Source organism: Cyanobium sp. Cruz CV13-4-11, assembly GCF_024346055.1.
Lineage (GTDB): Bacteria > Cyanobacteriota > Cyanobacteriia > PCC-6307 > Cyanobiaceae > Cyanobium.
In genome coordinates, this window is sequence record NZ_JAGQCH010000022.1 from 1 (window position 1) to 52414 (window position 52414).

Annotated in this window: 59 protein-coding genes and 1 pseudogene; 33 read left to right on the plus strand and 27 right to left on the minus strand. The window is 64.3% G+C overall.

Going from position 1 to position 52414, the window contains the following annotated elements:
• Positions 1-79: 79 nt before the first annotated feature.
• Positions 80-454, minus strand: coding sequence for a hypothetical protein (locus KBZ12_RS14510; protein WP_254958693.1), 375 nt, complete (start codon positions 452-454; stop codon positions 80-82).
• Positions 455-648: 194 nt separating this feature from the next.
• Here KBZ12_RS14510 and KBZ12_RS14515 point away from each other — a divergent pair, with 194 nt between their 5' ends.
• The 3 genes from KBZ12_RS14515 to KBZ12_RS14525 all read left to right on the plus strand — a co-directional run bounded on the left by KBZ12_RS14515 (position 649) and on the right by KBZ12_RS14525 (position 1827).
• Positions 649-933 (plus strand): hypothetical protein, encoded by a 285-nt coding sequence (locus KBZ12_RS14515; RefSeq protein ID WP_254958694.1) that lies wholly within the window; start codon positions 649-651, stop codon positions 931-933.
• A gap of 152 nt (positions 934-1085) precedes the next feature.
• Positions 1086-1391, plus strand: coding sequence for an AbrB/MazE/SpoVT family DNA-binding domain-containing protein (locus KBZ12_RS14520; RefSeq protein ID WP_396101305.1), 306 nt, complete (start codon positions 1086-1088; stop codon positions 1389-1391).
• A 13-nt stretch (positions 1392-1404) separates the two neighbouring features.
• Positions 1405-1827 (plus strand): type II toxin-antitoxin system VapC family toxin, encoded by a 423-nt coding sequence (locus tag KBZ12_RS14525; protein ID WP_254958696.1) that lies wholly within the window; start codon positions 1405-1407, stop codon positions 1825-1827.
• On the opposite strand, the gene KBZ12_RS14530 is transcribed toward KBZ12_RS14525, so the two are convergent.
• Positions 1824-2228: a YccF domain-containing protein gene (locus tag KBZ12_RS14530; protein ID WP_254958697.1), complete on the minus strand. Its 405-nt coding sequence runs from the start codon at positions 2226-2228 to the stop codon at positions 1824-1826. The two genes, KBZ12_RS14525 and KBZ12_RS14530, sit on opposite strands and share 4 nt — an antisense overlap.
• A gap of 44 nt (positions 2229-2272) precedes the next feature.
• Entirely contained in the window at positions 2273-2626 is a 354-nt protein-coding gene (locus tag KBZ12_RS14535; RefSeq protein ID WP_254958698.1) for a helix-turn-helix transcriptional regulator, read from the minus strand.
• A gap of 52 nt (positions 2627-2678) precedes the next feature.
• Between KBZ12_RS14535 and KBZ12_RS14540 the strand changes: the two genes are divergently transcribed.
• From KBZ12_RS14540 to KBZ12_RS14560, 5 genes are all read left to right on the plus strand, one after another.
• A complete protein-coding gene (locus KBZ12_RS14540; protein ID WP_254958749.1) occupies positions 2679-3713 on the plus strand; it encodes an ArsJ-associated glyceraldehyde-3-phosphate dehydrogenase in 1035 nt (344 codons plus the stop codon).
• A gap of 7 nt (positions 3714-3720) precedes the next feature.
• Positions 3721-5001 carry an organoarsenical effux MFS transporter ArsJ gene (gene arsJ, locus KBZ12_RS14545; RefSeq protein WP_254958699.1) on the plus strand — a complete coding sequence of 427 codons (1281 nt, stop codon included), beginning with the start codon at positions 3721-3723 and terminating at the stop codon, positions 4999-5001.
• Between the two features lie 56 nt (positions 5002-5057).
• Complete coding sequence (locus KBZ12_RS14550) at positions 5058-5684, plus strand: DUF3598 family protein (RefSeq protein ID WP_254958700.1); 627 nt, start codon at positions 5058-5060, stop codon at positions 5682-5684.
• Positions 5684-6649 (plus strand): histone deacetylase, encoded by a 966-nt coding sequence (locus KBZ12_RS14555; protein WP_254958701.1) that lies wholly within the window; start codon positions 5684-5686, stop codon positions 6647-6649. The genes KBZ12_RS14550 and KBZ12_RS14555 overlap by 1 nt, the downstream gene beginning before the upstream one ends.
• A gap of 595 nt (positions 6650-7244) precedes the next feature.
• Positions 7245-7583 (plus strand): PilZ domain-containing protein, encoded by a 339-nt coding sequence (locus tag KBZ12_RS14560; protein WP_254958702.1) that lies wholly within the window; start codon positions 7245-7247, stop codon positions 7581-7583.
• Positions 7584-7988: 405 nt separating this feature from the next.
• On the opposite strand, the gene KBZ12_RS14565 is transcribed toward KBZ12_RS14560, so the two are convergent.
• A complete protein-coding gene (locus tag KBZ12_RS14565; RefSeq protein WP_254958703.1) occupies positions 7989-8159 on the minus strand; it encodes a hypothetical protein in 171 nt (56 codons plus the stop codon).
• A 276-nt stretch (positions 8160-8435) separates the two neighbouring features.
• Between KBZ12_RS14565 and KBZ12_RS14570 the strand changes: the two genes are divergently transcribed.
• Complete coding sequence (locus tag KBZ12_RS14570; protein ID WP_254958704.1) at positions 8436-8696, plus strand: hypothetical protein; 261 nt, start codon at positions 8436-8438, stop codon at positions 8694-8696.
• A 60-nt stretch (positions 8697-8756) separates the two neighbouring features.
• Here KBZ12_RS14570 and KBZ12_RS14575 read toward each other — a convergent pair whose 3' ends face one another.
• Complete coding sequence (locus tag KBZ12_RS14575) at positions 8757-9134, minus strand: ATP-binding protein (protein ID WP_261360071.1); 378 nt, start codon at positions 9132-9134, stop codon at positions 8757-8759.
• A 177-nt stretch (positions 9135-9311) separates the two neighbouring features.
• Positions 9312-10391 carry a photosystem II q(b) protein gene (gene psbA / locus KBZ12_RS14580; RefSeq protein ID WP_254958003.1) on the minus strand — a complete coding sequence of 360 codons (1080 nt, stop codon included), beginning with the start codon at positions 10389-10391 and terminating at the stop codon, positions 9312-9314.
• Between the two features lie 207 nt (positions 10392-10598).
• On the opposite strand from psbA, the gene KBZ12_RS14585 reads away from it, so the two are divergent.
• Positions 10599-10961, plus strand: coding sequence for a hypothetical protein (locus tag KBZ12_RS14585; RefSeq protein WP_254958706.1), 363 nt, complete (start codon positions 10599-10601; stop codon positions 10959-10961).
• Positions 10962-10963: 2 nt separating this feature from the next.
• Positions 10964-11389, plus strand: coding sequence for a hypothetical protein (locus tag KBZ12_RS14590; protein ID WP_254958707.1), 426 nt, complete (start codon positions 10964-10966; stop codon positions 11387-11389).
• On the opposite strand, the gene KBZ12_RS14595 is transcribed toward KBZ12_RS14590, so the two are convergent.
• On the minus strand, positions 11374-12318 hold the full coding sequence (locus KBZ12_RS14595; RefSeq protein WP_254958750.1) for an aspartoacylase: 945 nt from the start codon (positions 12316-12318) through the stop codon (positions 11374-11376). The genes KBZ12_RS14590 and KBZ12_RS14595 overlap by 16 nt on opposite strands.
• Before the next feature lie 61 nt (positions 12319-12379).
• Here KBZ12_RS14595 and KBZ12_RS14600 point away from each other — a divergent pair, with 61 nt between their 5' ends.
• From KBZ12_RS14600 to KBZ12_RS14615, 4 genes are all read left to right on the plus strand, one after another.
• Positions 12380-13375, plus strand: a complete 996-nt coding sequence (locus tag KBZ12_RS14600; protein WP_254958708.1) for a glutathione S-transferase C-terminal domain-containing protein — start codon at positions 12380-12382, stop codon at positions 13373-13375.
• The gene (locus KBZ12_RS14605; protein ID WP_254958709.1) at positions 13372-14040 is read left to right on the plus strand and encodes a DUF2301 domain-containing membrane protein; all 669 of its coding nucleotides are present in this window, start codon (positions 13372-13374) and stop codon (positions 14038-14040) included. The genes KBZ12_RS14600 and KBZ12_RS14605 overlap by 4 nt, the downstream gene beginning before the upstream one ends.
• A complete protein-coding gene (locus tag KBZ12_RS14610) occupies positions 14037-15950 on the plus strand; it encodes an ABC-F family ATP-binding cassette domain-containing protein (protein WP_254958710.1) in 1914 nt (637 codons plus the stop codon). Before KBZ12_RS14605 ends, KBZ12_RS14610 begins: the two co-directional genes overlap by 4 nt.
• A gap of 111 nt (positions 15951-16061) precedes the next feature.
• The gene (locus tag KBZ12_RS14615) at positions 16062-16280 is read left to right on the plus strand and encodes a Calvin cycle protein CP12 (RefSeq protein ID WP_094586564.1); all 219 of its coding nucleotides are present in this window, start codon (positions 16062-16064) and stop codon (positions 16278-16280) included.
• Between the two features lie 13 nt (positions 16281-16293).
• On the opposite strand, the gene cgtA is transcribed toward KBZ12_RS14615, so the two are convergent.
• Complete coding sequence (gene cgtA / locus KBZ12_RS14620; protein WP_254958711.1) at positions 16294-17286, minus strand: Obg family GTPase CgtA; 993 nt, start codon at positions 17284-17286, stop codon at positions 16294-16296.
• A 64-nt stretch (positions 17287-17350) separates the two neighbouring features.
• Here cgtA and KBZ12_RS14625 point away from each other — a divergent pair, with 64 nt between their 5' ends.
• From KBZ12_RS14625 to KBZ12_RS14635, 3 genes are read left to right on the plus strand one after another with little or no spacing between them, the layout of a single operon-like run.
• Complete coding sequence (locus KBZ12_RS14625) at positions 17351-18589, plus strand: ATP-binding cassette domain-containing protein (RefSeq protein ID WP_315859328.1); 1239 nt, start codon at positions 17351-17353, stop codon at positions 18587-18589.
• Positions 18590-18593: 4 nt separating this feature from the next.
• Entirely contained in the window at positions 18594-18968 is a 375-nt protein-coding gene (locus KBZ12_RS14630) for a nucleotidyltransferase domain-containing protein (RefSeq protein WP_254958712.1), read from the plus strand.
• Between the two features lie 18 nt (positions 18969-18986).
• Entirely contained in the window at positions 18987-19361 is a 375-nt protein-coding gene (locus KBZ12_RS14635) for a HEPN domain-containing protein (protein WP_254958713.1), read from the plus strand.
• Between the two features lie 3 nt (positions 19362-19364).
• On the opposite strand, the gene KBZ12_RS14640 is transcribed toward KBZ12_RS14635, so the two are convergent.
• The 3 genes from KBZ12_RS14640 to KBZ12_RS14650 form a co-directional block, all read right to left on the minus strand.
• On the minus strand, positions 19365-20513 hold the full coding sequence (locus KBZ12_RS14640; protein ID WP_254958714.1) for a sulfotransferase: 1149 nt from the start codon (positions 20511-20513) through the stop codon (positions 19365-19367).
• A 75-nt stretch (positions 20514-20588) separates the two neighbouring features.
• Positions 20589-20816, minus strand: a complete 228-nt coding sequence (locus tag KBZ12_RS14645; protein WP_254958715.1) for a hypothetical protein — start codon at positions 20814-20816, stop codon at positions 20589-20591.
• A gap of 635 nt (positions 20817-21451) precedes the next feature.
• Positions 21452-21937 (minus strand): hypothetical protein, encoded by a 486-nt coding sequence (locus KBZ12_RS14650; protein ID WP_254958716.1) that lies wholly within the window; start codon positions 21935-21937, stop codon positions 21452-21454.
• 66 nt (positions 21938-22003) lie between these two features.
• Here KBZ12_RS14650 and KBZ12_RS14655 point away from each other — a divergent pair, with 66 nt between their 5' ends.
• Together KBZ12_RS14655 and KBZ12_RS14660 are read left to right on the plus strand one after the other, a co-directional pair.
• Positions 22004-22195 carry a hypothetical protein gene (locus tag KBZ12_RS14655; protein WP_254958717.1) on the plus strand — a complete coding sequence of 64 codons (192 nt, stop codon included), beginning with the start codon at positions 22004-22006 and terminating at the stop codon, positions 22193-22195.
• Between the two features lie 73 nt (positions 22196-22268).
• Positions 22269-22487 carry a nucleotidyltransferase domain-containing protein gene (locus tag KBZ12_RS14660; protein ID WP_254958718.1) on the plus strand — a complete coding sequence of 73 codons (219 nt, stop codon included), beginning with the start codon at positions 22269-22271 and terminating at the stop codon, positions 22485-22487.
• Here KBZ12_RS14660 and KBZ12_RS14665 read toward each other — a convergent pair.
• Both KBZ12_RS14665 and KBZ12_RS14670 read right to left on the minus strand, forming a co-directional pair.
• A complete protein-coding gene (locus KBZ12_RS14665; protein WP_254958719.1) occupies positions 22429-24891 on the minus strand; it encodes an endonuclease MutS2 in 2463 nt (820 codons plus the stop codon). The genes KBZ12_RS14660 and KBZ12_RS14665 overlap by 59 nt on opposite strands.
• A complete protein-coding gene (locus KBZ12_RS14670) occupies positions 24888-25319 on the minus strand; it encodes a VOC family protein (protein WP_254958720.1) in 432 nt (143 codons plus the stop codon). The genes KBZ12_RS14665 and KBZ12_RS14670 overlap by 4 nt, the downstream gene beginning before the upstream one ends.
• Before the next feature lie 285 nt (positions 25320-25604).
• On the opposite strand from KBZ12_RS14670, the gene KBZ12_RS14675 reads away from it, so the two are divergent.
• From KBZ12_RS14675 to KBZ12_RS14685, 3 genes are all read left to right on the plus strand, one after another.
• The gene (locus tag KBZ12_RS14675; RefSeq protein WP_254958721.1) at positions 25605-25748 is read left to right on the plus strand and encodes a hypothetical protein; all 144 of its coding nucleotides are present in this window, start codon (positions 25605-25607) and stop codon (positions 25746-25748) included.
• A gap of 357 nt (positions 25749-26105) precedes the next feature.
• The gene (locus tag KBZ12_RS14680; RefSeq protein ID WP_254958722.1) at positions 26106-26807 is read left to right on the plus strand and encodes a hypothetical protein; all 702 of its coding nucleotides are present in this window, start codon (positions 26106-26108) and stop codon (positions 26805-26807) included.
• 74 nt (positions 26808-26881) lie between these two features.
• On the plus strand, positions 26882-27775 hold the full coding sequence (locus tag KBZ12_RS14685) for a hypothetical protein (protein WP_254958723.1): 894 nt from the start codon (positions 26882-26884) through the stop codon (positions 27773-27775).
• A 48-nt stretch (positions 27776-27823) separates the two neighbouring features.
• On the opposite strand, the gene hemB is transcribed toward KBZ12_RS14685, so the two are convergent.
• The 3 genes from hemB to KBZ12_RS14700 all read right to left on the minus strand — a co-directional run bounded on the left by hemB (position 27824) and on the right by KBZ12_RS14700 (position 30251).
• A complete protein-coding gene (hemB, locus tag KBZ12_RS14690; protein WP_254958724.1) occupies positions 27824-28825 on the minus strand; it encodes a porphobilinogen synthase in 1002 nt (333 codons plus the stop codon).
• 129 nt (positions 28826-28954) lie between these two features.
• Positions 28955-29098 (minus strand): hypothetical protein, encoded by a 144-nt coding sequence (locus KBZ12_RS14695; RefSeq protein ID WP_254958725.1) that lies wholly within the window; start codon positions 29096-29098, stop codon positions 28955-28957.
• A 178-nt stretch (positions 29099-29276) separates the two neighbouring features.
• Complete coding sequence (locus tag KBZ12_RS14700) at positions 29277-30251, minus strand: DnaJ C-terminal domain-containing protein (protein WP_254958726.1); 975 nt, start codon at positions 30249-30251, stop codon at positions 29277-29279.
• A 148-nt stretch (positions 30252-30399) separates the two neighbouring features.
• Between KBZ12_RS14700 and KBZ12_RS14705 the strand changes: the two genes are divergently transcribed.
• Both KBZ12_RS14705 and KBZ12_RS14710 read left to right on the plus strand, forming a co-directional pair.
• Positions 30400-30876: a thioredoxin gene (locus tag KBZ12_RS14705; protein WP_254958727.1), complete on the plus strand. Its 477-nt coding sequence runs from the start codon at positions 30400-30402 to the stop codon at positions 30874-30876.
• Positions 30877-31030: 154 nt separating this feature from the next.
• Positions 31031-31381, plus strand: coding sequence for a PilZ domain-containing protein (locus tag KBZ12_RS14710; protein ID WP_254958728.1), 351 nt, complete (start codon positions 31031-31033; stop codon positions 31379-31381).
• 435 nt (positions 31382-31816) lie between these two features.
• On the opposite strand, the gene KBZ12_RS14715 is transcribed toward KBZ12_RS14710, so the two are convergent.
• Both KBZ12_RS14715 and KBZ12_RS14720 read right to left on the minus strand, forming a co-directional pair.
• Positions 31817-32923, minus strand: coding sequence for a GGDEF domain-containing phosphodiesterase (locus KBZ12_RS14715; protein ID WP_315859430.1), 1107 nt, complete (start codon positions 32921-32923; stop codon positions 31817-31819).
• Positions 32892-34358, minus strand: a complete 1467-nt coding sequence (locus KBZ12_RS14720) for a diguanylate cyclase domain-containing protein (protein WP_254958732.1) — start codon at positions 34356-34358, stop codon at positions 32892-32894. The genes KBZ12_RS14715 and KBZ12_RS14720 overlap by 32 nt, the downstream gene beginning before the upstream one ends.
• A 742-nt stretch (positions 34359-35100) precedes the next feature.
• Between KBZ12_RS14720 and kdsB the strand changes: the two genes are divergently transcribed.
• A complete protein-coding gene (kdsB, locus tag KBZ12_RS14730) occupies positions 35101-35913 on the plus strand; it encodes a 3-deoxy-manno-octulosonate cytidylyltransferase (RefSeq protein ID WP_254958733.1) in 813 nt (270 codons plus the stop codon).
• A 9-nt stretch (positions 35914-35922) separates the two neighbouring features.
• Here kdsB and KBZ12_RS14735 read toward each other — a convergent pair whose 3' ends face one another.
• The 5 genes from KBZ12_RS14735 to KBZ12_RS14755 all read right to left on the minus strand — a co-directional run bounded on the left by KBZ12_RS14735 (position 35923) and on the right by KBZ12_RS14755 (position 40534).
• Positions 35923-36501, minus strand: a complete 579-nt coding sequence (locus KBZ12_RS14735; RefSeq protein WP_254958734.1) for an HAD family hydrolase — start codon at positions 36499-36501, stop codon at positions 35923-35925.
• Position 36502: 1 nt separating this feature from the next.
• Complete coding sequence (kdsA, locus tag KBZ12_RS14740) at positions 36503-37348, minus strand: 3-deoxy-8-phosphooctulonate synthase (protein ID WP_254992741.1); 846 nt, start codon at positions 37346-37348, stop codon at positions 36503-36505.
• A complete protein-coding gene (locus KBZ12_RS14745; RefSeq protein WP_254958737.1) occupies positions 37345-38364 on the minus strand; it encodes an SIS domain-containing protein in 1020 nt (339 codons plus the stop codon). Before KBZ12_RS14745 ends, kdsA begins: the two co-directional genes overlap by 4 nt.
• A gap of 74 nt (positions 38365-38438) precedes the next feature.
• On the minus strand, positions 38439-39617 hold the full coding sequence (locus tag KBZ12_RS14750; RefSeq protein ID WP_254958738.1) for a glycosyltransferase family 1 protein: 1179 nt from the start codon (positions 39615-39617) through the stop codon (positions 38439-38441).
• 56 nt (positions 39618-39673) lie between these two features.
• Positions 39674-40534 (minus strand): fatty acid desaturase, encoded by an 861-nt coding sequence (locus tag KBZ12_RS14755; RefSeq protein WP_254958739.1) that lies wholly within the window; start codon positions 40532-40534, stop codon positions 39674-39676.
• Positions 40535-40814: 280 nt separating this feature from the next.
• On the opposite strand from KBZ12_RS14755, the gene KBZ12_RS14760 reads away from it, so the two are divergent.
• The 6 genes and pseudogenes from KBZ12_RS14760 (at position 40815) to KBZ12_RS14785 (ending at position 49091) form a co-directional block, all read left to right on the plus strand.
• Positions 40815-41807, plus strand: coding sequence for a glycosyltransferase family 4 protein (locus KBZ12_RS14760; RefSeq protein ID WP_254958752.1), 993 nt, complete (start codon positions 40815-40817; stop codon positions 41805-41807).
• Positions 41801-42973, plus strand: coding sequence for a hypothetical protein (locus KBZ12_RS14765; RefSeq protein ID WP_254958740.1), 1173 nt, complete (start codon positions 41801-41803; stop codon positions 42971-42973). Before KBZ12_RS14760 ends, KBZ12_RS14765 begins: the two co-directional genes overlap by 7 nt.
• A gap of 256 nt (positions 42974-43229) precedes the next feature.
• Positions 43230-43899, plus strand: a pseudogene (locus KBZ12_RS14770) (sugar nucleotidyltransferase); the annotation flags it as partial.
• A gap of 247 nt (positions 43900-44146) precedes the next feature.
• Positions 44147-47887, plus strand: a complete 3741-nt coding sequence (locus KBZ12_RS14775; RefSeq protein ID WP_254958741.1) for a glycosyltransferase — start codon at positions 44147-44149, stop codon at positions 47885-47887.
• A gap of 193 nt (positions 47888-48080) precedes the next feature.
• Positions 48081-48422 carry a transposase gene (locus KBZ12_RS14780; protein WP_254958742.1) on the plus strand — a complete coding sequence of 114 codons (342 nt, stop codon included), beginning with the start codon at positions 48081-48083 and terminating at the stop codon, positions 48420-48422.
• 57 nt (positions 48423-48479) lie between these two features.
• Complete coding sequence (locus tag KBZ12_RS14785; protein ID WP_254958743.1) at positions 48480-49091, plus strand: ISAs1 family transposase; 612 nt, start codon at positions 48480-48482, stop codon at positions 49089-49091.
• 135 nt (positions 49092-49226) lie between these two features.
• Here the strand turns inward: KBZ12_RS14785 and KBZ12_RS14790 are convergent, their stop codons facing one another.
• Genes KBZ12_RS14790 through KBZ12_RS14805 form a run of 4 tightly spaced genes read right to left on the minus strand, consistent with a single transcriptional unit; the run spans position 49227 to position 51832 of the window.
• The gene (locus KBZ12_RS14790; RefSeq protein ID WP_315859431.1) at positions 49227-49763 is read right to left on the minus strand and encodes an ISAs1 family transposase; all 537 of its coding nucleotides are present in this window, start codon (positions 49761-49763) and stop codon (positions 49227-49229) included.
• Positions 49754-50368, minus strand: coding sequence for an ISAs1 family transposase (locus KBZ12_RS14795; protein ID WP_254958744.1), 615 nt, complete (start codon positions 50366-50368; stop codon positions 49754-49756). The genes KBZ12_RS14790 and KBZ12_RS14795 overlap by 10 nt, the downstream gene beginning before the upstream one ends.
• Complete coding sequence (locus tag KBZ12_RS14800; RefSeq protein ID WP_254958745.1) at positions 50338-51573, minus strand: transposase; 1236 nt, start codon at positions 51571-51573, stop codon at positions 50338-50340. Before KBZ12_RS14800 ends, KBZ12_RS14795 begins: the two co-directional genes overlap by 31 nt.
• Entirely contained in the window at positions 51566-51832 is a 267-nt protein-coding gene (locus KBZ12_RS14805; protein WP_254958746.1) for a hypothetical protein, read from the minus strand. The genes KBZ12_RS14800 and KBZ12_RS14805 overlap by 8 nt, the downstream gene beginning before the upstream one ends.
• Before the next feature lie 149 nt (positions 51833-51981).
• Between KBZ12_RS14805 and KBZ12_RS14810 the strand changes: the two genes are divergently transcribed.
• Entirely contained in the window at positions 51982-52140 is a 159-nt protein-coding gene (locus KBZ12_RS14810) for a hypothetical protein (RefSeq protein ID WP_254958747.1), read from the plus strand.
• Positions 52141-52414 lie beyond the last annotated feature (274 nt).

Below are 52414 nucleotides of genomic sequence, written 5' to 3' on the forward strand. Positions count from 1 at the left end.
TCCAATTCATCGTGGAACGATGAGGTACATCTGCACCTCCGGAATGACAGCCCGTCATTCCAACCTGTTCACCCTCTGATCAGGGCATTCGGGCCTCGAGTTTTACACCACGCAAAGGGACGCGGCCGCCGTCGGGGTGCTGGACAGGTTGGGCTCGTTGCACCCGATCGCGCAGGGTCCGGTCTTTGATCGGGCCCCGGTCATCCAGGGCCAGACACTCGTTAAGCACCCCCAGCTGGATGAAGGTGCTGGGCTGGGGCTGGTGGACCTTGCCGTTCTCCAGGTTCCCCCACTGCCCGCCGGCTACCCGCAAGGACCAGGGGATCAGGGCAGGACATGCCTTGGCCCAATCCTGGGCGGTGGTCACCGACCAGTCGTTACTGCGCCGCCAGTTGCGCAGGAACTTGCCGAACTGCACCCGGGCGGCATCGAGCTTGTGCTGAAGGCTCTGCACTGGGTTGCCGTTCGGGAACCCGAACTGTATGTCCCGCAGGTTTGCGAGCGACAAACCTTTGTTGGCGTTTTGCGCAAACATTTACCTTTTGGTCCCAATGTGGATCGGGCAGCGCCACCCGGCAGGAGCAGGAACCCGGGTCGCTGGCTGGTGTCGGTACCGGCCCTGAGCTGCCAGGCCAGCGCGAAGCGGGAGTGCTCCTGATCGTCATTGCAGGGCAGAGCGCTCCCTTGGAAACCAATGCGCCAATGCTGCCTTTGGCGCAACAGACCGGCTGCCTTCAAGACATGCGGTCGCTTGCTCCCGTCTGGCCTACTTCACATCAAAAAGAGGCCGCAAGCCAGTTGAGAACGCTGGCGGACTCCATAACGGAAACCCCAGACCACATCTGGCCTTTTGCCCCGGACCCACCTGAACGTTTTTTACCCAGTTTTTACCAAACGGTGCGTAGTGATTACGAAAAAGACTGCAATAACTGAGTTCTTACGGGCAAATGAGCTGCCTTCTAAGCAGCCGGTCGATGGTTCGAATCCATCAGGGGGCGTTGGCGGGAACGGGTAGGGATTAAGGGGCCGAAGCCCGGCCAACCCATGTAGAATCGTGTATTTACACCACGCCGGCACTGGCCGAAATGGACGCCTTGGCACCATCCCAGCCCAGTCAACGAGCGGAGGAAACCGGCCGGCGCGTCCAGCAGACGATCCGCCGCTGGGGCAACAGCCTGGCAGTCCGGATCCCCGCCGAGTGCCTGCGTCAGGCAGGCCTGCGGGAAGGGGACCCGATCGAGATCGTCGTCGGACCCGACGGCCGTCTGAGCCTGGAGCCTCTGCAGCGGCTGGATCGCCGCGCGCTGGCCTCCGACCTGCGCCAGCTGCAGGCCACCATGCCGATCACCCCTTCGGTGATCGAAACGTGCCGGGACCAGGAGCTCTGGTGAGGCCGCCCCAGCCGTGATCTACCTGGACACCAGCGTCGTGGTCGCCCTGCTGACCCCGGAAGCGCTCAGCTCGCGGGCACTGGAATGGCTGGAGGAGTGCCGCGACTCCCTGATCAGCAGTGACTGGCTGATCACCGAAACCCACAGTGCCCTGGGCCTCAAGCAGCGCCACCACGGCCTCAGCCCGGAAGCCCGCAGGGCCGCTGGAGAGCATTTCGAACGTCTGTTGCAGGGCGGGGTGGAACTGCGCTCCCTCGACCGGGACCGTTTCCGCCAGGCCGCTGAGCTGCTGCAGGATCCCGTTCTCGGCTTGCGGGCCGGTGATGCCCTGCACCTGGCGGTGGCCCTGCGCAGCCGCTGCTCTCACCTGGCCAGCTTCGGCGGGCGGATGCAGCAGGCCGCTGCCACCCTGGGCCTGGCCCCAGCTCTCGATTAGCGCCGCACCGGCACCACCTGCAGGCCGATCGGGGCCAGGGCGATCAGGGCCAGCTTGATGTGCTGGATGCCGAAGGGGATGCCGACGATCGTGACGAAACAGGCCACCGCTGACGTCAGATGGCCGATCGCCAGCCACCAGCCGGCCAGCAGGAACCAGATCACGTTGCCGATCAGCCCCAGGGGCCCGGTGCCGAAATCCATGCGGCCGGTGAGCTCCCGGCGGCTGACCGCCTCGTAACCGAACGGCCAGAAGGAGAAATTGCCGATCACGAAGCAGGCCCGGGCCCAGGGGATCCCCACGATCGTGATCGCCGCCACGAGGCCGGCCAGCCACCAGCCCAGGCCCATCACGAAGCCCCCAAGCACGAACCAGAGGACGTTGAGCAGGAAGCGCAGCATGGGGAGAACCGGTGCTGCCCTCCAGCATGACGCCGCCCGGGCCCTCAGCCGCAGGGCTGGGCCGGGGCGATGCAGCTGGTGGCCAGGGCGGCGAGCCAGGCCCGCAGGCGCTCCAGGGCTTCCGGCTGCAGGCGGTAATACACCCAGCGGCCGCTCTGGCGGTCGGCCAGCAGGCCCGTCTCCTTGAGCACCTTGAGGTGGAACGACAGCTTCGACTGGGCCAGGGCCAGCTCACTGGTGAGGTCGCAGACGCAGCGCTCGCCGCCGCCGAGGGCCTCGATCACCTGCAGACGGATCGGGTCGGCCAGGGCCCGCAGCAGCAGGCGCGCCTCCTTGGCCTCCAGGGGGCCCGAGGCGCAGGTGGCCGGCGGAGCGGCGGCGGTCCTTAACCCGGCCATAAATCGATCAACATTGGTTGATGCAAGGGTGGGGCCAGTCGTGGCAGGCGCTGTGAGGATCGGCATCAACGGGTTCGGGCGGATCGGTCGGCTGGTGTTCCGCGCCCTCTGGGGGCGGCCGGGCCTCGAGCTGGTTCACGTTAATGACAGCGCCGGGGATGCCGCCACCGCCGCCCACCTGCTGGAATTCGACTCGGTGCATGGCCGCTGGAGCCGGCCGGCCGTGGCCGACGGCGAGGGCTTCACGGTGGAGGCCAGCCGGGTGGGTTGGTCGCGGCAGAGCGATCCGGCGCGGGTGCCCTGGCAGGCGGCGGGGGTGGAGCTGGTGCTCGAGTGCAGCGGCAAGTCCAAAACGCCCGAAACCCTCGCCCCGTATCTGCAGCAAGCCGGCGTAAAGCGGGTGATCGTGGCCTGCCCCGTGAAAGGCGAGCTGGAAGGCACCCCGATCCCCAACATCGTCTTCGGCATCAACCACGGCACCTACGAGCCGGAACGGCACCGGATCCTCACCGCCGCCTCCTGCACCACCAACTGCCTGGCGCCGGTGGTGAAGGTGGTGCACGAGAGCTTCGGCATCCGCCACGGCTCGATCACCACCCTGCACAACATCACCAACACCCAGGTGGTGATCGACAGCTTCAAGAGCGATCTGCGCCGGGCCCGCTCCTGCAGCCAGAGCCTGATCCCCACCACCACCGGCTCGGCCAAGGCCATCGGCCTGATCTTTCCCGAGCTGCAGGGCAAGCTCAACGGCCACGCCGTGCGGGTGCCCCTGCTCAATGCCTCGCTCACCGATGCGGTGTTCGAGCTGGAGCGCACCGTCACGGTGGAGGAGGTGAACGGCGCCTTCGCGGCGGCGGCGGCCGGTCCCCTGCTGGGCATCCTGGGCTACGAGGAGCGGCCCCTGGTGTCGGTCGACTACGTCAACGACAGCCGCAGTTCGATCGTCGATGCCCTCTCGACGATGGTGATCAACGGCACCCAGCTGAAGGTGTACGCCTGGTACGACAACGAATGGGGCTACAGCTGCCGGATGGCGGATCTGGCCTGCCATGTGGTCGGCCTGGACGCCGCCGGAGCGGAGTGAGGGGCCGATGCTTCCGCCCCTCTCCGGCCGGCTGCTGACGCCCCTGCAGCAGTACGCCATCGTCACGGCCAGCTACTGGTGCTTCACCCTCACCGACGGCGCCCTGCGCATGCTGGTGGTGTTCCACTTCCGTGGGCTGGGCTACAGCACCCTGGAGATCGCCTTTCTGTTTCTCTTCTACGAATTCTTCGGCATCCTCACCAACCTCTATGGCGGCTGGCTGGGGGCCCGTTTCGGCCTGCGCCTCACCCTCTGGGCCGGCACCCTGATGCAGGTGGCGGCCCTGCTGATGCTGGTGCCCGTTGCCGACAGCTGGCCGAAATGGTGGAGCGTGGCCTATGTGATGGTGGCCCAGGCCCTCAGTGGCATCGCCAAGGATCTCAACAAGATGAGCGCCAAGAGCGCCATCAAGTCCGTGGTTCCGGAAACCCCCGACGACCACAGCAAGGGCGAGAACCAGCTGTTCCAGTGGGTGGCAATCCTCACCGGCTCCAAGAACGCCCTCAAGGGGGTGGGCTTCTTCCTCGGCGGCCTGCTGCTGGCCACGATCGGCTTCAACGCCGCCGTCGGCGCGATGGCGGCCGGCCTGTTCCTGGCCTTCCTGGGCACCCTGGTGCTGCCTGGGGAGATCGGCAGGATGAAGCAGAAGCCCGCCTTCACGGCCCTGTTCTCCAAGTCCCCCGGCATCAATGGGATCTCCCTGGCCCGGTTCTTCCTCTTCGGTGCCCGGGATGTGTGGTTCGTGGTGGCCCTGCCGGTGTTCCTGCAGACCACCCTCGGCTGGCGCTACTGGGAGGTGGGCGGCTTCATGGGGTTGTGGGTGATCGGCTACGGCCTCGTGCAGGGGTCGGCCCCGGCCCTGCGGCGCCGCTGGGGCCAGAGTGCTCCGCCGGGCGTCTCCGCCGTGACGTTCTGGAGCGGGCTGCTCACCGCCATTCCGGCCCTGATCGCCATTGCCCTCTGGCGCGAGGTGGGCCATCCAGGTGTGGCGGTGGTGGTGGGACTGGCGGCCTTCGGGGTGGTGTTCGCCATGAATTCCTCGATCCACAGCTATATGATCCTGGCCTACACCGATGCCGAGTCGGTGAGCATGAACGTCGGCTTTTATTACATGGCCAACGCCGGCGGCAGGCTGCTGGGCACGGTCCTCTCGGGCGCCCTGTTCCTGGTGGGCGGCCTGCAGGCCTGCCTGTGGAGCTCGGCCCTGCTGGTGGGGCTGGCCGCTCTGGTGAGCTCCCGTCTGCCGACGCCCCCGAGGCAGCAACCCCAACCCTTGGCCGCCGGCTGAGCAGCCTCGCTGGCCGGGATGGTTTCGCCATGCTGGAGACCGTTCCTCTGCCTGCCATGACGTTGAGCACCTCGCCCCGCCAGAGGTTGCTGGAGGTGAACGGCGGCTGCTGGGAGGGCCTGTTCGCCCGCCTGGGCCCCGACGGCCGCGAGATCGAACGGTTCGCCACGCGCCTGGAGGTCACCGACCGGGATGGCACCATCGAGGCCGCCCTCACCTACCTCGCCTCTGGTCGCACCGTGCCGATGCGCTTCAGCGAACCCCCGGCGGCCATGCAGATCGGCGACGCCGGCCACTGGAGCCTGGGCATCGATCGCACCGGTCCCTGGCCCTGGATCGCCGAGCTCTGCGTCGTCCACGGCGACCGCCGCCGCCGGATCGTGCTGCGCCATGGCGTGGACAGCGTGGAGAGCCTCACCTATGCCAGAGAGTGGCGGCCGGGCCTGGCAGAGGCGGGCCCCGACACGCCGCTGGTCGCCAGCCTGCAGGCCAGCAAGACGGACGGTGCCACCGCCACCCGCTGGAGCCTGGACGGCAACGTCGAGGTGGTGATCGTTCACTCCCCCGGCCAGCCGGGGCCGGTGCAGGTGGCGCTCAGCTGGCAGGTTGATGCCGACGTCCGCTGCAGGATCGAGCGCCGCTACTCCTCCTACGGCCTGCTGGAGCCCCTGGCGGCGGACTGATGGGGCCGCCACTGGTGTATCACCCGGCCTATTCGGTCCCCCTGCCCGACGGCCATCGCTTCCCGATGCAGAAGTTCCGGCTGCTGAAGGAGCGGCTCGAGCAGCTGGAGCTGGCCCGCCCCGGGCAGATCCACCAGCCCCTGCCGGTGCCGCGCCGCTGGCTGGAGCTGGTGCATGGCCGCAGCTACCACGAGGCCTTTGCCCGCGGTCGGCTCAGCCGGCAGGAGCTGCGCCGCATCGGCCTGCCCGTGTCCTGGCCCCTGGTGCGGCGCAGCTGGACGGCGGTGGGGGGCACGCTGCTGACGGCCCGGCTGGCCCTGCGCCACGGCCTGGCCTGCCATCTGGCGGGCGGCACCCACCACGCCTTCCCGCTGCATGGCAGTGGCTTCTGCATTTTCAACGACCTGGCAGTGGCGGCCCGGGTGCTGCTGGCCGAGGGCCGGGTACGGCAGGTGCTGGTGGTGGATCTGGACGTGCACCAGGGGGACGGCACGGCCGCGATCTTCACAGGCGACCCCCGGGTGTTCACCTTCTCCATGCATGGGGCCAGCAATTTTCCCCTGCACAAACAGGTGAGCGATCGCGACCTGGCCCTCGAGGACGGCGTTGGCGATGACACCTACCTGCGGGCCCTGCAGCACGCCTTACCGGATCTGCTGGATCGGGTCCGGCCCGACCTGGTGCTCTACAACGCCGGCGTCGATCCACACCGGGACGACCGCCTCGGCCGGCTGGACCTGAGCGATGACGGCCTCCACCGGCGGGACTGGATGGTGATCGACGCCGCCCTGCGTTGCCGGATCCCGGTGGCCACGGTCATCGGCGGTGGCTACGACCACCTGGACGCCCTGGTGGAGCGGCACACCCTGGTGGTGCGCGCCGCCGATGCCCTCGCCAGGATCCACGCCACCGGCACGGAGCTGACATGTCCGGTCACAGATGGCCCCCAGTCCAGTCAGGGGTGAGTCATCCGGGCGCGTTTGGCTTGGTGGGCAACGGAGCTTCCACCATGATCAGCCGTTCCTCCCGCCTGCTCCATGCCGCCCTGGTGGTGGTCTGTGGGGCTGGCATCGTCTACGCCCCGGCCCAGTCCGAGTCGTCCCTCAGGGTGTACGGCATAGAGGCAACCCTCCCTCCAACCGATCGACCTGCGGTTGGGACATCGATGACTGAACGCCGACGATTCCGCCACTCCGGCTGACGCCTGCCCGTCGCGAGAAGGCCGCGACGGGCTGTCTTCTGGTCTGGAAAGGGGACGACGTCAGCGACGACCGAGCAAGTCCTCCCAGGTGGGGGGGTGCTGGGACGGGACGCGGCGCGAAGGCCTGGCCACCAGCAAGCCGCTGGGGGGCTCGGTGCTGGTTACGCCGAAGGCGAACAACAGGTTCGCCAGCTTCTGCCAGATGAATTCCCCTTACCCGATCCCATCTGCTTTCAGACCCCTGAGCAGGACTTCGAGCGGATGCAGCCCATCAGCCATGGCCAAAGAGATGAGGACACACCAAGATGCGCCCAACGGAGTGCTCCGATCAACGGCGAGAGAGGGAGGCGGACGTTTCAATGTCTCAAGATTCACATCCAGATGGGAGACGAGGGACGCCACGCCACCTTGTTCCGATCGGAATTTCCGTCAGCTTGATCCTGCCCTCCAAGCAATCGCTGTTCGTCACACTCCGCGACATCAGCAAGACGGGTGCCTGCGTGGTGCGCCAGGGAAAGCTGGAAGTCGAGGAAGACGACTCAGTTATTTTTGAAGCTCGCAATTATGATTCCGGTGCCGCGATCAGCATCGCCTCCAGCGTACGCTGGGTCAGGAAAACGGGCTTCAACACCTACGTAGGTCTGTCCTTCATCAGCACGACCCTGACGCCGAAGGCGCTGCTCAAGCTGTTCAGCTGAAGTCATCTGACGTTGCGCGAAGCTTGCAAGTGCTCAACGAATTGATCCCTGCCATTGAGACAATCACTTCGGCAACACGTACCGGACGAGAAGCCTGCGTGTGGCCTTACCCTTTCATCACTTGAACGGAGGACCATTGCCGACCATGGCTTGGGCTCTCCAAATGCGGCGCATCCGCAGCCAGTGAGCACTGGAACCTCCCATCACCCTTCATCCACGGCTGCCAGGGTGTCTTTGGCGGTCTCAGCCTTAACGGGATCCAGCCGCCATGGTCGCTGTCCTGCCTGACCCGGAAGCGAACCTGGCGGCAAGAAGCGCAAGCGACCTGGGAGACTCCAGCGCCTGAGGATTTTTTCTCAGCTGACACCAGTCTCTTCGGGACATCTGGTGGGGTCGGCCTCAGCGTCAGCGGCGGCCCAGCAGGTCCTCCCAGGTGAGGGGATACGGCGACTGATCGTGGAGCAGCAGGGGCCTGTCCACCAACAGGCAGCTGGGATAGGCAGTGCCACGGCCGGAAACGGCGGGGTAGGAACGTGGGTGGGCGGAAGGCGACGGACGCCTGGAAACGGTGTTCATGGGAATGGAAACAAGCGGATATGGATCTCGCACCGGGAGGCTGCCGTTCCCTCGCGGAGAATCACACACGGCAGTCATTGCTGGACCTGGTGGACCGTCCCCAGGAAGCGCGGGGCGGCTCGGTGCTGGTTCCGGCGAAGGCGAACGACAGGTTCGCCGGCTTCTGCCGAATGAAACCACCATAGCGGATGTCCGCGCGGCGCCGGCGCGATCCCGATCAGAAACGCGCCGAACGCGGGAGGTGGACTGGACAAGTAGCAGACCTAAAATCTCGCCATGACCAAGGGTCGCCCCGCTGCGATGGCTGTCGCGCCAGTCATGTCCCAAGATCCGCATCTCGAGGGCCAACGCAACACCCAACGACTCCAAGTCCCTGCGGGTGTCTCCGTCAACCTGACCCTGACCACGCAGAGTTCGGTGTTCGTCAACCTTCGCGACGTCAGCGACAAAGGCGCCTGTGTGGTACGTCAGGGGACTCTTGACATCCAGGAGGACGACATCGTCACCGTCGAGATCCTGAAGGATGACTCAGGCTGATCTCCTGATCAACCAATGATCGGCCCAGATACGCTTTGACGGCCACAGGGCTGGCTGGGCTCAGGACGACAGACCTGCACGTTGCTCAACGGCACGGGACAACTGCAGCAGCCGGTCGTCTGGCGGACCCACCAGTTCAATCAGCAGTGGTTGATTCACTTGCGGCAGAATGTCGAAACGATGTTCACGATAAATCTGCTTGAAAATGCTATCCACCTCATCGCGGTAAGGATGATCCACCGGGCGAATACCATCATCTTCCATCCCAACCGGCCAGCTGTCGGATTGGTGCACAAAAGCCAGAATATCCAGACGATCCAGAGCCTCTCTTACGGCTGGAACCATCGACTGAACGAACGCATCATCAATATCCGTTGAGCGTTGATTTGCCGTGTATTGGGAATAGGCAAGATAATCCACCGGTGCCCGATCGCACATAGTCCCCGTGCCTGGCGATTCAGTCGCTCACCACGGTCGACTTGCCCAGAGCGTGGGATCCAGACACGGCAATGCGCATCTCAAGGGCCTGAACAGGAGGCCACCCTAATCAGGGGGAGGTCGCCATAAAAAAAGCCCCCTGCCTAGGCAGGGGACTCAGTGAATCGGTGAACCGGATCAGCCGATGGCCGGGGCGGTCAGGGCCACAGGAGTGGCGCTGGCGGCCGCCAGGTCGAGCGGGAAGTTGTGCGCATTGCGCTCGTGCATCACTTCCATGCCGAGGCCGGCACGGTTGAGCACGTCAGCCCAGGTGTTGATCACCCGGCCCTGGCCATCCAGGATGGACTGGTTGAAGTTGAAGCCGTTCAGGTTGAAGGCCATCGTGCTCACGCCCAGGGCGGTGAACCAGATGCCGACCACCGGCCAGGCCGCCAGGAAGAAGTGGAGGCTGCGGCTGTTGTTGAACGAGGCGTATTGGAAGATCAGGCGACCGAAGTAACCGTGGGCAGCCACGATGTTGTAGGTCTCTTCCTCTTGGCCGAACTTGTAGCCGTAGTTCTGGGACTCGCTCTCGGTGGTTTCACGCACCAGGGAGGAGGTCACCAGCGAACCGTGCATGGCGGAGAACAGGGAGCCGCCGAACACACCCGCCACACCCAGCATGTGGAAGGGGTGCATCAGGATGTTGTGCTCAGCCTGGAACACCAGCATGTAGTTGAAGGTGCCGCTGATGCCGAGGGGCATGCCGTCGGAGAAAGAACCCTGGCCAAAGGGGTAGATCAGGAACACGGCGCTGGCGGCCGCCACGGGAGCGGAGTAGGCGACGCAGATCCAGGGGCGCATGCCCAGGCGGTAGGAGAGTTCCCACTCGCGGCCCATGTAGGCGAAGACGCCGATCAGGAAGTGGAAGACCACCAGCTGGTAGGGGCCACCGTTGTACAGCCACTCGTCGAGGCTGGCGGCTTCCCAGATGGGGTAGAAGTGCAGGCCGATGGCGTTGCTGGAAGGAACAACGGCGCCGGAGATGATGTTGTTGCCGTACATCAGGGAGCCGGCGACGGGCTCACGGATGCCGTCGATGTCGACGGGGGGCGCCGCGATGAAAGCGACGATGAAGCAGATGGTGGCAGCCAGCAGGGTGGGGATCATCAGCACACCGAACCAACCGACATAAAGACGGTTGTTGGTGGAGGTGACCCACTCACAGAACTGGTTCCACACTGAAGCGCCGGAGCGCTGCTGGAGAGTGGCGGTCATGAGTGCAGAGAAGTGTGCCGTCGGGCGGAAGCGCGAGCGCGCTGGCCGTGGGCGTAAGGAAGGGCGACGGATCGCCTCCGTGCAATGTAACAGACCATTGCGGTTTTTGCGGCGGCGTTCATGAAGAAACGATGGGCTTCCCGCCTGGCCTGCCCCCCCGGCCGCTGCTAGGAGGTGAGGTGCTCCGGTCATCCCGCCCTGCCGCCGATGGTCTCGCGTTCGTCGCTTCCTCCCCAGCCACCGCGTACCGCCGGCCAGCGCCTGCGCGGGCCGTTGCCCGCCCTGCTGCTCCTGCCGCTGCTGGTGGCGGGTTGCCAGGGCTCGCCCAATGCCGAGAGCCGCCGCATCGACCAGCTCGAGCTGAAGATTCAGCAGCTGGAGCAGCGACTGAACAAGGCCGACACGCGCCCGGACACCGCCGACCCGGCCGGCAAGCCCCCGGCCGGCGTGGTCAAGTCGCTGACCCTGCGCACCGACACCGAAGACGACCGGCTGCGCATCTACTGGGCCGACGGCACCAAGACCGACCTCCCCTGCACCAAGGAACAGACCACCCTCGTTTGCGGATGACCATGGCTTCCCCCCGACTCCGGCCCCTGCTGGGCGCCCTTGCCCTGCTGCTGGCCGTCCCCTTGGCGGGGGCCTCCCCGGCCCGGGCCCAGATGACCCAGGAGCAGGCCTTCCAGCGGGGCCGCGCCGCGAACCTGGCCCGGATGCGGGCCGAGGTGATCAACGGCGGCCTCGGTGTCTATCGGCCCGCCGCCTGCATGTACGAGCGCAGCGGTGGCAGCTGCCTGGTGCGCGCCGATGCCGACGGCTTCCTGTTCCGCTTCTACGGCGGCGTCCCCGGCTGGGTCCAGCTCGGCCTGCCGCCGACCGTTGAGAGCGAGATCCTGGTCGCCCCGGATGGTCGCAGCGTCGTGAGCGTCGCTTACAACGGCCCGCCCCGTTCCCAGCCGGCGCCCGCCGGCCAGCCCCAGGCTCAGCCTGGGCTCTGAAGCTCCCGGGCCAGGTCGCCCAGGGCCTGGCCCCAGCCCGGCTCCACCGGCCACGACTCCCGGCGGGTGAGGCTGAGGGCGATGCCCTTCTCGCCGTAGGCCGCCTCGTTGATGAACACGGCCCAGACCGGCCCATCCCCCTGATCGGCCTGGGGGTGAAAAGGGATCGTGAGGCCCTCCGCCGTGAGGAACAGGGGATCGCCGGCGCCGATCGGCTGCCAGTCGCGTCCCTGGCGTTGCGGGTGCACCACCGCCGCCGGGGAGCCGTCGTCATGGCGCGGCAGATCGAGGCTGCCCAGGTGCCGGTGCACCACCAGCCGCTCCGGCTGGCGCAGGGCTCCGGAGCGGGCCTCCGCCAGCACCTCCAGGGCCGCCTCCAGGGCCAGCTGGCTCTGGAGACAGATCGGCGCCTGGATCACACCCTGGGGCACCGGACCCACCTCCACCACCAGCCCGCAGGGCCAGCACTCCACCAGATAGCCGGTCTGGGCCCGGTCCTGCTCATGCAGGTAGATCGGCAGGCCCAGGCGCCGCTGCAGGCCCGACGCCAGCGCCAGATCGGCCGGCCGCCGGCCATAGACCACCAGGCTGCTGCCCATGGCGGCGGTGGTGCTGTGCAGGTCGAGGGCCACCAGGCAGGGGGCGCTGCCGTCGGGGCCGTGGAGAGCCAGCAGCTCCCGCGCCCGCCGCAGTTCCCGGTCCCCCGGCCCGAGGGCGTCCAGCAAGGCTGGCACGAAACTGCGGTTGAGGTCCCGATCCAGGTAGCGGACCCCGGCGGCATGGGCCGCGGGGTTGCCCAGCACCAGCTCCAGGCCGAGGCCACTGCTGCGCAGCAGCGCCGGCTGCCGTCGCCAGGTCTTCAGCAGCCAGGGCGCGTTGCGCTCGTTGCCGTGGGTGCCCCCCACCACCATCACCCTGCCCGCCGCCATCGCCTGCTCGCTCACGGGCTCCAGCCTGGCGCAGAGTCAGGGCTGGACTGCGCTGATTCCCATGGCCCCGCCCGCCACCCTGGTCCGCACCGCCCGGCAGCTCTGGCAGTGCCAGTGGCGCCTGCTGATGGGTGGGCTCGGACCCGCCGACGGCCAGGGCCGCTACCGCCGCCCAGCGGGAGCCTTCACCAACCTGCCGCCACTGCCGCAGGACGCCGCCGACCCGGGCGGCCACGTGCTGATCGTGGGCCGCAGCTGCCCCTGGGCCCACCGGGCCTGGCTCACCTGGACCCTGCGGGGTCTGGCCCCCACGGTCGAGACGGTGGTGGTGGTGCCCGATCCGGCCGCCGGCCGCTGGCGCTTCGCGGCGCCCTTCGAGGGCTGCCAGACCCTGCTCGACCTCTACCGCCGCTGCGGCGCCGATCCCCGGGCCCGGGCCACGGTGCCGGCGCTCTATTCCCGCAGCCGGGGACAGATCCTGGTCAGCGAGAGTGCCCGCCTGATCGAGCTGCTCAACGCCTGGCCCGCGGCGGCCGCGGCACCGGACCTGGCCCCGCCGGACGATCTTGCGGCGATCGCCGCCTGGCGGGAGCGGCTGCAGGGTGACGTGAACGACGGGGTGTACCGCTGCGGCTTCGCCCGCAACCAGGCGGCCTACAACGAAGCGGAAACGGCCCTGTTCGCCGCTCTGGAGGCCGTCGAGGCCAGCCTCGTGGCCCAGGGGGAGGCCGGCAGCGGCTGGCTCTGCGGCGGAACCCAGCCCAGCCTGGCGGACGTGGTGCTGTTCCCCACCCTGATCCGGATGGAGCTGGTCTACGCGCCGCTGTTCGGCTGCAGCCGCCGTCCCCTCTGGCAACTGCCGCGGCTGTGGGACTGGCGGCGCCGCTTCCATGGCCTGGCGGGGGTGGCGGCCACCTGCTTCCCGGACGCCTGGCGCAGCGACTACTTCGGGGCCCTCTTCCCCCTGCATCCCTCCGGCATCGTCCCGGCGGGACCGGACCTGGCCACACTGGTAGGCAGCCCGCCCCCGGCCGCCCCCGGCGCTCCCACCCGATGAACAGCACCCTGGCCACCCCGGATGGCGCCGACCCCGTCTTTGAAGGGGTGTATGGCCACTTCACGATCACCGCCACCGACCGCCGCGAGGTGCTGGGCTACCGACTGGCGCTCACGGCCGTCGCCCTGGGCCAGCTGGCCCTGCTGGCCCAGTGGCGCCAGCTGGGCCCAGGCCTGCTCTGGCCCTGGTTGCTGGTGATGGCGGCCGGGCTGGGCCTGGCCCTGCGCTGGATCCACATCTACCTGCGTCCCCTGCACCGGGCCCTGCAGCTGTTCTGGCTGGCCGGTTGCCTGGGCGGGGTGCTGCTGGCCCTGCGGGCCGGACCGGGCCAGATGCTCCCCGCCCTGGCCCAGCAGCCCCTGTGGATCCTGGCGGTGGGGCCCTTCTTCGCTGCCCTGGCCGGCATCGGCTTCAAGGAGTTCTTCTGCTTCCAGCGCCCCGAGGCGATCGGCGTCACCCTGCTGCTGCCCCTGGCCCTACTCGGGCGCCTGGCCGGACTGCTCAGCCCCGCCACCACCGCCAGCCTGCTGGCCGCCGAAGCCCTGCTGCTGCTGGTGCTCTGCCTGCGCAAGTTCCCCATGCCGGCGGCGGCGGATGTGGGCGACAAGAGCGTCTTCGCCCACCTGGAGCAGCAGCGCCTGGGCCTGGGCGGCGACACCCCATGAGCGCGATCAGCCTGGTGGGGGCGGCCAAGGACTTCGGCCTGCGCAGCCTGTTCGCCGACCTCGACCTGCACGTGGGCGAGCGGGACCGGCTGGGGCTGATCGGCCCCAACGGCGCCGGCAAGAGCACCCTGCTGCGGGTGCTGGCGGGCCTCGAACCGCTCGATCGGGGCGAGCGGCGCTGCCACGCCCGCACCCGGGTTGTGCTGCTCGACCAGGAGCCCCGGCTGGATCCCTCCCTGACCGTTCTGGAGCAGGCGTTCGCCGGTGACGGGGAAGCCATGGCCCTGCTGCGGGCGTACGCCGGCGTGAGCCACCAGCTGGCCCTCCATCCAGAGGACGACCAGCTCCTGGCCCGCCTCAGCGCCCTGCAGCACCGCATGGACGGCTGCCAGGCCTGGGATCTGGAGCGCCGCTGCCGGGAGGTGCTGGAGCGCCTGGGCATCGACGCGGCCCACCAGGAGCGGACGATCGGCGAGCTGTCCGGCGGCAACCGGCGCCGCGTCGCCCTGGCGGCGGCCCTGGTGGCCGAGCCGGAGGTGCTGCTGCTGGACGAACCCACCAACCACCTCGACGCCGAGGGGGTGGAGTGGCTGCAGAGCTACCTGGATCGCTTCGCCGGCGCCCTGGTGCTCGTCACCCACGACCGCTACCTGCTGGATCGGGTCACCCGCCGGATCGTGGCGGTGGAGCGGGGCGAGGCCCGGCCCTACGAAGGCAATTACGGCACCTACCTGGGCCTGAAGGCGGCTGAAGAGGAGGCCGAGGCCTCCACCGCCGCCAAGCTCAAGGGGACCCTGCGGCGGGAACTGGCCTGGTTGCGCCAGGGCCCCAAGGCCCGCAGCACCAAACAGAAGGCCCGGCTGCAACGCATCGATGCCCTGCTGGAGGCCCCCGCCCGCCAGGGACGCACCAGCCTGGCGATGGCCGCCACCGCCCGGCGCATCGGCAAGCGGGCGATCACCGCTGAGGGGCTGGCGGTGGCCGTGGGTGAGCGCACCCTGCTGCGGGACTTCAGCTACGACTTCAGTCCCGAGGACCGGGTGGGGATCATCGGGCCCAATGGAGTCGGCAAATCCAGCCTGCTGGAGGTGATTTCCGGACGGCGTCCCCCCAGCGACGGCCTGCTGGAGCTGGGGGCCACGGTGAAGCTGGCCTACTTCGACCAGCACAGCGACGTGCTGCTGGCCAAGGACGGCAAGCGCAAGGTGATCGAGGTGGTGCAGGAGGCCGCCAGCCGGGTGCAGGTGGACGGGGTGGAGCTGACGGCCTCCCAGCTGCTGGAGAGGTTCCTGTTCCCCCCCGCCCAGCAGCACCAGCCGGTGGCGAAGCTTTCGGGGGGCGAGCGGCGGCGGCTGCACCTCTGCCGGCTGCTGATCGAGGCCCCCAACGTGCTGCTGCTGGATGAACCCACCAACGACCTCGATGTCCACACCCTGAGCGTGCTGGAGGAGTTCCTCGACGATTTCCGCGGCTGTGTGGTGGTGGTCTCCCACGACCGCTGGTTCCTGGATCGCACCGTCGACCGCCTGTTCCACTTCGAGGACGGCCGGCTGGAGCGCTTCGAGGGCAACTACAGCAGCTGGCTGGAGCGACGGGCAGAGTCGCCGGCCACCGCCCCTGGTCCTGCCGCCGCCGCCCCGGAAACCGCCAAGCGCCCAGCCCCATCCGCCAAGGTGCCGGCGGACGGCCCCCGGCGGCGCAGCTTCAAGGAGGCCCGGGAGCTGGAGCGCCTGGAAACCGAGCTGCCCCAGCTCGAACAGCAACGCCGCGAGCTGGAGCAGCACCTGGCGGCTCCCAGTGGCCCGGATTACGCCCGCCTGGAGGAGCTGACCCACGAGCTGGCGGCCCTGGTGGAGCGGATCGACGCGGCGGAGGAGCGCTGGCTGGTGCTGAGCGAACTGGCCGCCTGAGCGCCGCTGCCGGGGCGATGGGTGTGCGGGACCCCACAGGAAAAGGCGGCGATCCTGCCCCGCCCGTATGGTGGCTGCGGTGAGTTCCGGCTCGTGAAGGCCGGTTTTTGCATGAAGACGATCGACGACCACATCGAGAAGGACAAGGTCGAGATTGAATCGGCCAAGGCCGACGGCAATCTCGGCAAGGTGCGCCATCTCGAGGAGGAGCTCAAGGCCCTCAATGAGTACAAGGAGCACCACCCCGAGGACAGCCACGACCCCAGCCCCCTCGAGGTGTACTGCGACCTCAACCCCGAAGCGCCCGAGTGCCGCGTCTACGACGACTGATCCCCTGACCAGCTCAGGCGATGCCCAGCTGCTGCCAGACGGCGGCCAGCAGGGTATCGAGCCCCTGGGAGGCGGCGGCGGAGATGACAAGGGGGGGCTGGCCGGTGTGGGTGGCGATGGCCAGCACCCGTTCCTCCAGTTCCTCCGCATCACACAGCTCCATCTTGTTGAGCACCACCAGGCGGGGGCGTTCGCTGAGCCCGTTGCCGTAGGCGGCGAGCTCCTCCTCGACCACCAGCAGATCCCTGAGCACGTCGTCGCCGCCCGCATCCACCAGATGCAGCAGCAGGCGGGTGCGCTCGATGTGGCGCAGGAATTCGTGGCCCAGGCCGGCCCCGCGGGCCGCCCCGGCGATCAGGCCTGGGATGTCGGCGAAGACGGTGCCGTCCCCGCTCGGCCGTCGCACCACCCCCAGGTTGGGCACCAGGGTGGTGAAGGGGTAGTCGGCGATCTTGGGCCGGGCGGCGGAGAGCACGGCGATCAGGGTGCTCTTGCCGGCATTGGGCAGGCCGATGATCCCCACCTCAGCCAGCAGCTTGAGCTCCAGCTGCAGCTTCCACTCCTCGCCCTCCTTGCCCTCGGTGAACTTTTCCGGGGCCCGGTTGCGGTTGCTGAGGTAGTGGGCGTTGCCCAACCCACCGCGGCCGCCGGCCGCCACCAGCAGCTCCTCACCGGCATGGGTGAGATCCCCCAGCAGGATGCCGGTGCGGCAGTCGCGCACCTCCGTGCCGCAGGGCACCCGGATGGTGAGGGTGGGGGCACTGGCCCCGGAGGAGCGGTTCGGGCCACCGCGACGGCCGTCATCGGCGGCGAACAGGCGTCGGTACTTGAAATCCAGCAGGGTCTGGAGATTGGAATCGGCCACGAGGAGCACGTCGCCACCGCGACCCCCATCGCCCCCGGATGGCCCACCGGCGGGGACGTATTTCTCACGACGGAAGGCCACGATGCCGTCGCCGCCGCGGCCGGCGCGCACGGCGATGCGGGCCTGATCGATGAACTGCAAGGAAGGTTTTCGGCCGGGGCTCGGATGAGGAACAACCCTAGGATCCCCCGGTTGCAGCGCTTGTTTGGCCGCGGTCCGCTTCCAGAAGGTCGGCAAGACCTACCCGCCCCGTCGCGGCGGCAGCCCGGTGGAGGTGCTGCGCGAGCTCGACCTGCAGATCGAGGACGGTGAATTCCTGGTGCTGGTGGGCCCCTCGGGCTGCGGCAAGAGCACATTGTTACGGTTGCTGGCGGGCCTGGAGGCCACCACCTCCGGCGAGATCTACGTGGGCGAGCGGCCCGTGAGCCGGCTGCGGCCCGCCCAGCGGGATGTGGCGATGGTGTTCCAGAGCTACGCCCTCTACCCGCACCTGAGCGTGGCCGACAACATCGGCTTCGGCCTGCGGCGCAGCCGCCACCGCAGCCTGAGCCAGCAGCTGCAGGACAGCCTGCACCGGGCCAGCCGCGGCCTGCCGGCGGCCCTGCGGATCGATTCCGAGCGGGAGCGCCGCATCGAAGCGCGCATCGACGAGGTGGCCGCCACCCTGGAGCTGGAGCCGCTGCTGGAACGCCGGCCCAAGGAGCTCTCCGGGGGCCAGAAGCAACGGGTGGCCCTGGGCCGGGCCATCGCCCGAGCGCCGGCGGTGTTCCTGATGGATGAACCGCTCAGCAACCTCGACGCCAAGCTGCGCACCGGCACCCGCACCCAGATCGTGGAGCTGCAGCGGCGCCTGGGCACCACCACCCTCTACGTCACCCACGACCAGGTGGAGGCCATGACCATGGGCCACCGCATCGCCGTGCTCAACGAGGGCCGGCTGCAGCAGCTGGGGACGCCCATGCAGCTGTACCAGTGGCCCGCCAATCTGTTTGTGGCCCAGTTCATCGGCAGCCCGGCGATGAATCTGCTGCCGGTGACGGTGATCGGCGCGGGGCAAGTGCAGTTAGGCAGCCGCAAGCTGGCGGTTGAGGGTCCCCTTGCCGAAGTGCTGGCGGCGCGGGCCGGGCAGGAACTCACCGGCGGGCTGCGGCCGGAGCACTTCCAGCTAGCTCCCTCCACCAACCGCAACCTGCGGGCCGAGGTGAGCCATGGCGAAGCCCTGGGCAACGAACAACTGCTCACCTGCCGACTGGAAGAGGGTGGTCACCTGGTGCAGGTGCGGGTCAGCCCTGAGAAAATTCTGCCGCCGGGGACCAGCCTGCACCTGGATATTGATCCCCGCGGCTGGCGCCTGTTCGATCGGGCTGGCGATGCCTTGCCCCCATCCAGGCCTGAGGCCGCGCCGCCGGAGCTGACGCTGCCGCAGTTACCCCGCCTAACCTGAATGGGTGGCAACCTTTTCCCCCACCCACAAGCAACGGTGCCCGCTCGGTCCGGGGCTGGAGGCCGCTGAGATCGGCGCAGCACTGGCGCAGCTAGGCCAGGACCCAGAGGTTGAGAGAATGGTTTTGTTTGGCTCCCGCGCCCGTGGCAACGCGCGAAGGGATTCAGACCTCGACCTGCTCCTGATCGTGGCGGGCAACCTCACCCCGGAACGGGAAAGGCGGCTACGCAGCCGGGTCCGCAACCTGATGCTGCCCCTGCTGCCGGTGGATCTCGACCTGCTGATCAACGATGCTGCCACCACCAGCAAATGGGCTGGCTCCCGCTGGCATGTGCTCGGCCACATCCACCGCGAAGGGATGCCACTCGATGCCAACTGAGTCCGATACCCTCTGAGGATGATGCCGCCTGAGGAGGACGCTCGCGCCATTCTGCGTCTGGCCCTGCGGCACGAGCAGTCGTTGGCAGCCAGCCTGGATCCGGGCTTCGCGCAGGAGAACTGGGGGTTTCTCGCCCAGCAGTGCGTGGAGAATCTGCTCAAAGGGCTGATCGTGTTGGCCGATCAGCAGCCGCCCCTCAGCCATGACCTGGCCCGCCTGCAGCTCCTGGCCGGGGCCAGGCTGCCGGAGGAGCTTCTGGACCTGCAGGAGTTTGCCGTCAAGGCCCGCTACTCGCCAGAAGACACGCCACTCCCCGCGAGCCGGGAGCAGCTCCTGGCCCTCATCCGCCAGTTGCGCAGCGCCCTGGAGGCACGGCTGGCTGTTCTGGGCTGAATTTCAGCTGCAGGCCAGGCTCGCCAACTGCTCCCACTCCTCGCCGAACAGCCAGTCGTACTGGCGCCAGCGACCCACGGACGTGCTGTAGATCGGCTCGCGGGCCTGGCTGTGGCTGAGGGTGATCGGGATGCGCGGGTTGCGTTCGGGGTGCAGCACGCCCTCATGCATAGGCATGTGCATGGCATCGAGGCAGCCGCGCAGGCTGGCTTCCGGCTGCGCCACCAGCGACTCATACCGGATGACGCGATGGTTGAGCTGGAGCCGCTCGATGGCCAGGCTGGTCAATTGCAGATGAATGCTCAGCACAGCCCGGATCTGATCGAGGCTGCTCACCCAGCCCAGGACGCCGGTGGGGCGGATCGCCGCCATGCTGAGACTGAGGGCCAGGTCGCGGGGCTCCCGGCGCAGGTGCAGCACCACCGATCCGGGCAGCACCTGGGCGATGGCGGGCAGCCACATCCAGCTGATCAGCGACTTGTCCACAATCCAGGAGGCGTGCCCATCGGCGAGGCGCTGGGCAGGCTGGCGGTAGATCCTGCCCAGGGCGGAACGGCGCTGGCCGCTGAGGCCAGCGAGCTGGGCGGCACCGATGCCCTGCTCCCCCAGCTCCCGGGAGAGCAGGGTGAGTCCCTGAAATTCGCCGAGGCCACACACGGATGGGTGGCCATCGAGCATCTGCTCCAAGAGCGTGGTGCCTGAGCGCGGCAGGCCCAGCACGAAGGCCACCTCGGGCTCCCCCGCAGCAGCGGCAGGCGGGGCGGGCGGCGAGAACGGTTGGAGATCGGCGCAGCGCAGCGCCTCCAGCTGCTCCTGCAGCGGGGCCAGAAAGCACTGCGGATCAAAATGAGGGGCCGTGGCACGCTGCACCTGCTGCGCCAGCGACCAGGCCTCGCGGTAGCGACCGAGCTGGTCGAGCAGTTTCACGGCGTCAAATCCGGCCATCCGCCGCAGCTGGCCGGGAAAGCGACCCTCCGCCAGGGGCAGCAGGGCTGCCACGGCCGCTTCCGGGTCGGTGGCGGAGGAGAGCCTGGCGGCGAACAGCCGCCCCTCCGGTGTTGCCGCCCAACCCGGGTGGCCTTGCAGGAGCTGGCCGAGCGCCGGATCGTCTCCGGCGTGATGGCAGGCATCGGCCAGGAAGCTGCAGGCCACCGGGGCGATGCCGTCCTGCCGCTCCGTCAGCGGCTGAAGCAGCGCCAGGGCCCGATCGAGCTGCCCGAGCTGAAATCACACATAGCCCTGGATCAAACGAAACCGCGGCGTGCGCCCCAGGGCTCGCTCGATGTAATCCAGACGCTCTTGGGCCTCCAGCAGGGCATGGGCAGAGGCCAGCCGCTCAGCCTCTGCGAGCAGGGCCTGGGGATTGGACGGCGTGGCCCCGAAGCCGGAGCGGGCGGGCGGGCCACCAGCCCTTCGCTTGCCTGAGGAGCTTGCCTGCTTGCGAGCACTGGTCATGGCATCGATGGGTCCCACAGCCCGGTGGCGGGGGCGGCACGCAAGTGGTGAGGTGAGGCCATCCTGACAGACTTGATTGGTCCACCCACAGGCCACGCCTCGGGCCCGACCGACACCTACACTCGCGCCAATTGAGAAACTGTCATCCCCCCCAGCAGAGGGTTCAAAACCAAGCCCGAAAGAGTAAACTAAGGGGGGGTTATTGTAGCTTGCAAACAGCTATGCTTTCTCTTGCAGTTCCTCCTAAAGCAAGGTCTCTGAGCTCTATTGCCCTCGGCATCGCCAGCGCTGCGACCCTGGCTTCACCCGCCCAGGCCGTGCAGCTTCAGCAGGATTTTGCGGGCGTCTATGCCCCAGCCAACTGGACCCTGGCCGCCAATGGAGGCAATGGATCGGTAGATACCACGAGAGCACCGGGTTCTATTAATTACCCTTACTGGCAGCAACCAAAGAGTCGGCTTCGACTTTGGCCCGAGCATTAACACCGATTACACCACAACAGCCTTTGCCTCTGGCCCGGTCAGCTTCAACTGGGTATATTCTTCAATTGATACACCTGGATACGATGGCTTCGGTTACTTGTTAAACGGCGCCTTCACTCTACTTGCCGCTACTGATGGCAGCTCTGGCTTAGGTCAATTCAATGTCCTGGTCGGAGATACATTTGGTTTCAGGGCTTTTTCTTTTGATGATACAGCTGGCCCTGGCATCGCCACGATCAGCAATTTCTCAGCGCCTACTCCAGTCCCTGGTCCGCTTCCCATCTTCGGCATCGCCGCTGGCTTCGGCTTCAGCCGCCGCCTGAGGCGCCGCATCAAGCTGGCCAAAAGTCCAGTGGGCACCGATTCAGTGGCCGCCGAGCAGCTGTAATCCAAACCTGCAATGCCCTTCAGCCCTGCCTCTGGCAGGGCTTTTTTGTGTTCACCGTCCCCAGCCAGCAGGTGGCCGGTGGTGATCACTCCGGCATGGTGAAGGGTTTGCTCCCTCTGCGATTTGCCGGAATGCTCGCCAGGGAGGCCGGCCGGATCCGCATTCATTAACCAGGTCGGGATATACAAATCATCCAGCAGACGCCAGATCTCGCCGAGCCCGCTCCAACCAGTCGACCGAACCAGCGGCATCCGAACCGGCCGATCTGCGCTCCTGCTGGGCCATCCCCCAGAGCCGGCAGCCTGCCATTACAGCCGATGAACCGCTCCGCCGACTGGCTGCATCAGGCGCACTCCGATCTCGATCTGGCGGCGCTCTACATCCCCACCCGTTACCCCGATAGCCTTCTCAATGGAGCCCCGAGGGATCACATCGGCCGGCTTCAAAGCGACGACGCCCAGCGCCATGCCCGTTCGATCGTTGACGCAATTACTACTGCGCTGGCATGAGCCGGAGCATGTGCTTCACCAGGTTGCCGGCTGGGCCGAACGGATGGCGGTGTAGCACCCAGGCCTGAAGAGGGTGGGCGTTTTCGGCAGCTACGGCCGCGGCGACACCGGCATGGGCAGCGACCTGGATCTGTTGTTGATCGATGCCGAGGCGTGCGAACCCCAGCACCAGCGACAGCGACAGCGACAGCCGCTGGCTCTGGCAGCGCTGACCACCCCACTCGTTGCCCACTTCACTTCACCCACACCACGCTGCAACCCGCGCCGCCGTCGCCCTGCTCGGCATCGCTGACCCGCTCCACCCAGGCCAGGCCGGAGAGCCACTCGCGCAGGCCCCGCTTGAGCTTGCCGGTGCCGATGCCGTGGATCACCCACACCGGCCCGTTGGCACCCCGCAGGCGCTCCTCCACCGCCGCCTCGGCCTCGTGCACGCGCAGGCCGCGCACGTCCACCGTGTTGCGCTCGGTGCGCACCTCGGGACCCCGGCTGCCCGGGGACCGGCGGCTGCGGATCCGCACCTGGGGCGGCGGCTCGGGGGGGGCCGGCTTCTCGCCGTGCAGCCCTTCGATGGCGGCCAGCGCCACCGTGAGCCGCAGCACGCCGCAGCGGACGGTGAGCTCGCGGCCGTCGTCGGAGATCGCCAGCACCTCGGCGGCCTTGCCCAGGGCCAGCAGCCGGATGCGATCACCCACCCGGGGCCGCCAGCCTCCATGCTCGCGCTGCTCCGGCAGGGGCCTGTGCTGCTGCTCAAGGTGCCGCAACCGCTGGCCGGCCTGGCGGGCCGTTTCCCCCGCCACCCGTCCGCCGACGCGCACCTCCTGACCCACCGTGCGCAGCCGCCGGATCAGGCGCCGCACCTCCCCCTGCCCCTCGCGGATCGACAGCTCCAGCCGCTGGCGGCGTTGCTCCTGCAGTTCCGCCGACTGCTCCTTCTGCTGCGACCAGCGCTGCAGCAATTCCTCGTGCAGCAGCTCGGTGCGGGCCAGCAGCACCGCCGCGGCCTCAGCCGCCTCCTGCTGGCGCTGGCGCTCCTGCTCCAGCCCCTCGATCACCCGATTCACATCACCCTCGCCGCCTGGCTCCAGCTGGGCGGCGGCCGCCGCCAGCACCGCGGGATCGAGGCCCAGCCGGGAGGCGATCGCCAGGGCGTTGCTGCGGCCGGGGATGCCCCACTGCAGCCGGTAGGTGGGCGAAAGCGTTTCCCCATCGAAGGCCACCGAGGCGTTCTCGAAGCGGGGATCGGCGTACTTGAGCGCCTTGAGCTCGCCGAAGTGGGTGGTGGCGATCGTGAGGCGGGCCCGTTCGGCGAGGTGGCGCAGCAGGGCGGCGGCCAGGGCACTGCCTTCGGTGGGATCGGTGCCGGCCCCCACCTCATCGAGGAGCACCAGGGCCGCCGGCCCCTGCGGCTGGGCGGCCCCCTCCGGCAGGGCCGCCCCCTCCGGCAGGGCCGCCAGGATGCGGGCGATGCGGCGGATGTGGCCGCTGAAGGTGGAGAGGTTCTGCTGCAGCGACTGCTCGTCGCCGATGTCGGCCAGCACCTGACCGCACCAGGGCAGGCGCGGCGTGCCGCCGCAGGGCAGGAACAGGCCGGCGCGGGCCATCAGGGCCGCCAGGCCGAGGCTCTTGAGGGTCACGGTCTTGCCGCCGGTGTTGGGGCCGGTGATCGCCACCACCCGCAGCTCGGGGCCCACGCTGATGCTCACGGGCACCACGGGCCGGCCGCCCTCGCGCCGCTCCTGCCAGAGCAGCAGAGGGTGGCGCAGGTCCCGCAGCTCGAACGGGGCGTCGGCCGTCTCGGCCAGCTCGGGCCGCACGGCTCCCAGCCACTGGCCGTAGCGGGCCCGGGCCAGGCCGGCATCGAGGCGCACCAGCACCTGCTGGAGGTGGTCAAGAGGTTCGGCCTGCTCGCCCACCAGGGCGCTGAGTTCGCTGCGCACCTGGCGCTCCAGCTCCCTTTCCTGGCCCTCGGCGTCACGGATGCGGTTGCCCAGGGGGATCACCGCCTGGGGCTCCACGTACACCGTGCTGCCGGAGGCGGAGCTGTCGTGCACCAGGCCGCCCACCTGGGCGGCGGCACCGGCCTTGACCGCCAGCACCGGCCGGCCGCTGCGCTCGCTCACCACCGTGTCCTGGAGCAGGGAGGCGTAGCGGCGCACCAGCTCCTGCAGCCGCTCCCGACGCTCGCCGCGCAGGCCCAGCAGCTGGCGCCGCACCGCCTGCAGCGGCCCACTGGCCCGATCCGCCACCCGGCCGCCCTCCTCCAGGCAGAAGTGCAGCCGCTGCTCCAGCTCCGGCAGGGTGCGCAGCTCGGCCACCAGGGCACTGGTGATCGGCCGCAGCTCGGGATCTTCGATCTGGCGCCGCAGCCGCCGCGCCGTGGCCAGGGTGGCGGCCACCGCCAGGAGCTCCTCGCCGCCCCCACAGCCGCCCTTGGCACAGAGGGCCACCGTGGCGGCGATGTCACCGGCCCCCTGCAGGCTGAGGCCCCCCTCGCAAAGGCCATCGAGGGCCAGCAGCTCGGTGGTTTCCAGCAGCAGGCGGCGGCTCTCGGCCGGGTGGTCCGGCAGAGCGAGCCGGGCGCAATCGCGCCGACCGGCGGCGGTGCTGGCGAAACCGGCCAGGTGGGCGGCCAGTCGGGGCCACTCCAGCAGCTCCAGCGTCTCCTGGAGGATCTCGCTCACAGGGTGTGCACTCACCCAGCCGGCGGGAGGGAGGTGGTGGGGGCGGAAATGGCGGCGGCTCCGACGTTGGAGGGGATGCCGGCCGGAGGCTCGTAGAGCACCTCCAGCCAGTTTCCCTCCGGATCCTGCAGATAGAACGAGGCGGTGCCGTCACGGTGGTCGTGCAGCGGCCCCACGGGATGGCCACTGGCCACCAGCTGGGCGTGCACGGCTTCCACATCGGCGCGCGTGTCGAAATGGAAGGCGAAGTGGGGGCCCGCCGCTCGGTAGTCGGGACTGAGCAGGGCCACGCCGTCACCGGTCATCGGCGACTGCAGGTAGGCCCAGTCGGCGGCATCCCAAGTGAGCTGAAGTCCGAGGGCCTCATAAAAGGCCTTGGCCCGCTCCATGTCGGCCACCCGGAGGGCCACATGGCCAAGGCGATGGACGGAGGCCGGTGCCATGGCGAAGGGGATCACTGACGCCATTCTCCTGCAATGGGCTGGCGATGGTGAGCGGCGCCGGTGCGAAACAGGAGTCGCTGCGCATCGCCCGGGTCCATCCGATCGCCAGGCGTGCCGCGGAGCTGCTGCCAAGGGATCGGCAGGGCCGGCAACACGGTTAAGAGGCGGAGCTCTCCTTCCTCAGCCGCTGAGGCCAAGCCAGAGTTCCGCTCCCACGATGCAGTGGTCACCCTCGGCCCCTGCCATGCCCAGTTCGTTACTTTCCGAATCTAGGCGCCTCTGCTGGTGGCCATCGCCCTGAGCGGAGCTGGCATCGGCGGGATGGCCCCCGCCCAGGGCCAGCCGATCCGAGGTGGCGTGGGTGGGCCGGCTTCCGGCGCCGGGGTGCAGCCGGGTGCGGGCTTCGGACGCCCGGGCCTCGGGCGCTGAATTCCTGGGGTCACCGGGATCCCGAGTTTGGTGAACTGATCCTGTTCGGCTCCCGGGCCCGGGGGGGAGGCAGGCTCCGGCTCGGATCTCGACCTGCTCGTGATCGTGCGGGGCACCCTCACTCCGGAGCGGGAGCGGGAGCGGCAGCTGCGCTCGCGGGTGCGCACCCTGCTCCTGCCCGTGCCGCCCGTCGACTTTGACCTGCTGATCAGCGATGCCGCCACGGCCGCCCACTGGGCAGGCTCCCCTAGCATGTGCTCGGCCACACCGCTCGCGAGGAGGTGCCAGTTTGCACAGTGTCAACAGCGCCCTACCAGGGCGCACGATGCTGGTAGTCTTTTGAAAATTCATTGAAAAATGAAACTCTCAACTGCTTTAAGCTTCTGGGGAACAGCTGGCATCGCCGCGGTCACCCTTTTGGACGCTACCCCGTCCAAAGCTACTTTGTTTATCAATTTTATTCCTCTCAGCAACCCAGCGCAAACGCGCATCCAGGTATCCGGTACCATTAATCCATTTAATCTTGGCACCTCTTCGGCACAAACCGTAAACCTCTTCCCAACTAGCGGAGCAAATTCGTCCAGGATAGTTGTAAGCCCGAACGACCAAGTCAGGTGGAACTACGCTCCCAGCTTAATCGCTGAACCCGGTCGTCGCTACGCTATCTCCGGATCAACTAACCCGTTTACTGGCTCTCCAACAGGTGCTCTGAGTGCTGGCTGGATAGGTTCTACCCCAAAGAACCTACCTCCGCTCGTTTTACGCACGAGCACGGCGGCCTTGGATCTCTGGCTTCCAAACGCCTTTACCGGAGGAACTACTCCCGTTAACGTAGCCAAGCCTATCTCTGCCTTTTTTGATGTCAATTTAAGCCTGGCGCAGATCGGCCTCGCCTCGCCACAAATTGTTTACACTTCTGGCACTGAGCAAATCATTCTTCGTGAAGGTCCCGCTCCAGCTCCAGGACCTTTACCTCTTCTTGGGGCCGCAGCGGCCTTTGGCTACTCACGCAAACTTCGCAACCGCATCCAAAAATCCACGCCTTCGCCTACCGCTTGAATACCATCAATACATTTACTTAACATCACCACCCCAAAGCTCTGTAATTACAGGGCTTTTTTTATTCCCTAAACATGAACGCCCGAAGCCTGAGCAGCCTTTCCTTGGTGTTTGTGGTTCTTTATGTCCTGTTGGTGGTTTCGAGTGCCATTCCCATAAAACTGTTGGATTACGACTGGCTCAATCGCGTTACCGCCACCTTGATCAATGGCTCGAGCTTGCCACTGCTTGCGCTTTTTATCCTTGGGGTGGGAAACCTGCTCTATCCTGAAAATCAACTTCTAGATAAGCTCCGCAAGCTCTTTTCTGGCCTCGCCGTCGTGGCTGTCTACGGCTTCCTACTGCTGATTCCGCTGCACATCTTCACGGGTCTTCTTCTACAAACCACCAACTCTGATCAATTTCGCGCTCTCGATGAAGCAGAACGACAACTCAATTCCTATCGCCAGGCTGCCAATCAGGCCACCAGCGTCAGCGAGCTTCAAACACGCCTTACCAAGCTGAGTGCGCCTGTACTCAAGCCAGAAATCCTTGCCCGAACCCTTCCGGAAGTGAAGGTTCAATTGAGCTCTGCTTTCAATCAGGTTGCCGCCCAGATTGCCCAGCAGCGCAAAGCCTTAACGGCAGAAAACAGTTGGAGCACCCGCGGGCCTCAGATGTTGCGCATTGTCATGGCCTGCCTAGTGCTGGCCTTCGGCTTCGCTGCCTTTGCCCAGCCCATGCCCTCCGGCCCCCTGCTGATCGACAGCATTGAGCAGAAGCTAGGCCACTTCCGATCAATCAAACAGCAAGCGGCCAAACAGCAAGCGGCGCTTGAAGATTTGAAGAAAATGAAAGACAATCAGCGTACAATCTTTCTGGAGGCGGAGAGAGCAAAGAAGAGGAATGAGGCCGAGATGCGCAAGCAGCGTGAACGCATGAAGCGTCAAGCCGATCAGAGAAACAAGCGCAAACTTTGGGGGCGTTGATCTTGGGGAATTAAGCAGTTGTCTTCTGGCTAGATACACCTCCACCTTTCACCCCCGCCGCAGCCAGGCAGCCGCCTCGCAAGCGTGATAGGTGAGGATCAGATCGGCGCCGGCGCGCTTGAAACTCAGCAGGGTTTCGAGGGTCACGGCCCGTTCATCAATCCAGCCGCGTTCGGCCGCCGCCTTCACCATCGCGTATTCGCCGCTCACGTTGTAGGCGGCGATCGGCTGCTCGCTTTCCTGGCGCAGGCGATAGATGATGTCGAGGTAGGCCAGGGCAGGCTTCACCATCAGGATGTCGGCCCCTTCGCTCTCATCGAGCTGGCACTCGAGGATCGCCTCGCGGCCATTGGCGGGATCCATCTGGTAGGTGCTCTTGTCCTTCGGGATCGGCTTACCGGAGTTGGCGCGCGGGGCCGAATCGAGGGCCTCGCGGAAGGGTCCGTAATACGCAGAGGCGTACTTGGCGGTATAGCTGATGATGCCCACCTGCTCAAAGCCCTCCTCATCGAGGGCCTCGCGGATGGCGCCCACCCGACCATCCATCATGTCGCTCGGGCCGATCAGGTCGGCGCCGGCGCGGGCCTGGGCCACGGCCTGCTGGCAGAGGATCGACACCGTCTCATCGTTGAGCACCACCCCCTCGCTGCTCACGATGCCGTCGTGACCATCGCAGGAATAGGGATCGAGGGCCACATCGGTCATGATCGCCATGCCGGGGTGCACCTCCTTCAGGCGCCGGATGGCACGGGGAATCAGGCCGTGCTCGTTGAAGCATTCGGCGCCATCGTCCGTCTTGAGGCCATCGGCCACCTTGGGGAAGAGCACCACGCAGCGGATGCCCAGATCCCAGGCGCGACCCACCTCATCCACCAGCCCTTCCAGGCTCCAGCGGCTGGCACCCGGCATGGCGCCGATCGGTTCGATGCTGGTGCCCTCGTGCACAAAGAGGGGATAGATGAAATCGGTGGGGGCGAGCTGGTGTTCCCGCACCAAGGCTCTCAGGGCCGGTGTGCGCCGCAGCCGGCGGGGACGGTAGGTGAGCTCCATGCGCGGGCGGGGGGGGCTAAGGCGGATCCTACGTATCAAGGGCAAGAGAGACGGAAGGAGCCGGGCGGCCCGAAACGATCACGAACCTTCCCCCCGCAGCCAAAAGCAATAGACATGCCCAACCGGGCCTCAGCGCAGGGCATTGCCGAGCACGATCACCCCGTAGCCCACCAGCGCGGACACCCGCACCACCGTGCCTAGCCTGTTGACCCTGGCCAGGGTGGCCACGACCTCACCCTCCGCCGCCCGGGCCCGCAGGTTGCCCCCCCACACGAACAGCAGGCCGCCTGGTCGGCAGCAGGCAGCCTCCCGGCGGGTTGACTCACCAACACCAGCGCCATGAGAGCACCCATCACCCAGAGCAGCGGGCGGCGGGCGGCGGCGATGGAGCAGCGCCGGCATCAGGGCGCCAACGGAAGCCCCTCGATCCTGGCGCGGCTGGTGAATGGCGTCAGAGGCGGGCCGAGCTGGCCCAGCCTTGGCGGGGATCGCTGCTGCGGTTGCGGCGCAGCTCCTCCAGCAGTTCCCGCTCGCGCTCGCTGAGGTTTTCCGGCATGCGCAGCACCGGGCTGAGCAGCAGGTCGCCGCGGCCCTCCTTGAGCGGCCAACCCTTGCCCTTGAGCCGCAGGCTGCGGCCGAGGGTCATGCCGGGGGGCACCTGGATGGTGGCTTCCCCATCGGGGGTGGCCACCCGCACCTCACCGCCGAGGGCCAGTTCATCGAGGCTCAAGGGAAGCTCGGCCCGCAGCTGGTCGCCATCGAGGCGCCAGACGGGATGGGGCTGGAGCTTGAGGGTGAGATAGAGATCGCCGCGGCGACCGGTGCCCGGCTGCAGGTTGCCCTTGCCCTTCAGCCGCAGGCGGCTGCCGTCCTTGACACCGGCGGGGATGCGCACCTGCACCCGCTCTTCGTTGACGGCCAGGGTGCGCTCACAGCCGCGGAAGGCATCGGCCACCGGCAGGCTGATCGTGGCTTCCGCATCGAGCTGCACCTGGGTGGAGCGTTCGGCACCGCCGCCACCGAATCCAGTGTGGAAACCACCGGGAAAACCGCTGCCGAAGCCGAAACCACCGGGGGCACCGGCCGCGGCGCCGCCACCGAAACGGCCCAGCAGATCGTTGATGAAGTCGTCGAAGTTGCCGTAACGGCCGAAGTCGACATCGACCCCGGGAGCGCCGCCGCCACCGCCCATCTGGTTCCAGTACTGGCCGAACTGCTCGTAGCGACGGCGTTTCTCGGGATCGGAAAGCACTTCATAGGCTTCGCTGATCTCCTTGAAACGGGCCTCGGCGGAGGCATCGTCAGGATTCACATCCGGGTGGTACTGACGGGCCAACTTGCGGAAGGCGCGCTTGATGCCATCGGCATCGGTGCCCCTCTCGACACCCAGAACCTTGAAATAGTCGCGGTACCCATTCACGCTCATCTCGTCACGCTCATGTCGCCAGGGCGCCCGTCACCGACCAACCCGGCGATTCTCCCAGTCCTGGCGTGGATTTCACAGCTCCCGGCAGGGCGGAAGCCCGTACGGGCCAGGGCGAGCAGCCTAGATTTTCTCCTCTGTCCATCCGCCGATGCGCTTGTCGTCCCCCTCCAGGAAAGCCACCCGCCCGGCGCGGCTGAGGCCCCTGCTGCTCACGGGCGGACTCCCCACCCTGCTGGGGTGCGCGCTGACCTTCACCCCCCCTGCCCATGGGGGCCAGGCCGGAGGGTCCACCACCCCCACGCTGGGGGAAGCCCTGGCGCCGTCCGACAGCGCCCAGATGGAGCTGACCGAGCACCTGCGGCGCATCGGGGCCGTGTTCTATGGCGCCTGGTGGTGCCCGGCCTGCTTCCGCCAGAAAAGCCTGTTCGGCCAGCAGGCGGGTGATCAGCTGCCCTATGTGGAATGCGACAAGACCAAGGAGGGTCGGGAGCGCTGCCAGGAGGCGGGCATCAAGGCTTACCCCACCTGGGTCCTGGGCAGCAAGCGGGTGGAAGGGGTACAGACGATCGAGGAGCTGAAGCGCTGGAGCGGTTACGCCAAGGCGCCGGCTGGGGGCACCCCCTGAGCGGCACCCTGGCGTGCATTGGCTGCTGCGGAACGTGCCCTCCAGCTGTTGTTCAGGTGTGGAATCCAGGCTGACAGCCCTGCTGATTTGGTATTGCCAACAAATCCTTTTCTGCAGAACACTGAAACCTGTCTGGAACCAATCTCCTCACCTCATGGACAGGAAGGAATCAACACTTCCTGCCCGAGAACCGAGGTTTTCAGCACCTTTTTTCCAGATCCTCATAAGAGTTGAGCTATTTATTCGGGATAATTGTTATTTGGGACACCTTCGGGATGGGAGTCGCTCCGGGGCCTGCATCCGCAGCTTCCAGCCGGTTCCCACGGGATCGCCGGCCCAGATCCGTTTCCACGACCCTTCCGATGAGGAGATCATCGAGACGAGGGTAGAGCTGGTCTGGATGAACCAACTCAGGGGTGCCCACTACTCAGGTCTCAGATTTGAAGAGGGTTTTGACATCACCAAGACCTTTCTCAGACTCCTGCTCAAGGCCGAGGAGTCCTGACGGTCCAACGCCCCCCTGCGGGGGCGGGTCCATGCGCCCCATCTCTGCAGCGGATGAGGATCGCCTGCGGCTCGGTCGCCGGGTCGGTGCCAGCCGATCCAGCCATTGGCCATGGCAACTGAGGTCCCTCGGCCTGGCCAGCCTGTTCCGTCAGCGCCGGTACAGTCCCGCGCCCAACGGGCGCCACCACCAACTGCTGTGCCGCCCCACCGTGGAGGACCCGGGCGGAACGAAGAACGTTCCTGTGCGGATCCGGGGATCCGAAGCCCAGGTCGCGTTCCACCACGCCAGTCAGAGTCGCAGGAGCCTCAGCTTCACCGAGCGGCAGATCACCCCGAGCAGGGGCAGCGGCGCCCTCATCACCTCCGGGCGGTGCCGCAGACGCCCCGTTCCCTGCGGGTGTTTCCGCCCGGGGCCTGAGACCCGCGGCGGGACTCAGGCCGGAGCCTGGGGACTTGCGGGCAGCGGATGGATCACGGGCTCGATCTCCTGCCAGGGGCGCGGCCTGGAGAACAGGTAGCCCTGAAACTTCTCGACCCCAAGCTGCGCCAGGATCTTCAGGGTTTCAGAACGCTCCACACCCTCGGCCACCAGGGAGATACCGAGATTCCGGGCCAAGGAAATGATCAATACCACGATGCCTTGAACATAAGGATCTTTATCCATGACATCCACAAAGGAGCGGTCGATCTTGATCTCATCAGGACGCAGCTCACTGAGCAACGTGAGGGATGAATAGCCAGTACCGAAATCATCAAGAGAAATTCGTACGCCCCGCTGCCGCAGCCCCGAAAGGTTGTTGCGCATGACCAACGTGGCTTCCAGCACGGCCCGTTCGGTGATCTCGTTGGTGAGAGCCTGAGGTTCGATATCATGGCTGGCGAGCTGCTCGTCAAGCAGCTGCAGCAGGTGTTGATCGGAAAGCTGGGTGGGGTAGAGATTCACCGCCAAACACAGACCCGGGATACCCTGACGCAGAGCAGCGAAGTCGCTCAGGCTACAACGCAGGATGGCTTCCCAGAGAACGCCGAGCTGGCGATGCTTCTGTGCCAAGTCAAGAAACTCCTCGGGTGGAATCATCCCCCGGTTGAGATGGTGCCAGCGGGCCAAGGCCTCGACCGCCAGGATGTTGTTGTTGCCATCAACAATTGGCTGAAACTCCACCTGAAGCTGCTGCTTCCGCACCGCTGCCATCAGATCGAGATAGAGCTGATAGGTCTCGAGTTCACTGCATTGATCGGCAACATCGAAAATGGCGATGCGGGAGTGTTTGTGCCGCTTGGCCCTGTACATGGCAATATCGGACTGCTGCATCGCCTGGGGTGTTGCGGTCACCCGTGGATCGATCAAGGCGATGCCAATGCTGAGGCTCACCTCGATCGGGATGCCATCGACCCGAACCGATTTGGCAAGGGAGGCTGTGATACGGCTGGCCAAGGCGTGGGCGGTGGCCCGCTGCACCTCCTCGCTGGGGGGGCTGATGTCGCTGAGATCCATCAGGATCGCCAATTCATCCCCCCCCGTAACGGCAAAGGAAGTCATTGGGGCGCAGCAACTGCCGCAGTCGCTGCGCCACGATCGTCAGCACATTGTCGCCGAAGCTGTGGCCGAAGGTGTCGTTGATCTCCTTGAAACGATCCACATCAACGAACAGCACGGCGTAGCGAGTTCCCCGCTCACAGTTGGTGCTGGCCACCAGGGCCAGCTGGTCGAGAAAGAAGCGCCGGTTGGGAAGCTGGGTGAGGGGATCGATCAGGGCCAGGGTCTGGGCACTGTCGAGAAACTCCTGGAACTGGCTGGCCAGACGCTCCAGGCGATCGTCCACATCCCCGAGCCGGGTGACGGAGGGCGCCGCTGCGCCACTAAGGACCTTCCGCTCTGCCATCGCGAAGCCCGCAGCGACCCCGGGCTTGCCGCTTCGGGTGGCGTGGTCGTCTTGATCGGGACCCGGGGGCAGCGGTGGCTGGCCATGGAGCTGGCGCAGGTGCAGCAGGCGCCCCAGTGCCTGACGCCCCTGGGATGCCGCCGGGGAGTTAAGCCCCATCTGGGCGTGCAACTGGTCCAGCTCGCGGCAGACCCGGCGGATGCGTCCATCGGCCAGGCGTTCGCGGAGGCGGCTGCGGAGGCGCTGGCGGCGACGCTCCAGCAGCAGGATGGAGCGGAAGCCGAGCAGCCCGAGGACCAGGGCCAGGGCGAGCAGCAGATCCTCGAGCAGCACCCGGGCCAGGATCGGCAGCAGGGGCCGGGGCCGGAAGGCCAGCAGAGCTCCACCGTCGCCATGGATCAGAGGGCGGATCGACTCGGGTGGAACCAGGATTGGGTCCCGGCCCTGGCCCGCAGGCAGCCAGATCACATTGGCCTGGAAGGATTGGAGGCTGCGGCGGATTCCCTCGTTGTAATCGTCGCGGATGAGGGGATCCAAGAACGCCAGCGTGCCCCGCCGTGGCGCCGTGCTGTTGCTGTTGGAGATCGACGTCACCACACCGATGTAGTCCTGGCCGCCTGGATCGCGGCAGAGCAGCCGCACGGAGTTGGCCATGGTCCTGAGTTCCGAGAGACCACCGCGGGCGCAGCGCACCAGGGCGGCCATCTCCCTGGGCTGATGGCTCCGCAGGGCATAGGTGAGCACGGGCTTGCCGGCCTCGTTGAGCACCAGCATCACCATGCCGCCATTGAACAGGGCGGTGGTCTGGATATCGGTGATCGGAAAGCGTGGGTTGGTCCCGCTCACGAAGCCATAGAGACTGTCCCAGCGCCCCCAGTCGAGGGTGGCCCGGGAGAGCGATCCATAGGCCACTTCCACGATCCCCTGTCCCTCCTGGAGGCTGCGTGACTGCTCGTGCAGCTTCGCGGTTAAACGTTGGCTGAAGTGAATCACAACCAGCGGCAAAAGCAGCGCCAGCGAAACGGCCAGGGCGGTGCCCGCGACAGCCCTCGAAGGCCTGGAGTGGAGCTCTTCCTTCCACCAGGAGCGCATCAGGCGATGCAGCGAGGTCTTCGGAGATCTCGCCGGTTGTTGCGGACAACTGTGGTTGTGCCGTTGTTTTCGGGGGAAGTCCAGTGTCACTCTCAGCGAAGGTCCACGATTCCTCGGCCACGGCCACGAGGGTGGCGTGCTGTGCAGGCACCTCCATCCTGAAGGCTATAGCTTTCGCTCCTGCGGTCAGCACCTACGCCTGCCGGGCCGATGGTGACAGCACGGTCCCTGGCCGTTCCCGTCCACGGGCAACCACGGTGCAGCGGTTGACCAGGGGGCAACCCGGCCAGGCGATGCGGGTGGCGGTGCCGGTGCCGGTGCCGTGAAGGACGGGGCGGAGGTCCTCGCCCTGGAGCCGCCACTGTTCAAAGGGAAAGGGCCCTTCCAGGCCCCATGGGTCATTTGGGTGACAAGGCTGACCTCACCCCGTCTCCGTTAAGAGTGTCAGGCAGCCACGGGGGCGGCTTGACGGGAGAAACGAACGATGTTGTTCGCTGTTACGGGTTCGCTCTTACCGAGCAGGCTTCAGTCACCCTCCTCATGCCCCGTCGAAACCATTGCAGCCCCGGGATGACGGACCGGCCAAAGCCGGCGGGTCGGAGGGGGGAATGGAGCTGAGCGGAATCGAACCGCTGTCCGAGACACTGGTGTGGACCACCTAGTTCGTCCGAAGACGAGCCTGTTCATCTTGCCACCTTCGGGCCGCCTACGCTCCGGTCCACTGGCCGGGGAAAGATCGCCGATGGCTGAGCAGGGATCCGACTCGGCCGTTGTGGTGGCCGTGCCGGCGCGGCTGGCCTCGTCACGGTTGCCGGGCAAGGTGATGGCCGATGTCGGCGGCCAGCCGATGCTGCGCCACGTGCTGGAGCGTTGCGGCCAGGCTCGGGGCGTGGCGGCGGTGCTGGCCTGCAGCGACAGCGCCGAGGTGCTGGACGCCGTTCGATGCTGGGGATTCGAAGCCCTGGTGACCTCTGAGCACTGCAGCAGCGGCAGCGAGCGGCTGGCCTCCGTGCTGGCGGACCTGGTGGCTGCCGGTGGCGCAACGCCGGAGCGCACGTTGGTGATCAACGTGCAGGCTGATCAGCCCCTGCTGGATCCAGCCATTCTCGAAACGATGATCGCTGAGGCCTCTGGAGCGGCGGCTGGGGCCCCTGGGGCGGCCGTCTGGTTGCCAGTGATCACACCGGTCTACCCACTGGTTCCGGACAAGATTCACGATCCCAACGTTGTGAAGGTGCAACGCGCCGCCGATGGTCGGGCGATCACCTTCTCCCGCAGTGCCCTGCCCCACGTGCGCGACCTGACGCCAGAGCACTGGCACAGCCGCACCACCTACTGGGGCCACGTGGGCATCTACGGCTATCGCGCCGATGTCCTGGCCGGCTGGAGCGGGTTGCCCCCGTCACCGCTGGAACGGCTGGAGAAGCTCGAGCAGCTGCGCCTGATCGAAGCCGGCATCCCGATCGCCACCTTTCGCGTGGCGGCCGATTGCTTTTCAGTGGACACCCCCGCCCAGCTGGAGCAGGCCCGTGCCCTGTTCCGGTCACAGGCCTGAGGACCCTGATCAGCTGTTGCCTTCCCGCCAGCCCTGGCGGTGCAGCTCGGCCAGCTGCCCCTGGCTGGCCAGCAAGGCTTCGGCGCATTCGCGCAGGGCGCCGGCGCCGCCGCGGTGGCGCAACACCCAATCGGCCTGGCGGCGCAGCCCCCGGACGGCATCGGCGGGCGCCACCAGCAGACCGACAACCGGCCGCACGGCCAGGTCGTTGAGGTCGTCACCGATGAAGGCGGTGTGCTCACGGGCCAGGCCCAGGTCGGCCCGCAGCTGCACGAGGCCTTGTTGCTTGTCACCCACACCCACGCGGCAGTGTTTGATGTCCAGGTGTCGGGCCCGCTGCTCAATGGCGCCACCGCGGCCGCCGCTGAGCAGGGCCACGGTGATGCCGGCGCGCTGCAACATCCGTACCGCCAGTCCATCGCGCACGTCAAAGCGCTTCAGCACCCGGCCGTCCTCGTCGTAAAGGAGGCCGCCATCGGTGAGCACGCCATCCACATCACAGACCAGCAAGCGGATCTGGCGTAGGCGAGGCGTGAGCAGGTGCCGCTGAAAAAACGAGCGCAGACCCAGGCCGCTCAGGCTCTCCATCTCAGAGGCTGCTTTCGGCCGTTCCGCCTGCCACCACCGCGCGGATGGCCAGCAGCTGGCGCAACATCGCCTCCAGCCGGTGCAGCGGCACCATATTGGGGCCGTCGCTGAGGGCCTGCTCCGGGTCGGGATGCACCTCCATGAACAGCCCGTCCACGCCCACGGCCATGGCCGCCCGCGCCAAGGTCGCCACGAATTCCCTCTGGCCGCCGGAGCTGGTGCCGCGACCGCCGGGCTGCTGCACCGCGTGGGTGGCATCGAAGATCACCGGGCAGCCCAGGGCCTGCAGCTGGGGCAGGCTGCGGAAGTCGACCACCAGGGTGTTGTAGCCAAAGCTGCTGCCGCGTTCGGTGAGCCAGAGTCGGCCACTGCCGGCCACCAGGCCGCCATCGGCCAGTTTGTTCACCACCTGGGCCATGTCCCAGGGAGCGAGGAACTGTCCCTTCTTGACGTTCACACACTTCCCGGTGCCGGCGACCGCCCGGGCGGCGGCCTCCAGCAGGTCGCTCTGGCGGCAAAGAAAGGCCGGGATCTGCAGCACATCCACCGCCTGGGCGGCGGCAGCCGCCTGATGGCTTTCATGGATGTCGGTGAGCACCGGCACCCCGAAGTGCTCGCGCACCTCCGCCAGGATGGCCAGGCCCTCGTCGGGGCCGGGGCCGCGGTACGACTGGCCGGAACTGCGGTTGGCCTTGTCGAAGCTGGCCTTGAAGACGAACTCCACCCCCAGCCGGCGGCAGAGGCTGCTGACCTGATCCGCGACCTGAAACACCAGATCGCGATTCTCGATCACACAGGGCCCGGCGATGAGGCGGAACGGCACTGGTGCGGCGGCTGAAGGATTCATAGCTGCACAGGGCCGAGGCCGGCCTGAACCAGATCATGGAGTCGAAGCAGTCCCTGGAGCTGCCATGGGTGGTCGGGGTGCACCACGGGCAGAACGGAGATCGACTGGCGCGGATTGCGTTCCATCAGCGCCAGAGCTTCGGCCGCAAGGGTCTGGGGGGCCACGGTGATCGGATGGACGGTGGCCATCTGAACGGCCGTCACCGCCCCCCAGTTGTGGGGGCCATGGCGCTGCAGGGCACGACGCAGGTCCCCGTCGGTGATCAATCCAGCCAGACGCTGCGGGTCCCCTTCCGCGTGGACCCAAGTGGCGCCGAGGCTGCCTCGGTTGGGACTGCCCTGGGTGAGTTGGGTGATCACCAGCAGCAGCGGCGCATCGGGCGCCAAGGGGGTGAGTTCGTGGGCCGGCACCATCAGATCGGCCACGCGCAAGGTGAGACGCCGTCCGAGCGTGCCGGCGGGGTGATTGACGGCGAAGTCGGCAGGGGAGATGCCCGCCCGCTCCATCCACACCGTGGCCAGGGCATCACCCACGGCCATCGCCACGGCCGTGCTGGCGGTCGGGGCCAGGTTCAGGGGGCACACCTCCCGGTCGACGGAGCCATCCAACACCACATCGCAGTGCCGGGCCAGGCTGGAGGCCAGGCGACCCACCAGGGCAATGCAGGCGGCCCCACGACGTTTCAGGTGGGGCAGGATCGCCAGGAGCTCCTCGGTTTCGCCACTGTTCGAGAGCAGCAAGGCCACATCCCTGTCCGACACGATGCCCAGATCCCCATGGAGGGCATCGACGGGGTTGAGAAACACCGCTGTCAGGCCCAGGGACGAGAAGGTGGCGGCGATCTTGCGGGCGACGATGCCGCTCTTTCCGATCCCGGAGAGCACCAATTTGGCGCGGTGCTCTCGAGCGTTCGCCAATAGGTCAAGGGCCGCTTCCACCTGGGCGGCATCCAGGCGATCGGCGGAGAGGGCAATGGCTGCCGCCTCTTCCTGCAAGCAGCGGGTGAGGGCAGACACGGCAACGAACGGAGAGACGTCATCTTCTCAGCCCTGCAGGGCGGCGGCGCCACGGGAGTCCAATGCAGGGGTTCTCAGGCGCCGCGGCCATGGCCGGTTTCCACCAGCACCTGCCGGTAGCTGTCGAGGAGGCCGGCGAGGATCGCATCCCAGCTGAAGGTGAGGGCCCGCTGGCGCGCCTTTTCGCCCATGTGGGTGCGCAAGGCGCCGTCGTGCACCAGTGATTCCAGCCGATCTGCCAAGGCCCCGGCATCGCGCGCAGGCTCGATAAAGCCGGTCTCGCCCGGCACCACCAGCGAGTTGCTGCCACTGGCCAAGGCATTGACTGCCGGCAACCCGCTCGCCATGGCCTCCAGCGTCACATTGCCGAAGGTCTCGCTCTCGCTTGGGAAAAAGAAGATGTCGGAGCTGGCATAGGCGCGCGCCAGTTCCTCGCCATGCAGGAAGCCAGGAAACAGCGCATCGGGCAAGGCGACCTGCATCGCCTTCATCTCGGGGCCATCGCCTGTGAACATCGCGCGGAACGCAACGCCGCGCTTCTTGAGCAGCGTCAGCACACGGACGGCGAGATCGGTGTTCTTCTCTTTCACCAGCCGTCCGGTGAAGTTGATCACCACGTCATCAGCGCCGATGCCGAGCGAGTGCCGCCAGGAAGGATCGCGCCGGGCCGGGCTGAACAGCCCGCTGTCCACGCCCCGCGCCCACACCTCGATATGCTCCGACATGCCTTCCTGCCGGATGATCTCGGCCATGGATGGCGAGGGCGGGTAGACACGCCGGCACCGCTTGTAGAACCAGCGGAGATAGGCGGTGGCAATCCGCTCCAGGAAGCCCGCGCCATAGAAGTGGAAGTATTTGTCGTAGCGGGTGTGGAAGGAGGCAACAACTGGCAGCCCCTGCCGTTCGGCATGGCGCAGCGCCTTGTAGCCAAGAATGTCCGGTACGGCGATGTGGATGAGGGTGGGCCTGAAATCCGCAAGCCGCTGCCTCGCGGCTGGGGGAAAGCCCAGCGCTATACGGTATTCGGTGCGGCCCGGAATGGCCATGGATGGTACCGTGACTAGCTCTCCCGCGGGCTCAAAGGCCGCAACGGGGCCGGCTGGCGCAAATACCAGAACGGCCACGCCGCGCTTCCGCAGAAAGGCCACCAGCCGGTTCAGGGACAGCGCCACGCCGTCCTTGATGTAGTTGTAGTTGCCTGTGAACAGCGCCACCCGCAATTCCGGCAGGGACTCGTTGTGGGTATCGGTCAAGTCTGTGCTCAGGCGGGGGCCTTCACCTCCCATGGACGCCATCGAGACGCAGCGGCTTAGTAGGAGCGCTCATTCAGGTACCTGGAGTAGGGCGAAAGGTTGGGATCGGTGATGAATCGCCACAGACAGCCTCCCCAGGATCGATGGGACGGCTGTTGATAGAGATCAGGAGCCAACTCCCTGATCCGGGGCAAGGCCACCCATGGAACCGAAGGCAGATCATGGTGCTCCATGTGGTAGCCCACATTGAAGGCCAGGCGATTGGCCCATCCATACATCGACGCTGTTTGCTGCCCGGGGAAATACACGTAGTGCTCCGCCAGCCAGCGGCCCGCCAGTGGATGGGGCCCCAGGGCCACCAGGGTGGAAGCGAGCAGATAGACCAGGGCCACACCACCTCCGGCCGTCAGCACCGTCAGATCGGCCAGTAGCACCAGCACAAGATTCAGGGCCATCCAACCCCTGGGCCCTGCCATGGCCTGGCTGGAGAAGGGCCGAAGGGCAACGCTCAAGCCAAAGCCACTCATCCAGAGCGCCTTGCGCCAGGTGGAGTGGCCCACCAGCCGTGCCTCCAGGGGTGTAGGCAGATCGGCATCCACACCCAGCTGTCCCATGGCGGCATGGTGGCGCAGGTGATGTCGCCGAAAGCTGGCGGCCGAGGGGATGGCCTGGGCCAGGTCGCAGAGGATGGCCAGCACCTGGTTGTGCCAGCGATGGCGTGACACCAGATCGTGGGCACAGTCGTGCATCAGCACAAACAGGGCGTGGCTGATGGGCGCGCCCACCAGCCAGATCAGTAGCAGCACAGCCGGCCAGGGCAAGCGGGGGACGGCCACCAGGGCCAGCACCCACTGGGTGGCCACCAGGGAGAGGATCCAGAGGGCCGTGATCGGGTAGGGCTGGCAAAGGCGTTTCACCTCCGGCACCTGCCGAAGCAGATGGCGACGCCTGGCCGGGTGAGGCTGCTCGCCTGTGGGGGAGCGCAAAAATCGACCTGGGTTAAGGTTCGGGTGCAATGGGCTCAAAAGCTTGCCGCAGCCCAAGAGTCTCATGAAACCACGCGCTCTGCGGCTCGTGTTTGTGAGTCACTGCATGGCTCCGGCTCGGGCCCCGAGCAGCAACGCCGGGGGCATGCAACGGGCGGCCAGGGATCTCCTCACCCAGCTGGAGGGCCAGGAGGATCTGAAGCTCAGTAAAATGGTTTTGGCTTGTTCGAGGCGAGACATCGGCTGGCGGGTCCCCCTGTTTCTTCTGGCCATGCCTTGGCGCCTGATCCGGCAGGTCTGGTTATGGCGCGCCGATGTCGTGCTATTTGCCTCGCTGAACCCGGCGCTGCTGTTGCCCCCGTTGGCACCGCTGCTGCGGCGGCGGGGACTGAGGCTGATGGCCATCGCCCATGGGCTGGACATCACCCAGGGGCCGCCGATCGCGCAGTGGTGGATCCGGCGCAGCCTGGCCCAGCTGGACGGTCTGATCGGCGTCAGCCGTGCCACCGCCCAGGCGTGCCTGGAGCGGGGTTTTCCAGCGGATCGGCTGGAGGTGCTGCCCAATGGCATCGGCCAGCGGTGGCGGGCCGCCCCCCCCGTCACCCACAGCGAGCGAATCCCAACCAGGGTGCCAGGCACCTTTGTGTGCCTGGCCGTGGGCCGCCAGATTCCGCGCAAGGGTTATGCCTGGTTTGTGGATGCGGTGATGCCCCTGCTGCCGGAGCATGTCCACCTGTGGCTGGTGGGCAGCGGACCCCAGGCCGGGGAGATTTTCAGGGCCATTGAAAAACGTGACCTACAGCACAGAGTGTTTCCGCTGGGACTCCTAGAGGATGGGGAGCTGGCCTGCACATACCGGCTTGCCGATCTGTTCGTGATGCCAAATCTCCGAATCAATCGCGATATGGAAGGTTTCGGCATCGTGATGCTGGAAGCTGGGCTCCATGGCCTTTACTGCCTGGCAAGCTGCATGGAGGGCATCACCGATGTCATCAGCGACGCCAATGGCGCACTGCTGCCGCCACGGGATGCGGAAGCCTTCGCCCAGGAGATACAGGCCCAGCTGGCCCTGACAGGCCAGCAGCGGCAACAGCAGAGCGAGCGGGCAGCCGCCTGGGTGGAACAGTGCTTCGGCTGGAGCAACCTGCTGCCCCACTACCGCGCCGCCATCGAGCGGGTACGCAGCCAGCCGAGGACATGGTGACCACAGCCAGCGACCTCCATGCCTCCACCATGGCCAGCAACCATGGCCGCTGGCTGTGCATCGTGGCGCGCCGCTGGAAGCGGGTGGTGCTGCAGGAGTTCCTGCGCGGGGCGACGAGCCTGCGTTTCTGTACGAGGTTGCCTCGCAACGCCTCGGCCTACCGCCAGGTCGACCACCTGCTGGTGTGGGGCCGCCAGACGACCATCCCCGCCGAGCTTCTGGCCGCCCATCCGCATCTGAAGATTGTCACGGCGGAGGATGGGTTCATCAGTTCACGCGGGTTGGGGCTCACCGGCAGCTTCTATTACTCCCTGCTGCTGGATCGTCTGGGCGTGCATTACGACGCCCAGGCCCCCTCGCAACTGCAACAGCTGCTCAACCAGCACCCGTTGACCACGGCCGACGAACAGCTTGGCCAGGAGCTGGTGGCCTTCATCCGCGAGCATCGGCTCAACAAATGCAATCTCTCCCAGCCGGCCCTGGATGCGACGGCACTGCCGCCACGGCACCGCACAACGATTCTGGCCGTGGGCCAGGTGGAAAGCGATCAGGCGCTGCGCAAAAGCCTCAGCCCCGTCCGCAGCAACAAGGCCCTGCTCCAGGCCATTCGGGAGCAGCATCCGGAGGCGTGGATTGTCTACCGCCCCCATCCCAATGATGTACGCAAGGGCTACCTCCGAGGCAATCGTGCCTACCTATGGCATCAGCATTGTGACCAACTGGCCTGCGACAGCGACATCAGCCATTGGATGGATGCCGTGGATGCGGTGCACGTGATCTCCTCAACGGCCGGCCTGGAAGCGCTGATCCGCGCCAAGCCCGTGCATACCTACGGCACCCCCGCCTATGCGGGCTGGGGACTCACCAACGACTGGGCCGAGCAGCCCGGCCGCGACCGCCAACTGAACCTTGATCAGCTCGCCGCGATCATGCTGGGGCGCTATCCGCGCTATTTCAACTGGAGCAACGGCCAGTTCTGCGATGCGCTGAGCTGCCTGCGTCACCTCCAAGCCATCAACAGCCAGACCATCCAAGAATCTTTCTACAGCCGCAGGCTGGCCAACAAGCAACGACGCATCCGCTTGGTAAGGCGCCTGAAGATGGCCGCTGTGCGCCAGGTGGCACCCTTCGGACATTGGTTGGAGCGGGCCCCACAGGTGGGTTGATGGCGGTAGGGCTGTTCGGATTCAAGGGCGATGCCTGGGCACTTTTCCCAGGTTTTGGCCCGGTTCTGTCTGAGAAATGTCAAGTGCATGGGAAACCCATCCATCCAATGAGATTGAAAGGGATACCCCTCCGGTTCGGGACGGCGACCAGGTGCCTTGGCCGTGCCTTTGGGGTCGACGCTAGACAATCTGGCTTCTATTACCGCGCCGACGGGCTTTCCTGTGGGATCATCTGCATCGATGCATCGTTTCTACCGTGATAGCTTCCGTCCAACGCCGAGGCATTCTCCTGGCGGGCGGCAGCGGCACCCGGTTGGCCCCCCTCACCAGCGCCGTCAGCAAGCAGCTGATGCCGGTGTACGACAATCCGATGGTGTGCTATCCCTTCACCACGCTGATGTTGGCGGGGATCCGGGAGGTGCTGATCTTCACCACGCCTACGGATCAGCCCGCCTTCGAGCGGCTCCTGGGGGATGGAGCGGCCTGGGGCCTGGCGATCCAGTACGCGATCCAGCCCAGTCCCGATGGACTGGCCCAGGCCTTCCTGATCGGGGCGGATTTCCTGGAGGAAGGGCCCGCGGCCCTGGTGCTGGGCGACAACCTCTTTCACGGCCACGACCTGGTGCCCCAGCTGCAGTCCAGCAATGGCCCCGGAGCCACCGTGTTCGCCTATCCAGTGAGTGATCCGCAGCGCTACGGCGTGGTGGAGTTCGATGCCGCCGGCCGGCTGCTGAGAATTGAGGAGAAACCGGAGCATCCCCGCTCCTGCTATGCAGTCACCGTGCTCTACTTCTACGACGACTCGGTGGTGGAGCAGGCCCGCCGGGTGCGGCCGCCCCCCCCGCGGTGAGCTGGAGATCACCGACCTCAACCAGCTCTACCTCGATGCGGGGCTGCTGCGGGTGGAGCTGATGGGCCGAGGCTTACTAAAGGTTGCAGCTATCAGCAAGATTTTTAAGAGGGTTAGTCCGTTGCCACAACTAGCCAATTTGGAACAATAAACACCACTCACGTTACCAGCGCTGATTGATACTTGTCACAAGCCCGCCTAGCAGTTTGACACCCTTGACCAAAGGCAGGAAACCGAAGCGCATGCTTCCGTCCTTCAATTGTTGGTCCCTGGAAGAAAGAGTTTCTGCAGGCACAGACCCCCAAACGCTCTAGCCCTGGTCAATGTCAAGTAACCACAGTCATCAACAGACTAATGGCCAAACCAATTGCCCAGAGGCAAAGGACGAACTAATCCACTGTCCATCTAAAACCGTTATTCCCAAAACAATGACACGAGAACGACTGGCAGAAGCAAACAATGAATACAGAAAGGGCAATCTACGGAAGGCAATAGAGATCTACCAGGAGGTTGCAACGAGCAACGACTTACCAACAGCCCTCATGCAGTCAGTTATTCATAATATCAACTTAGCCAAGTCACAGGTGGACAGCAAGTCCGTTCACGCAGTCGATGCTGCGCCTAATCGCATTACTAAAACACAAGAGAGAGATCATCGAATCATTTCTGATTCGGGCCTGTTTGATTATGACTTTTATAAAAAGAACTTTGCAGCAAAAGATTCGCTTGAGTCAGAGGATGAAGATGCACTTATTAGTCATTTTCTCGACCAACCCGCAGATGGCGACCGAAGACCGAATCCTGCATTCAGCAATAAGCAATATCTAGATCTAAACCCTGACGTTAAGAGGGCAAGCATCAATGCTTTTGTGCATTTCATAACCAGGGGAGCGTTTGAAAATCGTAAATGGCTTGCAAAAGACCCAGAACAAAAGCATTTTTGGGGATTCCGTTTTCAATGCATACAAAGTCAGATTATTAAATGGAATGATCTGAGAGTCAAACATCGCGATCCGAAGCTTACGTCAATTGTAATTCCCGTTTACGGACAGCCAGAACTACTATCTCAATGCATTCGCTCGATTACAAGTGCATACACAAAGGAGTCATACGAAGTCATTCTAGTCGACAATCGAAGGGATGAGAAGACATCCATGGCCATCGATACCTTGATGCAGAATCATCAGTTCATCAAGGTACAGCGCAATAAGTTCAACTACAACTTTGCACTTGGATGCAATACTGGCTTTATGATTTCAAGCGGAAAATACGTAGTTTTTCTCAATTCCGACACAGAAGTCACTGATAACTGGCTTGATGAATTGATTGCGCCTCTAAAAAACCGGAAAGACATAGTTGCGACTCAGCCTAAGTTGGTCTATCCTGACAAAACAGTACAGACAATTGGGACAGTTGTGTCACCATGGGCAAATATGCCATTTGAGCTATACAAAGGCCATTCCAATGACTCTCCACACATTAACTATTCACGTAAGTTTAATATTGTCTGCGGTGCCTGCATGGCAGTGAGCGCAGATGAATTTGTGCAGAAAGAAGGCTTTAGTCCAGAGTTTGTAAACGGATGCGAAGACATTGATCTTTGTCTGAGACTTATCGAAGATTACACAAAGTCATGCCTATATTGCCACAAAGCGGAAGTAGTTCATCATGAGAGTAAGTCGCCCGGCAGAGGAAATTTCAATGAAGTCAATAGAATGCACTTTAAGAATAAGTGGTCCACAAGACTGCGAGATGATTCCCTAGATATAATATCAGCCGATGGATTTTGCGTAACTTCATGGAATATTGACTCGTCAAGCAGAATACACAGAGGCATTAACTCAACAAATCCAGCTGGATATACAAAAAGTAATCAGCCAGCCCCTACGCACATCTACGGAGAGAATAATCCATTTGAAAAGGTGGAAGATATTTGCGAGATAGCCTTAGATCAAGCGCCTGGTTTTATAATAAAAAACCCAACTCTTGAGTACAATAAGCAATATTCTACTCTCGTACTCGTAGGCCATGATTGCTCTAGTCAGATGTATGGGAGCGAGAGGAGCTTCATAGATATATGTCGGGCTCTTTCCGGACTGAGTCTTAACGTTGTCATCACGCTTCCAAAGCCTCCAAGCAAGGATTACTTTGAGATCTTGATTGGGTACTGCCATTCCATTGTCGTATTTGACTATCCGTGGTGGAGCAGTCGATACAAGGGTAGCAGGATCGTCACGAACAAGTTTAGGTCCGTAATAGAGCTGTTTAAAGCAGACTTTGTTTATATAAACACGATAATGCCGGTGGACGCACCATTGGCAGCAAGAATTTGCAAGGCATCAGTCATTACTCACGTCCGAGAGTTAATCACCGACGACTCGCACCTCCAGGCCAAGATCGGAGAGAGTCCAGCTAGCATCATTGAAGCAGTACACTCTCGTAGTGATGTATTGATCGCAAACTCATCAGCAACTGCTGCTATGCTTGGGAATGGCAAACAAGTCGTTGTCGCCAAAAACATTGTTGATATTGATGCTTTCAAGTCGACAAACGTAATAAATCCCTCTCGAATCTTTTTTGGTCTTATTAGTAGTAACATACCAAAGAAAGGAATCCGTGATTTTATTAGTCTTGCGAAGCAATGTTCTAATGACGTGACCAATGCTGTTTTTGCTCTAATAGGTCCACTCAACGATCATATAAAACAGATAGTAGACGACCTCAAGCCTGGTGATCTAAAGAACATATTGGTAGCTGGTTACTATGACCAGAGCTTTAATGCCGTGAACTCCGTCAATGTTGTCCTATCTCTGTCTCATTTCTCCGAGTCTTTTGGCCGCACAATCGCAGAAGGTTTTGCAGCATCTAGACCAGCTATCGCCTATGACAGAGGCGCCTTGGGAGAACTTGTTATTAACCATTATTCCGGCTTGTTAGTAGAGCCAGGATCAGCAGAAAGTCTCAAAGAGGCTATATTATATTTTTGTGCAAACCCCAGCAAGATTAATGAGTATGGTGCAAATGCCGAAAAATATGTAACTGAAAACTGCAGCCCAAAACAACTCCAGTTAAATATAGCAAGAGCACTTATTATTTCCATGTTAAGAAGTTTGGTGTCTCAACCGATAGACTTCTCAAGACTATTGGCAAACATTGAATGCCATAATGAAGGGTCAGAACAGGGGAATAGACTGTATGATTATGTACATTTTATCAAGGAGATTCAGACGAATATTACAATTGTAATTCCGGTCTACAATGCTCTCGTGGAACTCCGGAAGTGCGTTGACTCTGTACTGGAGTTCACCAATATACCATGCTGGAAGTTAGTCATCGTAGATGATTGCAGCACAGACCCTCATGTAAAGCCATACCTCAAATCCATTGAACAAATAGACCGGATTGAAGTCAGATATAATCAGAGCAATATTGGATACACTAAAACGATCAACTCTGTAGTCCGTTCTGAATCGTCTTCGCATATTGTGCTGTTGAATAGCGACACAGTTGTTACTCCTAACTGGATCCTCTCGTTGGCGATTTCTGCGTATAGCAGTCAAAGCGTTGGCACAGTTACACCCATGAGCAACAACGCAGGAGCTTTTTCATTCCCATCAGCTCATGTTGAGAATCCTATTCCGGACGGTTTAGCTCATGATGAGTATGCTCGTCTTATATGTATTGCAACTCAGAATGTGAAATGCATAGAAGTACCTACTGGCAATGGGTTTTGCATGTTTATCAAGCGCCAGCTTCTTGATACCGTAGGAGTCTTTGATGAGATAAACTTCCCGAAGGGATATGGCGAAGAGAATGAATTCTGCATGCGTGGACTTAAGCATGGATTTATCAATTTGCTCACTCCTACTTCATACATTTATCATGTCAAGACTGCAAGCTTCAAGGGTGAGCGAACAAAATTGATGGATAGTGGTCAGGCTGCAATGAAGCGATTGTTCCCCTCATACTTTTCAAAGGTCAAACGGGCTTTTAACTCCAAGGAGGTTTCGGACTTACGAACTATCGTAGATGAAGCAACCAAAGATTTGTCGCAGGCAAACTAGACTGAGGCTTTAGGAGCATGACTTAAATCCCTTTGAATTTTAGCTATTTCGTTCGTAAATAGACAGTGTAGCTGTGGTCTGTGACTTTCAGGGAAGGTGTCACTCCTTGGCTGCCATTCAGGCGGCCTAAATTTAGGGGACCCCTGAAAAATCCGCTAAAATCAATCCAGATCCAAGCCTGAGACTGGAACGGATGGCCGACCCCCTACAGTTGGGCTTTTCGGATTACGAACAGATCTACGCCAAAAAAAGGACGCGTCACCAGCGCTTCTTGGAAGAGATGGAGATCACGGTTCCCTGGGAAGCGTTTCTGGCCTTGATCAAGCCCGTGTATCACAAGCCCTCCAGTAAAGGAGGTCGTCCGCCAATTCCTTTGGAGGTGATGCTGCGGATCCACCTGCTGCAGCAGTGGTTCACGCTTTCAGACCCCTTGATGGAGGAGATGCTGATTGATACGCCCTGCTTCCGCCGCTTCGCCGGAATCGAGACGATGGATGGCCGGATCCCAGGGCCCATTAGTAGTCTGTCCCAGTAGCGCTGGCGCGCCGCTGCCAGCTCCGGTTTGGTGCGCAGGTCTCGCCCCAATCTCTTGGTGTCACCGCTCGAGAACCCAGCCGCTGCAACAGATCTGATCAGCTTCCTCAAGGCGCTTCCCGATTGCCGCCTGCGTCGGGGGATTCGCTACTCGCAGTGGTGGATGCTGCTGGTTGCGATCCTGGCCATTCTCAGCAACCAGGGTTCGCTGCTCGGGATGGAGCGTTTTGCAAAGCGCCACCGCAAGACCCTCAACGAGCTGCTCGGCACCCATGTGGCCAACCCGCCGTCGGACTCGACCTTCCGGCTGCTCCTCTCTCAGCTCGATGTCGACGGGTTCGAGGCTCTACTGCAGCAATGGATGGCAGCCCAGCCTGGCGTAGCCGAGACCGTCGACACCCTGGTGTGCGACGGCAAGACCCTGCGGGGTTCAATCGACCAAACCGCTTCTGGCGCAGCGCGTTTTATCGCCCAGGTGAGCCTCTATTCCAACACCCTTGGCGTGGCGATTGCCCAAAACACCTACGCCACCGATGCCGGCGGCGAGATCGCGGCCTTGCGCCAGCTGTTGGATCGCGTTGATCTCAAGGGCTTGCTGGAGCAGGCAGACGCGCTGCATGCAAACCGCCCTTTTTCCTCGACCTCGAGCAGCGTGGCGCCGACTTCCTGATTGCGGTGAAACACAGTCGCCGCAAGCTTTCCAGGTGATCAAGGACTGCCTGACCTATGGCCGCAAGACGCCGTGGCAAGCCAGCAACCGTGAACGCAAACGCGGCCGAGACCTCAGGGCTGACTGAAAGTCATTTTATCCCGTCTCTGCTGGGCTGATGCCAACCCAGCTCAGCATTCGGCTGATGTCGTGTGCCACCGCCATCAGGCCTGCGCGGATCGATCGGAAACCGTTCCAGCGCAATAGATTGAGAGCTATGGTCCGCAAGAGAGCCAGGACCTGGACACCATTGCGATGGGTGTAGCGGTGAGCATCCTCACCAAGCTGGGTGTCGCGAGGCCAGTGCCACTGGTTTTCGATCGCCCAGCGCTGCCGCACCAGACGGAGCAATGTTTTTGGGCTGGTGCGCAGGGTGGTGATGAACAAGTGCACGTGGTGAAACGGCTTGCCGTCACGCCGGCCAGTGCTCACCAGCTCGATAATCCAGCTGGCTCCAGCCCAGCGCTCACGAATGGCGTCAGTGGCATTGCGGGCACGCAGCGTCCAGCGGACTTGGCGGCCATGGCTGTCGTCGACATCGCTGATCACCACAGGGAAGTGCCGATGGCTGCGGAACTGGGAAACGATCTGCTGATACAGCCGGCGCTGGTTGTTTTTGACCGTCAGGAGCAGGTCGGCGCCCTGCTCGGCTCCAAGCTGAAAAACGCTGGCGAGGTATGCAGCGCATCCGCTTGGATCAGCACGCCCTCGAGCTCCAGCGTGCTCAGCAAAGCTTTCAGGGGCGCGCGCTCGTGGGATTTGCCGGTGTCAAAGGAGGTCTGCGCGATCGCCACACCCAGCTCCCTCGCATAGAGCGTGACCTGGGTGACAAACCGCGTTGCGCCATCGGCGCCATCGGGCTGCGCGGCAGAGCCCCCCAGGGTTTTGCCGTCACAGATCAGCTGGTCAAAATCCTTGTCCTGATCAGCGATCTGGGCGATCATCCACTCCCTGAGCAACCTGAAGAGCGCCTCGATCTCCACCCGCACAAACAGGTAGAGGAAGGTGGAATCGCAGGGTGCCTTGGGTAGCTCCAGATCCAGGGCTGCGGCGAACGCCCGGTGATGGCGCTTGGCAAAACGCTCCAGATCCCTGGCGCTGCGGCAGCCACTGAGGATGCCCAGGATCGCCATCAACAGTAGTAGCCACTGGGGGTAACGCACCCCTCGGCGCTTACGGCCTTCCGGCAATGCCTGCAGAAAGGCAATCAGATCAGCAGTGGCAGCGGGGTCGGCCAACGGACGGGAGCAGTCCCGACAAAACCGGCACCAGCATGGCCGCACCAGCCAACCCGTGACGGACTTTCAGTCGGCCCTGCCTTCGTCAGCCGAGCCATGATCAGCCGTAGTGAATACTTCCGCTTCCCTGATCCAAAGACGCCCTCCACCTCGTTTCTCCTCCGTTGGTCTGCACTGAGCTGTTGCTTATGAGCCGCATTAATCTCTGGATCTTTCGGCGGCCTTCCCAATCGCTTACCAGATAGGCATATGTTGTTCCTGGTACAGAAGTTTCGATTCTTGGTAGTGATGTAGATGCGATCGGCGCAGATCCGCTCGGGATAGCAGCCGTGTTCATGCTTATATTTCTTGGCTTGTGGAATCAGGTCTTCACCTTCATTGTATGGATCCCAGCTGATCCTGTGCAGGAAGGCAAAGCCATTGCGCACGGGAACACTAATCTTGGCGCCAAACTCAACAGCAGCTCTTGCCTTGCCGCGAACAATGGGACGAACCTGACGCTGAACCAGGTTGACGATGCGGTCGGGGATGCTGCGCGTCTTGGCGTACAGCAGGATGCTTTGTTGGCGGTGCAGCTCGCTGATCACGAGAAGCTTCTGCCACCAATGTGTCTTTAGGCCCGAAAGCCCTGCCCCAGCGGCGATCAAGGCATCAATAGCATCAAGATTTCGCTGCAAATAATCGAGCTGGCGGCGTATTGCAGCTTTGATCTTGCGACGGCGTGGCTTCTTCTGTTTGGCGACGTTAAGGAAAACAGCACGTGCCTTGCCGCGGTCGTATCGGGGCCGGTGTTTGCGAAAGTCCATGTGCTGGTCGCACAGATCATCAATAATTCGTTCGGTCGACTCCCTTGCTTCGTTCAGCAACTTCAGATCAGTCGGATAGGTGATGTCAGCTGGCGTGCAAGAGGCATCGATGGTGAGTACTCCCCAGTTCTTATCCTCTGGCCAATCTGCAGGCTTCACGAAGTCGTCCAGTGATATCTGGTTGACAGCATGAGCACCTGGATCGTCAGAGTCGTCGCCATCAGGGAGTGAGGACATAGCCTCGACCACCATGGCTTTACCTCGTTCGGCAATGAGTTCGTTGATCCGTTTGAGATCCTTCTCCGAGAATCGCTTTCGGAAATGAACCATCATCGACGGATCAAATGGTGACTTGCTGGAATAGCCTGCAAAGCCAAGAAAAAACTGCATGTTAAGCATTTTCTCGGATCTGCCCGACGGTTTCCTCATCGCTCAGGCCAAGCCGCTGTTTGATGAACAGCGCGCCAGGCGCCAACCTGACAGAATTGGCAGGGGTGCCAGTTGTGGGATTGAACTGAGGGGCATATGTTTCTTCCAGCTCTTCCCATGGCATCAGAGTGGAGGAGATCACCCAGCGGTTGTCCGGGTCCAACGTGCCGCCAAATGGCACATGGAATTCCTCGATTGAGAGCTGGCCTTTATGGTGTTTTCGGTACATCTGCAGCGTTCAGCAGTTGTAGCAATCGTCAATTGCTCTGTATGTGGCCAGTTTATCGGGTTCCGATCGCTGAAACAAGTTGCGCTGCAATCGATCTGGCTATTTCAGGAGTCCCTACTTAGACAGACTTTTAGGCGGCCCTGTGGAGCATGGAGAGCTGGCACTGGATCCGTGACACCCAGCTGCATGAGGACGCCCACCGTTACCGGGGTAATGGCGCCGGCACGATGGCCACGCTGCGGACTGCCGCCTTGAATCTGCTGCGCCTTGCCGGTTTTCAGTCGATCCGTGCCGGCTACAGGCGGTGATGCACGACATCACGGCGCTGCTGGCGATGGCGATGCGCCAGCCAGAACCGAACCCGATTTGATACTTTGAATCAGCCCTGGGTCTGAGCAGCGGCAGCCTCAATCAACATCTCATTGCCTCGCTGAACCACAAGCTCATTGATGTGCCGTAACCGTTCAGGGGTCGGGACGGCTCATTGCGAACTTCAGCCCTGCTGAACCCTTGACGGGAGCTTGATTCCCGGTTGCATCTCAGGCAGAGACCGCCTGTGATGAGCACCCCTCCTTCCGGGAT

Coding starts and splice junctions, on each gene's coding strand:
- KBZ12_RS14735 (WP_254958734.1), bottom strand. CDS start 36,501: ATGGAGAGCCTGAGCGGCCTGGGTCTGCGCTCGTTTTTTCAGCGGCAC.
- KBZ12_RS14780 (WP_254958742.1), top strand. CDS start 48,081: ATGGCCGACCCCCTACAGTTGGGCTTTTCGGATTACGAACAGATCTAC.
- KBZ12_RS14720 (WP_254958732.1), bottom strand. CDS start 34,358: ATGCGCTCCTGGTGGAAGGAAGAGCTCCACTCCAGGCCTTCGAGGGCT.
- arsJ (WP_254958699.1), top strand. CDS start 3,721: ATGCTTCCGCCCCTCTCCGGCCGGCTGCTGACGCCCCTGCAGCAGTAC.
- KBZ12_RS14705 (WP_254958727.1), top strand. CDS start 30,400: ATGCGCTTGTCGTCCCCCTCCAGGAAAGCCACCCGCCCGGCGCGGCTG.
- KBZ12_RS14600 (WP_254958708.1), top strand. CDS start 12,380: ATGGCCCCGCCCGCCACCCTGGTCCGCACCGCCCGGCAGCTCTGGCAG.
- KBZ12_RS14645 (WP_254958715.1), bottom strand. CDS start 20,816: ATGACCAGTGCTCGCAAGCAGGCAAGCTCCTCAGGCAAGCGAAGGGCT.
- KBZ12_RS14670 (WP_254958720.1), bottom strand. CDS start 25,319: ATGGCACCGGCCTCCGTCCATCGCCTTGGCCATGTGGCCCTCCGGGTG.
- KBZ12_RS14700 (WP_254958726.1), bottom strand. CDS start 30,251: ATGAGCGTGAATGGGTACCGCGACTATTTCAAGGTTCTGGGTGTCGAG.
- KBZ12_RS14680 (WP_254958722.1), top strand. CDS start 26,106: ATGAAACTCTCAACTGCTTTAAGCTTCTGGGGAACAGCTGGCATCGCC.
- KBZ12_RS14585 (WP_254958706.1), top strand. CDS start 10,599: ATGGTCTCGCGTTCGTCGCTTCCTCCCCAGCCACCGCGTACCGCCGGC.
- KBZ12_RS14715 (WP_315859430.1), bottom strand. CDS start 32,923: ATGACTTCCTTTGCCGTTACGGGGGGGGATGAATTGGCGATCCTGATG.
- KBZ12_RS14590 (WP_254958707.1), top strand. CDS start 10,964: ATGGCTTCCCCCCGACTCCGGCCCCTGCTGGGCGCCCTTGCCCTGCTG.
- KBZ12_RS14635 (WP_254958713.1), top strand. CDS start 18,987: ATGATGCCGCCTGAGGAGGACGCTCGCGCCATTCTGCGTCTGGCCCTG.
- KBZ12_RS14570 (WP_254958704.1), top strand. CDS start 8,436: ATGACCAAGGGTCGCCCCGCTGCGATGGCTGTCGCGCCAGTCATGTCC.
- KBZ12_RS14650 (WP_254958716.1), bottom strand. CDS start 21,937: ATGCCGCTGGTTCGGTCGACTGGTTGGAGCGGGCTCGGCGAGATCTGG.
- KBZ12_RS14520 (WP_396101305.1), top strand. CDS start 1,086: ATGGACGCCTTGGCACCATCCCAGCCCAGTCAACGAGCGGAGGAAACC.
- hemB (WP_254958724.1), bottom strand. CDS start 28,825: ATGGAGCTCACCTACCGTCCCCGCCGGCTGCGGCGCACACCGGCCCTG.
- KBZ12_RS14805 (WP_254958746.1), bottom strand. CDS start 51,832: ATGTACCGAAAACACCATAAAGGCCAGCTCTCAATCGAGGAATTCCAT.
- KBZ12_RS14765 (WP_254958740.1), top strand. CDS start 41,801: ATGGTGACCACAGCCAGCGACCTCCATGCCTCCACCATGGCCAGCAAC.
- KBZ12_RS14685 (WP_254958723.1), top strand. CDS start 26,882: ATGAACGCCCGAAGCCTGAGCAGCCTTTCCTTGGTGTTTGTGGTTCTT.
- KBZ12_RS14560 (WP_254958702.1), top strand. CDS start 7,245: ATGTCTCAAGATTCACATCCAGATGGGAGACGAGGGACGCCACGCCAC.
- KBZ12_RS14605 (WP_254958709.1), top strand. CDS start 13,372: ATGAACAGCACCCTGGCCACCCCGGATGGCGCCGACCCCGTCTTTGAA.
- psbA (WP_254958003.1), bottom strand. CDS start 10,391: ATGACCGCCACTCTCCAGCAGCGCTCCGGCGCTTCAGTGTGGAACCAG.
- KBZ12_RS14760 (WP_254958752.1), top strand. CDS start 40,815: ATGGTTTTGGCTTGTTCGAGGCGAGACATCGGCTGGCGGGTCCCCCTG.
- KBZ12_RS14535 (WP_254958698.1), bottom strand. CDS start 2,626: ATGGCCGGGTTAAGGACCGCCGCCGCTCCGCCGGCCACCTGCGCCTCG.
- kdsA (WP_254992741.1), bottom strand. CDS start 37,348: ATGAATCCTTCAGCCGCCGCACCAGTGCCGTTCCGCCTCATCGCCGGG.
- KBZ12_RS14775 (WP_254958741.1), top strand. CDS start 44,147: ATGTCAAGTAACCACAGTCATCAACAGACTAATGGCCAAACCAATTGC.
- KBZ12_RS14710 (WP_254958728.1), top strand. CDS start 31,031: ATGGACAGGAAGGAATCAACACTTCCTGCCCGAGAACCGAGGTTTTCA.
- KBZ12_RS14810 (WP_254958747.1), top strand. CDS start 51,982: ATGGAGAGCTGGCACTGGATCCGTGACACCCAGCTGCATGAGGACGCC.
- KBZ12_RS14530 (WP_254958697.1), bottom strand. CDS start 2,228: ATGCTGCGCTTCCTGCTCAACGTCCTCTGGTTCGTGCTTGGGGGCTTC.
- kdsB (WP_254958733.1), top strand. CDS start 35,101: ATGGCTGAGCAGGGATCCGACTCGGCCGTTGTGGTGGCCGTGCCGGCG.
- KBZ12_RS14595 (WP_254958750.1), bottom strand. CDS start 12,318: ATGGCGGCGGGCAGGGTGATGGTGGTGGGGGGCACCCACGGCAACGAG.
- KBZ12_RS14655 (WP_254958717.1), top strand. CDS start 22,004: ATGAACCGCTCCGCCGACTGGCTGCATCAGGCGCACTCCGATCTCGAT.
- KBZ12_RS14610 (WP_254958710.1), top strand. CDS start 14,037: ATGAGCGCGATCAGCCTGGTGGGGGCGGCCAAGGACTTCGGCCTGCGC.
- KBZ12_RS14800 (WP_254958745.1), bottom strand. CDS start 51,573: ATGCTTAACATGCAGTTTTTTCTTGGCTTTGCAGGCTATTCCAGCAAG.
- KBZ12_RS14615 (WP_094586564.1), top strand. CDS start 16,062: ATGAAGACGATCGACGACCACATCGAGAAGGACAAGGTCGAGATTGAA.
- KBZ12_RS14550 (WP_254958700.1), top strand. CDS start 5,058: ATGACGTTGAGCACCTCGCCCCGCCAGAGGTTGCTGGAGGTGAACGGC.
- KBZ12_RS14555 (WP_254958701.1), top strand. CDS start 5,684: ATGGGGCCGCCACTGGTGTATCACCCGGCCTATTCGGTCCCCCTGCCC.
- KBZ12_RS14575 (WP_261360071.1), bottom strand. CDS start 9,134: ATGTGCGATCGGGCACCGGTGGATTATCTTGCCTATTCCCAATACACG.
- KBZ12_RS14565 (WP_254958703.1), bottom strand. CDS start 8,159: ATGAACACCGTTTCCAGGCGTCCGTCGCCTTCCGCCCACCCACGTTCC.